The sequence below is a fragment of the Bacteroides sp. 43_46 genome (genome assembly GCF_001915455.1).
Taxonomy (GTDB): Bacteria; Bacteroidota; Bacteroidia; order Bacteroidales; family Bacteroidaceae; genus Bacteroides; species Bacteroides caccae.
The window spans coordinates 1-42,925 of record NZ_MNQN01000102.1 but is presented as its reverse complement, the minus strand read 5'-3'; the positions used below and the strand labels follow the sequence as shown (position 1 = coordinate 42,925).

Below are 42,925 nucleotides of genomic sequence, written 5' to 3'. Positions count from 1 at the left end.
TAACAGACTTACGCATTCACCTACCACCTCCCCCTACGGGGACTCCTCCTTCCCGAAGGAGGAGAATGGAGAATACTATCGATTATCAAATTATTATTTCCCTAATTAAGTTTACCACCAAATTTGAAGAAGAACCAGTTTTTATCGATTTAACTCTCATGCCCTCACTAATAGTCTACATTCCTTTATTCATCAGGGTTGCAGCTATGAGGGTAACTACAAGAAGTAGCCTGAGGGTAAACAGTTACCTTCAGACCGTATTCTCTGGAGAATTCCCTATACATTTGTTACTAAAAGCATACGGGATTAAAACATGAAGCTATAAGGAAGCAGAGAGGTTTACCTTCATTAGCTTGTTTGTCAACCTTCGTTAGCTTATCAGCTAATCCCGGTAAACGGAGAGGCTAACATTGGTTAGCTGTTGAAGGACAAAGAAGACAAACATAAGTAATCTATATCGTTATTATGATAGACCTTATAGCGTTTCATAAGATATATCAGTGTTTACCGGCTGTATTATGTTGCCGGATAAGCTGTATATAAAGAGATTTATGAGGGTAACTTTTTACTCTCAGGCTGTTCCTTGTAGCAACTCTCATAGCTGCAACCCTGATGAATAAAGGGATGTAGACTATTAATGAGAGTATGAAGGTAAAATTGATAAAAACTTTTTTCTGGAGTCATCTAAAAATTAGAAGTTGAGACTACCGATGGCCCTCAAGAACATAATCGTGTAACACTTCATCTACCCCATAAATACTATAAACATCGGAAGATTATCTCTAAGGAATTTCAACGCCATAGTTATCTGCCGCTCTATCGCTTTCTCGGAAACTGCACATCGTTCCGCTATTTCTTTATTAGTCAAATGTTGTTCCCGGCTCATTTTGAAGATCCGCCGCCGTTGAGGAGGAAGCTGTTCAATCAACTTATCAATATAGCTTTTTAAATCGGCCGCATCCAACTCATCTTCTATATCGTATGAATTTTCAAGACCTCGCAGGGCTGTCATTTTAAAATTCAACTCATAAAAATGCCGACGCGAATAATTAAAGATAATGTTACGGGTAATAATAAAGAGGAAACCGTCAAAGTTCTTGGTTTCATCAAACATTTCCCTTGATTCCCAAACTTTAACAAAAACATCTTGTACCACTTCAGAAACCTCGAAAGACGAAGTTATATAAAGCTGCGCAAAGTTATAGACTTTCAGCCAATAACAGTCATATAGACGCTCAAATGCAATTGTATTTCCAGCCTTTACCTCGGTTAATATCTCTGTTTCATCCATATTGTACAAAAACTATACAAATATAAAAGAAAAATAGATAAACTTCTATATTATTTGAAAAAATCATGCAAAAACAGGTCTTTTTATTCAAATATCTAAAGATTTTACTTCCGAAAGAAAGAATGCGGAATAACGGAAGAATCTGTTAACCAGAATATTCTTTCATCATCCCGCACCCTGCACTATTGAAAACTTTTTTAATTCATCGTCACTTCCGTACGATCTCCTGTTGCCGACACAGCATACAATTTAAACCCTTCTTTCCAGCTGAGAGGCAAAATAAACGTATGTGTAGAAGATGGAGTGGTTTCACCACTGCAAACAAAAATCAACTTTCCATCTGCATCCTTTACTTCATAAGCCACTACATTTTTCCATCCTTGGATAGTTATCGCTTCACCAATAGCCTCCGTCTTCCCTTCTGTGAAGCTTTTGGCAGTGTGTGTTGCGTGCGAACCTGCCACTACCGACGCCCTACTTTTATATAGTTCAAACGAATTGTCCGATATGTACTCCAAGGCTACATCGGGTTTGGAATATCCCAAGCCATTTACTTTATGCCTTAACGCATCTACCATATCCGGCGTTACGGTAAGAGTCCTGGTGTCATAGTCCTCAATTTTTTTATTGACAGGAGTAAGGAATCCCCACTTTTCAAAGAAATCAAGCAGATTCATCTTTGCCGACAGGCAGCAATTATAGACAAAATCCAATTGTATGTCTCCGTCCGTCATGCCTGTATAATCTTTATTACGGGCATACTCATAAACATCCGGATAGAATCCGCCTTTGTCCGACTGTTGCAAAGGAGTCCGTCCCAGCACTTTTCCGAAGTAAAGTTCCAGTTGCCAGAAAGGAACCAGTTTGCAGAAGACATCATTCGCATCGTCACCTATATTTGAAAAATCAGCATGAGAACTACCCGCAACGATTATTCCATTCCAGGCTTTTGAGTATCGATTACGGTAAACATCCCCCATGTCTTCAGTTTGTATACGCGAGCCCTGACCAAAAATTGTTGTCTGGATATACTCGGACATAATGTTATTTGTCACTTCCGTCATTCCGATCCACATCACTCCCAAACGAGTCTGGTTACAGTGACCTATTTCGTGTGCCGGTCCCCAGCAAGCGCTTGTCTTAAGTTTGGAAGGATTACAGATATCACTCATCGTCGTTTGATTATAAGCGGTATGATAGGAAGTGGCATACATATATGATTGATACATGACATTCAAGTACATACGGTTTCTGAACATCTTGTCATATTTCTCCAGTCCCAACAACTGCATTTCGTTCAACGCAATCTGGTCATACAAATCAATCAGTTCGTTTCCGTTATTAGCAGCATATTTACGATAGTCATTCGTTTCGAAAGTCATGTGTGCATACTTCCCTACTACGTCAAAATACTTATCCGTAGCTTTTCCCAACAGTTCATTCCAACGTCCCTCATGTTTCTGCGAGTCAAAATAACCGTTTACTGTTCCCGATGCAAAATGAATCTTCACCGGCAACGCAGCCGCATCATCCAACGTCCGGGTATGGTACATCACGTAAACCAATCCTTTCTCACTGATTGTCAACTTGTTCGTTCCCCGACTCAACGGATAGGTCACTCCTCCGAAGCCGTCACTTTCCGGAGCATCCAGATTCTGTACCTTCAAACTGATGTCATAACCGTGCGTATCGCCCACAAGTACAATCAGGTTTTCATTAGCCTTCACCGAAATACCGGTCGGATTGTCTAAAAGACTATACGGATTCGTTTTATGAGTCCCCGATTGAATATCAGGATTCGGGTATGCTTTAAATTCACCCACACGGAACTCCGGCTCATATTTACCTTTAATCATGTAATAAGCCAGATTCTTAAAGAACGGGAACTCGCACTTCTCAATGTCAGCCTCAGTAATTCCCGCTTTTAGCTCACTACACGTCTCGTCTGCAAAAAGAGTTGAATAATCAAAGGCTTCGGGATTCTTTGCATAAAATTCCATTTCAGCACAAGAAGCAAACCCTTGTCCATCTCCTGCACCAGTTTTTACGATAAAGCGGAAGGATTTAGCACGAACGGGAGCATCGAATAATACTTTAGTAGCAGAAGCGGAACCTAAGAAATCTTTATCAGCCAAAGGAGTGAAAGCACTCCCATCTTCGGAATATTGAATTTCCACTTCCTTAAACTTTCCGTTGGCACCGTCCGTGCGAGGATAATAAACCAGATAATCGACATCGGACACTTCTTCCAAATTATAAGTCAGTGTAATGGGGAAGTAATTGCTGCCGGAGTTATTCCAACTGGAATGATAAATGGTAGAGTAGTCTCCGTCAAATGATTTTTCAATTTCTCCACCATCTTGGAAAGAAGAAGCGGTCCCATCCTTTACTTTCAATTTAATATCGCCTTTGATATCTTCCCCCGTGTCGGCATTATATTCATTGAGTCCATGTTGGGTGACAGACACGGTGGCAGAAACCGGTACATCGTTTTCCGTTGCATCTTCCGGCAGTTTCTCTGTAAATACGATAGTACCTTGTCTTTTGTTGTCCAATATACTGGCACGTACCGAGTAGCAGTAGTCCGTTGTCACCATTTCGGCAGAACGAGTTTTAGGAGCTTCGACAATCCAGTCGGACAGAACCGGTTCTACCTCAACATTGGTAGTCACGGCAAATTTGATTTGCGCACCCACCGCCGGTACTTCAAACGCTTGCTGATCAATCAAGATAGCCGCTTCATAACCTAGCTGACGGACTCTGATCGTTTTCGATAACCCATCTGCCGTAACCGATACGGTAGCTTCACGTACCAATCTTTCGTCACTTTGATCTACGGATATTTTCAGCAGTTTTCCTACAATCGAAGGGCGGCACCAACTTTTATCCGATTGGGCAGTCCACGCAACAGCATTTGTAGTAATCGTCAGACTTTGTTCGCTTGCTTCACTTTTGAAGTCAACTGTTGTTTTACTGATTTCCAATGTAGCAATTGCTATTTCATCGTCGCTGGAACAAGCCGCCAGCAGACTCAAGGGAATCAAGAAAAGCAGTAATAAATATATTCTTCTCATAGTTTTCAATTTAATTTATAAAAGGGGAAAAAGAACGGAGATACAAATATATCCTAGCAATCATTTGTATCTCCGCTATCAATTCTCTGTCAGAGAACGTCACTTATTTCAAGAGACATTAATCCTCCACTACCACTGTCTCTCCGGTTTCGGGATCATAGATTGTCGTTGTCACTTGTTTCAATGCCAGTTCCGACAGAGCAATCCAGTTACTTCCGGAAGTTGCAGACAATACTTTAAACCAGACATATCGAAATGTTTCATCCGAAGAAATTCTGTCCGACATATATGAGGCTTTCCGAGTTCCCGGAAGTTCTGAAAGAGAAGCCAACTTAGTCGTTCCCGTTTCATTTACATAATCAGGCTTCGATCCCACCAGTTCCTTACTTACCAAAATATCCATTTCTTTCGGATTATCACAGTTTGCGTTATCTCTAGCAGTATAAGTGAAACTAAAAAAGTTTGTTTCTTCTTTTAAATCTACTACGATATAATGCGGAAAAGGAGTCGAAGCACTCCAAGACATATGGAAGTAATTATCAGAAGCAGTACTACCGTCAAACAGATTCTTCAACGGCCCTTCTGATGTTTCCTGAGCATCGGTCCATGCATCTCCTTCTCCCGTTATTTTAAAGTCTTTAGAAATAGTTACAGTCTGCTTATTTGCTGCCGCTGCCTGTGCAGTAATAGAGCAAATTTCTCCGCCATTACCATCAGCACTGCATGGCTGTAACGTAAACACAATATCTCCATATCTTTTCAATAAATTATCCACCAATATCGTATCACTATATACACTAGCCAGACGTAAACACTCCTTACCACTTTCCGGCAATGTATAAGTAACTTTGATATACTTATAATTAGCATTCTCCGGAATCTTCCATTTCAGTTTTACAGCTCCTGCTTTCGCCTCATAAGAGAGTGTACTCGGATCCAAAGCTGTCGGAGTCGGATAAGATTCATCATCAGAGCAAGCAGTAAAAACCGTCACTCCCAAGATTCCCATTATAATATAAGATAATATTTTTTTCATATTAATAGACATTTTATTGATTAATACCCCGGATTATTCACCAATTGTGGGTCTCTGTTTATATCAGTAGAAGGAATTGGCAACAAATACTGAGTAGGAGATTTAAACTTACGCTCAAAACTGATTTCTGTCAGTTTGGCAAAATCATCAATTGTTGACGCTTTAATATTCATACCTTTCGCTTTTACTCCGAAATATTCCTCAGCCAGAAGCCAACGACGCATATCCCAGAAATTTTGATTCTCCAGATACAATTCAATCATTCTTTCCTGACGGACAATTTCCCGAAGTTTAGATTGGTTCAGCGTAGCTATTCCATTCCATGAAGTTTCTAATGTCGGAATTCCTGCACGTTCTCTGATATAATTGATATATGTCTTAGCATTCGTCAAATCATCTGATGTTCCAATTTCAATGCAAGCTTCTGCATAAGCCAAATATAAATCTGCTAATCTAATAACCGGCCAAGGATATTGGTTCAAAGTCGTACTGCTCGTCCCCACGGTAGTATTGGGATCCACTCCTTTTTTATTCAAATATCCACCAGGACTATAGTTACCATCACGCTGCACGTTAGCTGTACCAATACTACAATTACCTCCCAAAAGGAAACTACATACCAAGCGTCCACCATCTACATAACCATCGCTATAAGCCGGATTTGTAGCATTGTTCAATACCTCAAAGTAACCACCCTGAAAAGCTATCCAAGCATAATAACGAGGCTCACGGTCTAAATTAAAGAGAATTGTTTTCTGACCCTGTGCAGCTTGAGTAGCATGAGCAGCATCTACACTAACCACTTCGGTTTTCACTTTCGATGCAAATTCCGGATCTTCATCCCAAGGCAAACCATTCTTTGTATAAAAGCGATTCAACATAGCCCAAGTAGGACAAACACCATTCCATGCCCAACCGTCTTTCACAAACGGCAATGATTTATTTTGTACGCCATAGCTACCTTCATTCCGAGTTTCGGCAAACAAAACTTCTACGTTACGTGATTCCCAATCCACCATACCTGTACGCAAACATCTGACAGCTCCTTCTTCGGGGTATGGATTAGCTTCTGACTCATCCAGCCGGTAATCTTTCTTTTTATATAAATCATGTCCGTTCAGTACGGCAAGTTCAATAGCCTCTTTACAGGCATCTCTTGCAAGTACCCACTTATTAGCGTCATAAGTAAGCGGCATCAACTGCACACCATCCTTATCTACAAAGTTGCTATAAAATTTTGAATTACCATTGAATAGCGGCGAAGCTGCATAAAGTCGCATCTTTGCCTTTAATGATTTAGCAGCGATACTAGTGGCAAGTCCGAACTCGGAAGCCGTAGAACGAACAGCCGGCAAATCATTGGCAGCTTCGTCAAACAAATTACATATCCATTCCACACATTCATCATAAGGTGTTCTTCCCAAATATTCTTCCACCGGAGTCGTGATAGAAGGTGTTTCTTTTATCAGCAAAGTAGGACCATAACAACGGGCCATCAAATAATGATAATAAGCTATCAGAAATTTAGTCTGTGCCTTATAATCCACTTTCAAATCGTTTCTCAAATCAGCTACCTTGTCAATCCTTTCAAGCAACATATAACATTGGCGGATACCCTGGAAGAAAGTGTCCCAATAAGAAATTACAGGAGTTGCCGCAGAATAGTTTCCTTTAGGGAAACCGGCAAACGTTTCATGCTCGAATGCAGTAATCACCTCATCACCTGTCATCTGGTCCAAGCTACCACTCGATATGTTACACTGCGGCAAATAGGCATAACAAGAATAAAGATAATCTCTCACTGCATCTTTATCAGCATAAGTATCCTCGTCAGTAGTTGTTTCATCCGGAACAATGTCCAGATAGTTACAAGAACTATATCCAATTAATGCAACTAGCAAGAATAAAATTCTATATATTTTTTTCATAATCACTGGTTATTATATGTTTATTTGAATGTAATTTGAACACCTAAGTTGAAAGTTCTCTGAGTAGGATAAGCCATACCTTTTCCTCCACCCATTTCAGGATCCCACAATTTAAACGGAGAGAATGTCAGCAGATTGGTTCCACTCATATAAACTCTTCCCCATTTAAAGTTATAACCAACTTCTGCATTCTTTAATTTCAGGAAAGCGGCATTTCTCAACCAATAAGTAGAAGATTGCATATTATTATTGTTGTTGTACTTAGTCAAACGGGGATATTTAGCATTCGGATTCTGATTTTCTTTGCTCCAATAATCCTCTGCAATCCACTCCAACACATTGTTTTTACTTTGAGTACCAAAAGGCTCAAAACCACTCATCATCAATGAGACGTTAGCCTGTCCCTGGAAGAATACGGAGAAGTCCCATTTCTTCCAAGTAATAGACGGACCGAAACCATAGATAATTTCAGGAATAGTAGGATGACCAATGGCGACTCTGTCATCGGAGTCTATCTGTCCGTCATAATTACCATTTACATCTGGTTGGTCTACATATTTCACATCACCTGCCGCTATTGTTATATTACCTAATGTAGAGGTAGGATTATTCGCTATATCAGCTTCGTCAATATATAGTCCGTCAGCTACATATCCCCATAGTGTATTCAAGGGTTTTCCTACTGCGGACAGAGCCGGACGTATATCAGCGGCCTCATCAGTTTCCATTACACGATTTCTGGCAAACGTAAACGTTCCTTTAAACTGAATTGATAGATCTCTATTGATCTGTTTACCATAATCAACCGCCAGATCAACTCCCCAGTTCTTTACCTTGGCAAAGTTTCCATAGATTACTGTCTTGGCTGCTCCCAGATAATTAGGAATAGAACCTTTTGTAGTAAGGATATTACTTCTGATCTCACGGAATGCGTCAACTGTCAAATTGAGAGAGTTAAATAATTGAATGTCTGCTCCCACATTCAGCTTATGACCTACCTCCCATGTCATATCTTCATTTTCAAATCTTGAGAATGTAGGGCCATTATGTGACTCTTTATGGCTGCCATAACCAGTCTGATAGCTGGGAGAATCATTCAATGTAGTGATTCCCATATACAAGAAACGAGTATAAGGTACTTGGTCGTTACCCACCAAACCATAAGAACCGCGAATTTTGAAATTAGATACTATATTTCTAATTGGTTCCCAGAATTTCTCCTGACTGATATTCCAACCCACTGACACAGAGGGGAAGAATCCGAAACGATGTCCTTTTGCGAAGTTCTCAGATCCATTATAACCAGCATTGAACTCAAATAAATAGCGATTGGCATAATCATAAGCAGCACGAACGGCAATACCCATTCTACGTTTGGGCAAAGAGTTCAATAAACTGGAATTAAAATTTGAGTTATATTCATCCTGGTTATACAACAACATACCACCTACATGATGATCGCCAAAAGCACGGTCATAATTAAAGTAACCTTGAATGTAAAAGCGTCTGTCACCGTCAGTACCAAAGAAAGAATCTAACGTATGATTGGTTGCATCCCCTATTGAATTTACTGTATAATTATATGTTCCATCTTCATTCTTGGTATAGTCAGTCAACTGGTAAGTATTATAACCCTGTAAACGATATTTGGAATTATAACTCCAGTTCTTAAATGAAATCAATGCTTTGAAGCTCAATCCTTTGGTAATAAAATCAAGTTTCTGATCAAAGTCCAGATTGGCAACAACCGTACTCTCGAACGTATCCTTATACCCCATACTGGACACAGCAACAGGGTTTACAGGATTATAGTTACCTGCCACAATACTACCCCAACGATACCATTTCTCATCTTCTTGCGGATACATTACAGGAAAATCGACCGGGTTAGTTCCCATGATAGCCCCAAAAATATTATCTACACCGGCTCCTTCTGAAGTTGTCAACGGACCATGCATATTGTTCAACTGTACATTCAAGTGTAAAGACAAAGTAGAAGTCTTCGACATATGGAAGTCCACATTATTCTGAAATGCATATTTCATATAGTCGATATTATTCTTATAAGAAAAGAAGTTGCTGGAACGGTCTTTCAGCATACCTGTTTCATGATTGACATTCACATTCATAAAGTAAGTAATCTTGGAAGTACCTCCGCGAACATTGAAGTTAGCTTTCTGATTGAAGGTCGCGTTCTTGAATACTTCGTCGTACCAATCCACATTCGGGTAAATGTATGGATTCAAGTTATTCGCCGTACCATAGATTTTATCATCTGAATACAGTGCATCTCCGGTACCTTGATTAGTAACGGCTTCATTATACATTCTCATAAACGTCACTCCGTCCACCGTTTTCGGGCGCTTAATGGGGGTATTGACGTAAGCCTCTACACGCACACCGATAATCGGTTTTTCAAGGTCGGAACCCGACTTGGTTTTAATGATAAGTACACCATTCGCACCGCGTGTACCGTACATGGCGGAAGCAGTTGCATCTTTCAGTACAGAAAAACTTTCAATGACTTCCGGATCAAGTGCATTCAAATCCGCTTTTGAGATTTCAACTCCGTCAAGTACAATAAGCGGAGTAGCACTGTTCATGGTAGCAACACCACGGATAAAGAAATCCGCACCGTTATTTCCAGGCTCACCACTACGTTGATAAGAGATCACACCGGAAAGGCGACCGGCAAAAGCCGTAGAAAGATTAGCAGTCGGTACTTTCAAATCTGCCGGACGTACAGACTGGATAGAACCTGTTACTGTTTCTTTCTTCTGTCCTGTTCCGAAGGCCGTTACGACTACTTCATCCAGCTGTTCTGCATCGTCAGATAAAGTAACACTCAGTACTTTCTGGTTTCCTACTTTGATCTCCTTAGAAGAATATCCGATAAAAGAGATAACCAGAACATCACTGGAAGTCGCCATAACCTCGAACTTACCATCTACATCGGTAGTCGTACCGGTTTTTGTTCCTTTAATCATAACAGATGCCCCAGGAATGGGATCTCCGGTGGCCGACTCGGTCACTACACCAATAATCTTGTGTTTGGCCGCTTGTTGAGTAGATTCGCCTTCAACTTTTAAAATAACTTCGTTACCTTTAATAGTATAACTGACTCCACTCCCTTTGAATACTTCGTTAAGCACTTCATTAATTGTACCCGAACAATTAATATTTCTAGTTTTTGTGTTTTTCAGGTCTGCTGCATTGTAGAAAAAAGTATAACTACTGTTTTTTTCAATAAGCTGAATAGCCTGTTTAATAGTGATTGACTGCCCTTTTACTGAAACTTGTCCCTGAGCTCCAAGGACAGATAACGGATAAAAAAGCAAAGTGAGGACGATATACTTCAAATATCGCCTGCAACTAGAGATTCTTTGTTTTCTCATGCTTCGACTGATTAGATTAGACATTCGATTAAGTTTATAATAAAATATTTATATTGATATTAATGAATAATAATTTGTTCATTGTGTGTTTCTATGGTCAAATTGAGACTAAAACAGATTTTATCAAGTACATCATCCAAAGTTTCGTCATAACGGATACTCCCACTAAACAATGCTTTTTTTCCTAAATTCCTCTTTAAGACTATATTTGTATTATACATCTGATTGACTGTTTCAATCAGTTGAGTCAACGGAACATCTTCAAAGTTATATCTTCCATTTTCCCAACTGATATTTGAGATATTCTCTATTTGTGTTTGTGCATTATCTACATTATAAGTCACTTTCTGAAGTGGTTGCATGACTATTTTCTTCCCGGTAGATTCAACATTAAATTCTATCTTACCATGAAACAGCGTAATTTCATTCTGCTTTATATCATCTTGCTTGACAAGAAAGCAAGTTCCCTTCACTTCTATAAAAGCTTTATTAATGTGTACTTGAAAAGTACTTCCCTCGTGCTTATAAACTTCAAATAATGAATTACCACTCAACCAGACTTTTCTGTCTTTATTAAAATCTTTTGCAAATTGGATAGAACTTCCGGGCTTCATCCAGACCTTGGTGCTATCCGGCAAAATATACATCATACTTTGTTGGGCTTCAATCCTTACCAACTCATTCATTTCCGCTTTATTATCACCTAAAATCATCCAAAGTCCACCTATCAACAATAGGATAGCTACTGAAGCGGCAGCCAAATATGGCCTTAGTTCTACAAGAACTTAGTAATACATCTCACATCTTTTTTATTTTTTTTCGCATTAATCAATTAACTATATTGCTAATTATCAGACAATTACAGTTTACGTTCAAAAAAACTTTCACTTTTTTACAAAGTCGATGTGGGGTTAGAAAGAGCTGGTGTGTATTTATAGTATATGAGCAACAATAGAGTTTAAAACCAACAAGGTAGAATAGAATGGATAAGGTCGAAAGGAAAAGATTAATCAAAAGTCTGCTGTCAGGTAGACTCTCCAAAAAGCAACGGAAAGCCTTTGCTGACTTGGAATCGGTAAATATAGAAATAAAAAAACAATGGAATGAATCTGGAAACAGAGCTGCTGATATGGCAATAAAAGAACAAATATGGAAAAAGGTAAAAACCAAATGTGAATACAGGAAAAATAACAGAGTTCTTGTAGAACCAAGGTGGTATTTTGCCGCTGCCTCAATTGCACTTTTATTGACAATAGGCGGATTCTGGTTAACGTTTAAAGGCGACAAGATAGCTAATGAGCTTATTAAAATTACAGCTCAGCAGAACCAGATGTACACTCTTCCGGATAGCAGCAAAGTATGGATGGAGCCCGGAAGTTCTATTCAATATACAAAATCTTTTAACAAAGAAAGAAAAGTCTGGTTGAGTGGTAATTCATTATTTGAAGTTTATAAGCATGAAGGAAGTACTTTCCAAGTATATATCGACAAGGCTTTTATTGAAGTAAAAGGAACTTGCTTCCATATCAAACAAACCGATGCCGAAAAGAACGAAATTACATTGTTTCGTGGAAAGATAGAATTTAATGTTGAATCCACCGGACAAAAAACAGTAATGAAGCCTTTACAAAGAGTGATATACAATCCGCGTAATGCTGAAATGAGAGTAGAACAGATTACTAATATAAAATGGGAAAACGGAAAATATAACTTCACGGATATTCCCTTGCAAGAGCTTATTAGTATCATCAATCAAATGTACAACTCCGACGTCACATTAGCAAAAGGTATCAATCATGAATCAGCATTTACCGGAAGCATTCGCTATGACGAACCATTGGAAGATGTAGTCAACAAAATTTGTTTCACATTAAACCTGAATAAAGAAGAACATGCAAATAAAATCATTATAAAAAAATAATAATTAAACTTATGTCTAATCTAAAATGCTAAAGCATGAGAAAAATTCAAATTTCTTACAAGCAACGATATCTGAAGTATATCGTATTGCTGTTGCTTTTTTACCCGCTCAACATCCTAGGAGCACAAGGAGTAATCTCAGTAAAAGGGCAAGCAATGACTATCAAACAAGCAATCCAGCTAATTGAAAAAAACAGTAATTACACATTTTTCTACAATGCTGCAGACTTGAAAAACACAACCAACAAAAATCTAAATTGTGAAGGGACTATTGAAGAAGTTTTAAAAGAAGTCTTCAAAGGTAGCGGAATCACCTACATGATCAAAGGTAACGAGATCATATTAAAGGTAAACAAAGAGGAAGCCGCACAGCAACAACCCAAAAAGAAACGTACCGTTACGGGTACGGTGGTAGACGCTGAAAATGGCGATCCGGTTATCGGTGCTACTGTTGTAGTGAAAGGACAGAAGGACGGAGTAATTACCGATTTGGATGGTAATTTCACGATTGCTATCAGCGGCTCGAAAGCACAGCTGGAATTCAGTTACATCGGTTACAGAAAGAAAACAGTCGATGTAGGCGATCTTGGTGTCATCAACGTAAAGATGGAATCAGACAACCAACTGCTGAGTGAAGTTGTAGTAGTAGGTGCCGGTACACAGAAGAAAGTCAGTGTAACAGGGTCAATCACCAGTGTGAAAGGTCTGGAACTGAAAGCTCCAAGTTCTTCGCTTACCACCTCCTTTGCGGGAAAACTGGCAGGTGTTATTTCTATGACTTCGACCGGCGAACCGGGTGCCGCTTCCGAATTCTACATTCGCGGTGTGAGTACCTTTGGCGGACGAGCCACTCCTTTAATACTTTTGGATGATGTAGAAATTTCTACGGCAGACCTGAATAATATTCCGGCTGAAACGATCGAAAGTTTCTCTATTTTGAAAGATGCTTCTGCGACCGCTATCTACGGTGCCCGTGGTGCCAACGGCGTTATGCTCATCACTACCAAGACCGGTAAAGAAAACGAGAAAACCAGAATTAACGTCACGGTTGAGAACTCTTTCAATAAACCGATGAACTTCCCCGACTTTGTAAATGGTGCCACTTGGATGGAAATGTACAACGAAGCCCAATTGACACGTAATCCGGGAGCGACCCCAAAATATTCGCAACTTGACATCGACAACACACGCAACCAAGTTAATCCTTACATTTATCCGGATGTACAATGGAAAGACATCATCTTCAAAAACATGAATATGAATCAGCGTGCCAATGTCAACATCTCAGGCGGTGGTTCAAAAGCATCTTATTATATGAGCTTGCAAGCCAATCACGATACAGGTTTGCTGGATACAAAGAAAGTATATTCGTATAATAATAATATAAACAATTGGGGATATAATTTCCAAAACAATATCTCTTACAAAATAACATCTACAACTAAAATCGATTTACACATGAACGCCCAGATTCGTAACAAGAAGGGACCGAACTACAGTACTTCCGATTTATTCGCTCAGATGTTGTATTGTAATCCTATTAACTTCCCCGTTACTTTCCCGGCACAACCCGGAGACACACATATCCGTTTTGGTAATGCTATATGGACAGGATCTTCGGTACGTACCAACCCGTATGCTTATATGTTGAGTTCATTCAAGGAATATAATGAGAACACACTCAATACTTCTTTAAAAATCAACCAAAAACTTGATTTCGTAACTAAGGGGTTAAGCGTACAAGCAATGGTCAATTGGAAGAATTGGGCTTCATCTTCCTACAATCGGACGATCGAACCTTATTATTATGGTATTAAAGGAGGAAGTTATAACCCTTCAAATCCTACTGATTATGAAATTGAACGCCTGGGAACATCAGGAACTGACTATCTGAAAACATCAGATATAAGCAAAGCTTCCGACCAGACTTTCTATCTGGACGCCCGCGTGAATTATGACCGCCAGTTCAATCTACATCATGTAACAGGAATGCTGATGTATATGCAACGTGAATATCGTAGTAGCGTACTACCCGAACGCAATCAAGGATTCTCAGGACGTTTTACTTACGACTACGGTCAGCGCTATCTGGTAGAACTGAATTTCGGTTATAACGGAACAGAACGTCTGGCCAAGAAAGAACGTTTCGAATTCTTCCCCGCCGTATCTCTAGGCTGGGTAATCAGTAACGAAAAGTTCTTTGAACCGATGACCAAGTATATAGATAACCTGAAAATCAGAGGATCTTATGGTCTGGTAGGTAGTGACGAAACCGGACTTTCTGCCGGTGCACAACACTTCCTGTACATCGACCAGGTATCGCTCAATAACATAGGCTTCACTACCGGTGTAGATATGAACTATACCTTATATGGTCCTTTAGTAACCAATTATGCAGTTGTTAATGGCGGTTGGGAACGCGTAAAGAAACTGGATATAGGTATCGACCTCGAATTATTCCGCCAGTTGACTATTACTGCCGATTATTTTAATGAGAAACGTTACAATATCCTGCTCCACCGCGAAGCATGGCCGGAATCTCTTGGATATTATACAGCTAAACCTTGGAGCAATAAAGGTAAAGTTGATAACTGGGGTATTGAACTAAGTGTAAACTGGAGAAAAGAATTCACAAAAGATTTATATGTAGATTTCCGTGGAAACTTCACATATACTGAAAACAAATATGTCAACCTGGATGAACCGGTTTATCCGTATGTATGGAAAACATCTACAGGCAAACCGTTAAGCCGCACAACCGGATATATCGCCCAAGGATTATTCAGCAGTCAGGAAGAAATCGATAATAGCCCGACACAGAATCTTGGTAGTACTGTTAAACCGGGAGACATAAAATACCGTGATGTAAACGGAGATGGTAAAATAGATGGCAGTGACCAAGTAATGATCTCTCCTTATGGAACTACCCCCCGCATCCAATATGGTTTGGGAATGAATGTAACCTATAAAAAATTCGATTTCGGTGTATTCTTCAATGGGTCGGCTAAACGCACTATCATGATTAGCGGTATTTCACCATTCGGCCAAAGTGACTATAATGTCATGCAATTCATTGCAGATGACTACTGGTCTGAGTCAAATCCCAATCCAAATGCTAAATATCCGCGCTTAGGATTGACTAGTTCACAAACAGCCAATAATACAGTAGCTAGTACTTACTGGATGCGTAACGGTAATTTCATCCGTTTCAAGACACTGGAACTGGGATATAAATTCAAATATGGACGCGTATACCTGAACGGTGACAATATAGCCGTATTCAGTCCGTTCAAGCTATGGGACCCGGAACTATCATGGAATGCTTATCCTTTGCAGCGTACATTCAACATCGGAGTACAACTTAATTTCTAATATATGAACCTAAATACGAGATAAATATGAGACTTATAGATAAAATAAAAAAGATGGGTAGTCTGTTAATACTCTCTACGTGCTGCCTGACATCTTGCAATTTCCTAGATGTAGTACCTCCCGAACAAGCAGGTCTGGGAGATGCCGTTAAAAAGCCGGAAAGTACACTTGGCTTCCTCTACTCATGCTATGCAGGAATCAAAGGTTCATCCAACCCAATTACTTATACCGGAATGGAAGCTGCATCTACTGATGAATTTGTATTCCCGGAATTATGGGGACACAGCGGACAGCGTGCCGGTTGGGGACTGCTGACTCCGGAATCTCCCGGAGACTGGAAATGGGGTAATATCTACCGCTATATCGGACAATGTTATCTGTTTCTGTCCCAATTACCAAATGCCCTCGATGTATCGGAAGTACAAAAAAGAGAATGGACTGCCGAAGCCAATTTCCTAATTGCTTACTATCATTTCCTGATATTAGAATACTATGGCCCGTGCCCTATCACTGATTCATACATTGATATGGATACACCGAACAATGAATATCACGGACGTTATCACTTTGATTACGTAACAAGCTGGATTTCCATGAAACTGGACGAAGCAGCTAAAGATCTTCCGGCCTCCCGTATCGGTTCGGAATGGGGACGTGCAACTTCCACTATTGCAAAAGCAGTAAAAGCACGCTTGTTGCTCTATGCAGCTTCTGACTTATGGAATGGGAAATTCCCTTATCCGGATTGGAAAAACAAGAATTTCGAAACACCGGGATATGGGAAAGAATTAGTCAGCCAGGTTTATGATCCCGATAAATGGGAACGCGCACTGACTGCTTGTAAAGACGCACTGGAATGGGCAGAAGGAGAAGGCGGATGCGGACTGATGACTACTAAAGAAAGTGCAATCCTTATGGGTAATCAAGGACTTAATCTAGGAGAGCTTGATGTTCCCGTAGACGGAGTTACCGAAGAATTCAAAAAACATGTTTATTTGATGCGTTATCTCGTAACTAGCCGTTACTCGGATGGTAACCGTGAAATGATATGGGGACTTGCAGATGACAGCGGTGTAGTAATGGCTTCTTTACCAGTACACGTGGTAAAAGTAGACGGAGGCCCTTGGAGAAGTGGATATAGCGGCTACTCTCCTTTATTAAACAGTGTAGAGCGATTCTATACCAAAGAAGGAGAATTACCTCGAATTGCTGCCAATAAAGGGACTTTCGCAGAAGAAGATTCATGGTATGAATCTGCAGGAAGAAGCAATGCGGATATTATCAAGTTAAATACCAACCGCGAACCACGATTCTATGCATGGCTTTCATTTGACGGAGACCAATACAGCCCACGAATTTCAGGCGGCAAACCTCTGGTACTCAATCTTAAGAAAGGCGAAGCACAAGGTTGGAACAGAACTGAATTCGCCCGTGATCACTGTGTCACAGGATACATGTCAAAGAAATTTATCCAGCCCGACCTGAACTGGGGTACAAACTGGAGTAACAACGAAAAAAGCTATCCACGTCCTCTCTTCCGCTTGGCAGAACTTTACCTAAGTGTAGCCGAATGTTTGGCTGCTTTAGACAGACCCAAAGAAGCACTTACGTATCTGAACGTAGTTCGTGAACGTGCCGGTATACCGGACGTAACAGAAGAAATGCTGAATGATATGCCGGCCATGGATTGGATACGCAACGAACGTTTTGTAGAACTATGGGGAGAAGGTCTACGCTATTACGACGCACGACGTTGGATGATTGCCCCTGAAGTTTTTGCAGCTGGCGTACGTAAAGGGTTGAATATGGAACAAGTAGAAGAACCTACTTTCGAAGAGTTAAATCAACCTGTTATTGTAAATCAAGATTACAAATGGGAAAACCGTATGTATCTGGCACCTATATTTGCTAACGAAACATACAAGAATCCACAAATGGTTCAAGCACCCGAATATTAATCTTTAAACTGTTTACAAATTATGAAACAAATATTATACTCACTTCTTTTCTTGGGTTCACTCGCCACATTTACCGGATGTGAAGAAGCTGACTACCAAGAACTGATACCCCAAGAGTACAACAAGATTCTTTATTTAAAGAATAGTGGACAGAACGATCTGGTACTCTTCAACGATGGACAACAAGTAAAATATTCTATTACTGTAGTCAAATCCGGAAGCGATCCTTCCGCTACGGCCCAAGTCAGACTAAGCACATTATCTCAGACCGAAATTGATAATGAATCACGTTACAAAGGCAACAACTATGTTGTATTGAACAGTGATTGTTATACTTTCCGGAATAAGGATATTAGTTTCGAATCCTCAGATACCTATAAAATAGAAGAGTTTACATTAAATCCGGAAAAAATAACAGAACAGGTGGAAGCGGAAGCTAATGCCAACAGCATCTTTATTTTGCCTATCCGCTTAACCAGTAAAACTGATTCTGTCAATTTTGAGCAAAGAGACTTAATTCTTAAACCTCAAGTGAAACAGCTAGGTATCAAATTTGAGAAATCATCCACAATGATAGACCTGGGAATTAATAAGGAAGAAGAAATTATTGCTGAAATCAAAGTCTCCATGACATCCGGAGTCATCAACCAGTGGAATTTTACGGCCGGTATAACAGCCAGCACTGACCAAACAGAAATAGATGCATACAATACGGCCCAAGGAACAGATTACAAAGCAGTTCCGGAAGGAGCGTTTTATCAACTGGAAGATTTGATATTCAGTTCCGGAATTAGTGAAAGCGTCGGGGTTTTAGTAGTAGACCGTTCTAAATTGACTAAAGGGGCGACTTATTTAATTCCACTACAACTTGAACAAAGTGAAGATCTTGAAACTATTACCTCGGACACTAAAAAACATTATGTAATCTTGAAGTATATGTTCGATATGGTGGATGATAAGATTGACTTGACAGATAAAATTACTGATCCGTTGAGCTGTGGAGCTAATTCACTAAGTTTTCTTTACGATGACGATACCAGTACAGCTTATGAAACCAAATATCAATCAGCAAGCGGAAATGCTCAGTATGGACAACCTATTGACATTAATTTAGGTAAAGAAATGAGAGCTATCATGTTTGAGTATATTACAAAAGGTTGGAATAACTCAGGACCTAAAGTAATTAAGTTATTTACTAGTAATGACGGAACAAACTGGAATGAGTTTGTCAAAATAAACGAAGGATTACCAACAGCAAGTGAAGGAGGAAAAACATATACCTCAAAAGTATTTACGTCGCCTAATCCTTTCAGCTATCTAAGATTGACAGTAATGGAGTCTTATTTAGGAAATTGCATAGGAGAATTCCAGCCAGGTAGTACTTCATGGTATGCATGTTGGGGAATGGCCGAACTCAAATTATGGGGAATGTAATCACTAAAGTTAATACATAGGAAATGCTCTTATTATTTATAGAGCGGTTTCCTATACAAATCCAATAACTTATGAAATATATACATTTATATTTAACATACTTCTTATGTCTAATAACATCCTTAATATATACCGGATGTAAGGACGATGAGAGTGAACTGATTCCAAATACATTTGAAATCAGCAGTAGTGACCTGAACAAAGAGATTGACTTTAGAAGCACTACAATGTCAATCCCGGTAAAAACAAATCTGCGAACCAGCCAATGGAGTGTCAATTCCGACGAAAAATGGGCTACAGCTTTCCAACAGGATGATAAAATAATGCTTTCTATCCTTGATAATCAAGGAAAAACAAAACGTTATGCCAAATTAGCTGTTAAATCTGAGTTGGGCAATTATACCATTAATTTAACCCAATATGGAGTTAATGATGTTGATTTCAGAAACGATACTCAAATAGCCATAGTAAGTGGAAATGCTATCTCACAAGGAGATAACTGGAGCATCGAAAAGACATTCGACGGAATCAAAGGCTCACAGACACAAGGTGATGGATATCATTATCATTCTCCTTGGGATAATACGACTCATCCACTGCCTATAGATCTAGAATATACACTTCAAGGAGATAAACAAGTCGATTATTTTATCTATTATCCTAGAAACGGAAACGGAAACTTCGGAGCAGTCGATGTTTACGTTCAAACAGCGGATAACCCGAATTATGTTCTTGCAGGTACTTATGATTTCGGACAGCAGGGCGGGTTTGACGGCAAGACCGGAATACTAACTAAAACGGTCAAAGCCACTAAAGTTAAAATCACCGTTAAGACGGGTTTAGGAGGCTTCGCCAGTTGTGGAGAAATGGAGTTTTTTGAAAAAGCAAACTACAGAGATTTGAATGATCCACTCCTGACTGTCTTTACAGATCTTACTTGTAGTTCCTTGAAAGAAGGAGTTACCGACGAAGAAATCGATGCATTGGAAAGTGAAACTTTCAGACGTGTGGCCCATGCCTTAAAAGATAACACTTATGACGAATGGGAGAAAGATTTCCGTATACGCGAATATAAAGCATATAGCAATATCGACTACTGGGCAACAAGACTACAAACAAAGAAATACAGTAATCTAGACAATCCGACCGGAATCTACGTCAACAAAGATGAAGAAATCATAGTATTAGTAGGTAATATCCCGGAAGGACAAAAAGTATCATTACAATGTATTTGGGAGGAGAATGTCTATACAAGCGGTAGCTCCACTGACTACTACAAGCAAACACAAGCAACCGGAACGACCTACTCTTTGGAAGAAGGGGTTAACTTATTAAAAATGCAAGGTCCCGGTCAATTGTTCGTTATGTACAATGTGGATGGAGAACAGTTACTTAACAACCCTGCTCCTATCAAAATACATATTCCTCTAGGACACGGTGTAGTTAATGGTTTCTTCGATTTGGAAGAACACAAGACAGATGCTAAATATGCAGAATTAATCAGTAAAGCCACCCACAAATATTTCTGTGTACGTGGAGAACGAATGATGTTCTATTTCCATCGTCTGAAAATGTTGGATGCTGCTCCGACTGAAATTTTATCCGCTATTCATCTTTGGGATGACATTGTCGGTTGGGAACAATCGTTAATGGGAATCTCTCAATACAGACAGGACGGAAAAATCAATAACCACATGTTTGCCATTTCTCCTGAAGGTTCGTATATGTGGGCATCTGATTATCGCATGGGATTCGTATATACGTATCTGAAAAATATTCTTTTACGTGAAAATGTAATGGCAGCAGAAGATAATGCTTGGGGACCTGCCCACGAAATGGGACACGTACATCAAGCAGCTATTAACTGGCCGTCGTCCACCGAATCATCCAACAATCTGTTCTCTAATTACGTAATTCGCAGATTAGGAAAATATAAGTCACGCGGACGAGGCTTGACATCTTTAGCCAATGCAATTTATAGAGATAAGCAGGTATGGTGGAATATGGGTACTTCTACTCACCAGAATGAAGATACTGAGATTCACATGCGTATGAATTGGCAGCTATGGATCTATTATGACTTATGTAAAGGTAACGAACAGGAAGCTAAATTCTGGCCTAAAGTATTCGATATCATGCGTACAACATATAAAGATGTGCCAGAAAGCGATCCGGGAGCAAGACAATTGGCTTTCGTCAAAGCTGTATGCGAAGCTGCCCAGGAAGACCTTACGGATTTCTTCGAAACATGGGGATTCTTCAAAACTGTAGATAATGTAAAAGTAGAACAATACGGTACATGGACTTATACAGTGACTGACAAGATGATAGCAGATACTAAAGCATGGATTAAAACTCAGAATTATCCGAAGGCCGCTCCAATACAATATATTGAAGATCGTAAAATTTCAGATTTTACATCCGGCGACTACCGATATAAAGAGGTTGGAGACTTAGGATATTATACCCAGTTCCAGAACAATGAAAAGATTACTAAAACTCCAACCTATACAATGGTGGCATCTGTGACAGGAAGTGAAATCACAATTAAGAATGGAGAACAAGCCGTAGCCTTCGAAGTAAGAAAGCAATCAACAGACGGTACTATGGGCGAAGTTGTTTATTTCTCTAACTTCTTAAAATTCAGTGTACCGAGAAATATTCCTTTAATCCGTACAGGCATTTATGCCGTGCAGGCTGATGGAGAACGTATTCTTGTGAATAAAGAATAAGTTGCATTTCACGATAATTATTTATAAAAATGGCAGGTAATATATGCCTGCCATTTTTATTACCTTTATAACGCACAATCTATATCAATAACACAATCAGACTTATATGAAAACATTCCACAAGTTTACCCTCCTGTTTCTATTTCTCTCTATTTTCAATGCAACACTTTCTTGCAGTTCCAACGACAAAACACTGCCTCAGCCTATACCTGACATCGAGGAAGAAGAGGAAGAGACAAAAGATGTAGTACTTCCCGAAGATATTCAGATTATACCGTACGGAGGAAAAGCCAGCGAATACCAACCCGGATCTGACATTGACAAATCATACGATGGCAAATTTACTCAAGGAATCAGCTTCGAGTCACATTATCACAGTTCATGGAGTAATACATCCTTCCCTGTCACTTTGGAATATTTCTTCAAAGGAGATACGGAAATCAATTACTTTATTTATTATACCCGATCAGGGAATGGTAATTTTGGTGAGGTTGAAGTTTACACCTCTACCGATTCCGATAGACAAAGATATACGCTTCAAGGAACTTATGACTTCAAAATGAAAGATACTCCGAGCAGAATCGTATTCAAGAAAGGGATGAAAGCCACAGGCGTTAAGTTTGTTGTCAAAAGCGGACTTGGTAACTTTGTCAGTTGTGACGAAATGCACTTCTTTAAAAAGAATGAGGATAACACTTTGGCAACTAAGTTATTGACCGTATTCAAAGATATTACTTGTAGCGAACTGAAAGCTGATGTCACCAATGAAGAAATCAACAAATTGCCAAGCAAATATTTCGTCCACATAGCCGAAGCGTTAAAAAACAACGCTTATGATGAATGGGAGAAAGAATTTCGTATCCGCAAATACAACGCTTATAGTGATATCAACGAGTGGGCGGAAAAGTTAATGACCAAACATTACAGTAGCTTGGACAACCTGACCGGTATTGCTGTGGAAAAAAACGACGAAATTATCGTCCTTGTTGGCGATACCTATGGACGCGAAGTTTCAATACAATGTGTAGGAGAAGAAAAAACGAACTTTTGGGAACCGCAGGAATATGTACAGACCGCTGCTTCGGGAGACGTTTACTATCTGGAACCGGGTATTAACAAAATCAAAATACGTAATAGGGGCCAGTTATTCGTCATGTACAACTGTGACCTGACCAGCCATCCGAAACCTATAAAAATCCATATTCCATTAGGAAGCGGAACGGTCAGCGGTTTCTTTGACTTGAAAGAACACAAAACAAATGCCAAATATGCCGAATTGTTATCAAAAGCCACCGACAAGTATTTCGGAGTACGTGGTGATAAGATTATCTTTTATTTCCACCGGGATAAACTGCGTGAGTTTGTGAAAGATGAAATATTGTCCGCTATTAACCTATGGGACAACATCATCAGTTGGGAGCAGGAACTAATGGGTATTGAAGATGTGCGCCCTACTCAGGTTAATAACCACTTGTTTGCAATTTCACCTGAAGGTGCATATATGTGGGCTTCCGACTACCGTATTGCATTCGTTTATACCTATCTGGAAAATATATTACTATACGACAAGGTGATGAGTGCCAAAGATAACGCCTGGGGACCCGCACATGAAATCGGACACATTCACCAACTGGCAATCGACTGGCCTAGTTCTACTGAGTCGTCCAATAATCTGTTCTCGAATTTCATACTGTATAAACTTGGAAAATATTGTTCACGCGGCACAGAGCTTAATCTTCCTAAAGCGGCCGATAACCGAACGACTAACTCCGAAGGAAATATTACAGGAATGACACTTTCGGAAGCCCATTGCGTACTCAACCGACCTTGGTGTAACTTTGGCAGCAATTATCAGGGAGAAAATACAGAACTGCATATGCGTATGAACTGGCAACTATGGAATTACTATCATCGTTGCGGACACAAAACGGATTTCTGGCAAAGACTGTTCAAACTCATGCGGGAGAACCGGACATCCTCCAATAATCCGGGAGTTAAACAACTTCTGTTTGCTCGAATGGCAAGTGAAGCCGCACAAGAAGATCTGACCGAGTTTTTTGAAATGTGGGGATTCTTTGTAACCGTAGATACACAGATCGATCAATATGGCAGCTATCAGTATACTGTAACGAAGGAAATGATTGAAAATACAAAGAAAGCTATGGCTAAATATCCGAAAAAAGCCAAACCTTTCTATTATCTGGAAGACCGGAAGAAAGGAGATATAGGATTGGATACTACTCCACCGGATGTTGGTCATTATACCCAGTTTCAAAGGATAAGACCTATAACAAAGGATATAAAAGGAAATATCAACGGACGGGAAGTGAGCATTACAAACGGAGATGAAGCTGTAACTTTCGAACTCAGGGAAAAAGACGCTAATGGAAAGTTACTCTATTTTTCTACCTTTATCAAATTCGAAGTTCCCTTGACGGTATCATTGACGTACGCCAAATTATACGCCGTACAAGCCGATGGAAAACGTATTCTACTGGAAGAATGACTTTGCTTCACATAGACAGCCGATAAGAAGGCAAAAAGTTAAGCAATACTAAAAAGTGGTTCCTATTCTAGGAGAATGTTCCCATAGTGTGTCTTATATTTGAGTTGGTTTGAAATAGTAATAGTAAACTTAAACATTAAGAAATGCTAAAAAAAACATTAGTTCATAGGGGAACACCCCTTACGAGGTGTATTTACTTCGTACACACGGAAATATGACCGTCACAACATAAACGCATTAAGACCATGACAAATCTGAAAGAAAAAGTAAGACCTGTTTTCTACCCAAATAAGGGTAAAAAAACAAAATTATCTGTTATAATTATATGGAATTGACTAATAAATTACTATTTTTGACCGCAAAATGAAAAACGACAAATAACCCCCTATTAAAAACATAAAAAATATGATGAAAAAGCTATTCACAGTCGCAGCTATTGGACTAACCTTGTTAACCTGCCATACAAGCTGCACACAACAACAGAAGGCTCAGGAAGCCTTCGCTCCTATCAAAGTAGAAACTCCTGCCCGCCCTGCCGGACAAGAAGACGTAATCCAACTTGTTGCTCCCAAAATTGATACCGTACGTGTCGGTTTTATCGGATTGGGAATGCGTGGTCCTGGTGCCGTATCACGGTGGACACATATTCCGGGAACCAAGATTGTAGCCTTGTGCGACCTTTCTCCCGAACGTGTAGAGAAATCACAGGAAATCCTGAAGAATGCCGGAATGCCGGAAGCTACTTCTTACAGTGGTTCGGAAGACGCATGGAAGAAACTATGCGAACAGGAAGATATCGACCTTGTATATATAGCAACTGATTGGAAGCACCATGCAGAAATGGGCGTGTATGCAATGGAACATGGCAAACATGTAGCTATCGAAGTACCTGCTGCCATGACATTGGACGAAATCTGGCAGTTAATCAACACTTCAGAAAAGACCCGCAAGCACTGTATGCAGTTGGAAAACTGTGTATATGACTTCTTCGAGTTGACTTCTCTGAATATGGCACAGCAAGGTGTCTTTGGAGACGTACTACACGTAGAGGGTTCATACATTCACAATTTGGAAGACTTCTGGCCTTCATACTGGAATAACTGGCGTATGGATTACAATCAGAAACATCGTGGTGATGTATATGCAACTCACGGTATGGGTCCTGCTTGCCAAGTACTTAACATCCACCGTGGTGACCGTATGAAAACTTTAGTATCAATGGATACGAAAGCTGTCAATGGTCCGGCTTATATTAAAAAGCAAACAGGAGAAGAAGTGAAGGATTTCCAGAACGGTGACCAGACTTCAACTTTGATTCGCACAGAAAATGGTAAGACTATGTTGATCCAACATAATGTAATGACTCCGCGTCCTTACAGTCGTATGTATCAGATTGTAGGAGCAGACGGTTACGCAAGCAAATATCCGATTGAAGAATATTGCCTGAGACCTTCACAAGTTGATTCAAACGATGTTCCTAATCATGAAAACCTGAACGCACACGGTTCTGTACCTGCTGACGTTAAAAAAGCCCTAATGGATAAATACAAACATCCTATCCACAAAGAACTGGAAGAAACAGCTAAGAAGGTAGGCGGCCACGGTGGTATGGACTTTATCATGGATTATCGTCTGGCATACTGCTTACAGAATGGGTTACCTTTAGACATGGACGTTTACGACTTGGCAGAATGGTGCTGCATGGCTGAACTGACCCGCCTCTCTATTGAAAACAATTCAGCTCCGGTTGAAATTCCCGACTTTACTCGTGGAGGATGGAATAAAGTACAAGGCTACCACCACGCTTTCGTAAAATAAAAATAGTATTTTTGCAGACACGAACATAAATTAATCCGGCTTCTCCCCCAAAGCCGGATTATTCATTGGTTCGTGTTTCAACATTTTATAGATTATCATAATCACGTTTATGAAAACAGCTATTCCAAAGCCTTCTAAGCAAAGCATTATCCGTGAGGCTAGAGACTATGTAATGATTGCCATTGGCATGATTCTGTACGGCATCGGGTGGACGGTATTTTTACTACCCAACGATATCACTACCGGGGGAGTACCGGGTATTGCTTCCATTGTATATTGGGCGACCGGCTTTCCGGTGCAATATACGTATTTCACTATCAACTTCTTCCTGCTGCTGTTAGCTCTTAAATTACTGGGATTGAAGTTTTGTATCAAAACCATCTTCGGAGTGTTCACCCTGACTTTCTTTTTATCCGTTATCCAGAAACTGGCGGCTGGGATCAGTCTCCTTCACGACCAGCCTTTCATGGCGTGTGTCATCGGAGCGTCATTCTGTGGAGGTGGAATCGGGGTTGCCTTCTCAGCTAACGGAAGTACCGGAGGCACAGATATCATTGCAGCTATCATAAACAAGTACCGGGATATTACACTGGGAAGAGTTGTACTTATCTGCGACATGATCATTATATCTTCCAGTTATTTTGTCTTAAAAGACTGGGAAAAAGTAGTATATGGATTTGTAACTCTATATATTTGTAGCTTCGTGCTCGATCAGGTGGTGAACAGCGCACGTCAGTCCGTACAATTCTTTATCATCTCAAATAAATATGAAGAAATAGGACGACGTATCAACGAATATCCGCACCGAGGCGTTACAATCATCAATGCAACGGGCTTTTATACCGGACGCGAAGTGAAGATGATGTTTGTATTGGCTAAAAAACGGGAATCCCCCATTATCTTCCGGTTTATAAAGGATATAGACCCTAACGCATTTGTTTCACAAAGTGCTGTTATCGGAGTTTATGGAGAAGGATTCGACCATATTAAAGTTAAATAAAAACGAAATGAAAAACCAATATTGAGAAACATGAAATTTCGACTACACCCCCTCTTATTAACTAACATTTTTCTGGGAATATTTTCCCTGATAGTAACCAGTGCCGTAGCTGATAATGCAAAAAAGCCTTATTGGCAAGATGTGCAAGTAGTAGCTGTTAACAAAGAATATCCCCGTTCTTCGTTTATGACTTACGACAATCGTGAAGATGCCTTGAGCGGGAAATTTGAGCGTAGTAAGTTCTATCGGTTATTAAACGGAACATGGAAGTTCTATTTTGTAGATTCCTACAAAGATCTTCCTGACAACATTACTGATCCGAGCGTCAGTACAGACTCATGGTATGATATCCAAGTTCCCGGCAACTGGGAAGTACAAGGACATGGAGTAGCCATCTACACAAATCATGGTTATGAATTCAAAGCACGCAACCCACAGCCTCCGATATTGCCGGAAGCGACTCCGGTGGGTGTATATCGCCGTGATATAGACATCCCTGCCGATTGGGACGGACGGGACATTTATCTGCACTTGGCAGGAGCCAAATCCGGTGTATATGTATATATCAACGGTAAGGAAGTAGGATATAGCGAAGATTCAAAGAATCCTGCCGAGTTCTTAATCAACCCGTACGTGAAACCGGGCAAGAATGTACTTACACTGAAAATCTTCCGTTGGAGCACTGGCTCTTATCTGGAATGTCAGGACTTCTGGCGCATCAGTGGTATCGAACGTGATGTGTATATCTACTCACAACCCAAAGTAGCAATCAGAGATTTCCGTGTAACATCCACGCTGGACGATACTTATAAAAACGGTATTTTCAAACTGGCAATGGATATCCGCAACAATACCTCACATCCCTCTAAAGATTATGTTATCGGATATAAGGTGTTAGATCCGAAAACCGATAAGGTAATCGCTGCTTTCGAAATGAATACCGCCATAGGTGCGAACCAAACCATTCCTCTCTTTGAAGAAGTGAAAATAGAAGTCCCCAATGTAAAAACATGGACATCCGAACATCCCAATCTCTACAAATTACTGATGTACATCAAAGACGGAGATAAGTTTACAGAAATAGTTCCCTTCAATGTCGGCTTCCGTCGTATTGAGATCAAACCAATTGAACAAAAGGCTGCTAACGGCAAACCGTATGTTTGCTTATTCATCAACGGACAACCGTTGAAACTCAAAGGTGTAAATATCCACGAGCACAATCCGGCAACAGGGCATTACGTTACAGAGGAATTGATGCGTCGTGATTTTGAGCTCATGAAGCAGCATAACTTAAACAGTGTGCGCCTCTGCCACTACCCGCAAGACCGCCGTTTCTACGAACTTTGCGACGAATACGGGCTCTATGTGTATGACGAAGCTAACATCGAAAGTCACGGTATGTATTACGACCTCCGCAAAGGCGGCTCATTGGGCAACAACCCCGAATGGTTGAAACCGCACATGGACCGTACTATAAATATGTTCGAACGTAACAAGAATTACCCGAGTGTCACTTTCTGGTCGTTAGGAAACGAAGCCGGAAACGGATACAACTTCTATCAAACATATTTGTGGGTGAAAGAAGCAGACAAAAATATCATGGCTCGTCCTGTTAACTATGAACGCGCACAATGGGAATGGAACTCCGATATGTATGTTCCGCAATATCCAGGTGCCAGTTGGTTGGAAAACACAGGCAAGAACGGCAGCGACCGTCCGGTAGCTCCTTCGGAATATGCACATGCAATGGGTAATTCCACCGGAAACCTTTGGGGACAATGGCAAGCTATTTACAAATATCCTAACCTTCAGGGAGGATATATTTGGGACTGGGTAGATCAAGGTCTGCTCCAGAAAGACAAAAATGGTAGAGAATACTGGGCTTATGGAGGTGACTTTGGTGTAAACGCCCCTAGTGACGGTAACTTCCTTTGCAATGGGCTTGTCAACCCGGACCGCGGACCACACCCGGCTATGGCTGAAGTAAAATATGTACATCAAAATGTCGGTTTTGAAGCAATTGACGCTGCTTCCGGCAAGTTCAGAATCACTAACCGTTTTTACTTTACCAATCTGAAAAAGTATCAGATCCATTATAGCGTACTCTCAAATAACAAAACAATAAAAAGCGGAAAAGTTTCTTTAGACATCGCTCCGCAAGCATCCAAAGAGTTTACTGTACCTGTAAACGGCTTAAAATCCCAACCGGGGACAGAATATTTTGTAAACTTCAGTGTGACAACAGTAGAACCGGAACCGCTAATACCAGCCGGCTACGAAATAGCATACGACCAATTCCAGCTTCCGATTCAGGCAGAGAAAAGAATTTATAAAGCTAATGGTCCTGCACTGACAACAGCAACGTCAGGTGATGAACTAACCGTATCTTCTTCAAAGGTAAACTTTGTATTTAATAAGAAAAGCGGATTAGTCACTTCATATAAAGTGGACGGAACTGAATATTTCAAAGACGGTTTTGGCATTCAGCCTAACTTCTGGCGTGCTCCTAATGATAATGACTATGGTAACGGTGCTCCTAAACGTTTGCAGGTATGGAAGCAATCAAGCAAAAACTTCCATGTGACAGATGTCAAGATGACTACTGAGAATAAAGTTGTCTCGCTAAAAGCCACTTATTTGTTAGCTGCCGGCAACTTGTATGTTGTCACTTACAGAATCTATCCGAGCGGTATCGTAAATGTTAGTGCCCAATTCACTTCTACGGATATGCAAGCAGCAGAAACAGAAGTTTCCGAAGCTACGCGTATGGCTACCTTTACTCCCGGAAGCGATGCTGCCCGCAAAGCAGCTTCCAAACTGGAAGTTCCCCGTATCGGTGTACGCTTCCGTTTGCCCGCCCAAATGAACAATGTACAATATTTCGGTCGCGGTCCGGAAGAAAACTATATTGACCGTAATCATGGTACCCTTGTTGGCGTATACAAGACAACGGCAGATAAGATGTACTTCAACTACGTTCGTCCGCAGGAAAACGGACACCATACCGATACCCGTTGGATTGCTCTATCTCCTGATAAAGGGAATGGCCTGGCTATTGTTGCCGACAGCCTTATCGGCTTCAACGCTTTACGCAACTCTATCGAAGATTTCGATTCGGAAGAAGCCCTTCCCCACCCCTATCAATGGAATAACTTCAGCCCCGAAGAGGTTGCCAACCATGACGAAAAGGCTGCGCGTAATGTATTGAGAAGAATGCATCACGTCAACGATATTACTCCGAGAGACTTTGTAGAAGTCTGTGTTGATATGAAACAACAAGGAGTAGGTGGATATGACAGCTGGGGAGCACGCCCGGAACCCTTCCATCAGATACCGGCTAACCGTGATTATAGTTGGGGCTTCACCCTAGTCCCTGTCCGTTCGGCCAGCCAGGCTAATGAAGTAGCCAAATATGATTATCAATAACCTTATTATAAATTTTAAAGAAAAGACCCATGAAAGATTTATCTAGCATTGTTGCTAAATTCAAAGTACAAGGCACAGTGGAAGAAATCAAGCCACTAGGTGCAGGACTTATTAACGACACTTACAAAGTAAACACCAAGGAAACAGATGCTCCCGACTACGTTCTACAACGCATCAACCATGCCATTTTTCAGAATGTGGAAATGCTTCAATCCAATATTGCCGCTGTCACAAGCCATATCCGTAAGAAACTGACCGAAGCCGGAGAATCGGATATTGACCGTAAAGTTTTATCCTTTCTTTCTACTGAAGAAGGTAAGACTTATTGGTTCGACGGCGACAGCTATTGGCGTGTAATGGTTTTCATTCCTCGCGCCAAGACATACGAAACCGTCAATCCGGAATATTCTAATTATGCCGGACAGGCATTCGGTAACTTCCAGGCTATGCTGGCTGATATTCCTGAGACTTTAGGTGAAACAATTCCCGACTTCCATAATATGGAGTTCCGCCTGAAACAATTACGTGACGCCGTTGCAACCAACGCAGCCGGACGCGTAGCAGAAGTGCAGTATTATTTGGATGAAATAGAAAAACGGGCGGATGAAATGTGCAAGGCAGAACGTCTGTACCGCGAAGGCAAACTTCCTAAACGTGTATGCCACTGTGATACAAAAGTAAATAACATGATGTTCGATGAAGACGGAAAAGTGCTTTGTGTCATTGATCTGGATACGGTAATGCCTAGTTTCATATTCTCTGATTACGGAGATTTCCTACGCACGGGAGCCAACACCGGTGATGAAGACGACAAAGACCTTGATCGTGTAAACTTCAATATGGAAATATTCAAAGCATTCACCAAAGGATATCTGGAAGGTGCAAAATCATTCCTGACTCCTATTGAAATAGAGAATCTTCCCTATGCTGCAGCTTTATTCCCCTATATGCAATGTGTACGTTTCCTTGCCGATTATATCAATGGAGATACTTACTACAAGATTAAATATCCCGAACATAATCTGGTACGTACAAAAGCACAATTCAAATTGCTTCAAAGCGTAGAAGAACATACACCGGAAATGGTAGCATTCATCAATGAATGCTTAAAAAAGTGAGAATAGAAAATTGAGAATGGAGATTTTACTTAGTGAAAACTCCATTCTTCCAATGATAAACAATTGGGCGGCGGAGGAACGGTTTTAGTTTTTCCGCCGTTTCTTTTGCCATATAGTCAGGAGTGGTCAATGTAAGAGTCAGTTCCGAATTATCTTTGCTAAAATCAGCCTTCATCAGCAACATATCAGCAGAACGGCGAGCCTCATCAAAATCATAAATAGTTGTCGAATCAGGAGTACTCAAAAAGTCACTCATCACCGGTAGAGAGATAAACTGAGAATCTGCAAGTGGTTTCCAATCGGTCGTATAGAAACGCAGACTGCTATCACATGCCGGAGCACAAGCAGTAGAGACCAGACATACCACTTTCGTCGTATCGCTCAGTGCCAACACCTTCATCTGCCAAGATGTTTGCGGAGACATTTGCATACGGACATAATCCGTACCAAGCTCTGTCATTTCCGACTTTTTACCAAAACGGTTTTCAACTTGCGCTTTCATCTTGCTTTCCAAAAAGTCAATACAATCTTCACGATTTACTTTAGTAAGCAAAGGAGTTAATGAATCCGGGATATTCACAAACAAAGTTTTAGCTTCCTGCGCCTGAAGAGAAGCCAGCGAAAACAATCCTACAACAAAAAAGAATATAGCGGAAACGAGTCTATTTATTTTCATATCAATCTTATTTAACCTATAATAGTCAGATTATGAATCTGCCGTTTTAACTTTTAGACCCCAAATATAAGAATATCATTCCGATTAACACCAGTATAAGGTCAATCGCTTTGCTTTTTAAATTCTTTTCACGGAAGAAGAGTGCTCCAAAAGTGAAAGAAACAATTACACTTCCCCGGCGAATCATCGAAACAATGGAAATCATAGAATCATCATAACTCAATGCATAAAAGTAAACGAAATCGGCGGCCGAAAGAAATACGGAAATCAGGATAATTGTCCAGTCCCAACGAAACGGTGTGGTAGACTTCCGTTTAGGCCACCAAAGCAGAAGCAGAATAGGACACATGATAAAAACCTGATAGACATTGTACCATGACTGCACCAGCATTGGATTCAGAGATTTCATCAGATATTTATCATACAATCCGCTGATAGCTCCTGTTATTGCGGCCAGTACAATAAAAAATATCCACTTATTATGCTTAAAATCAATTCCTTCCTTCTTTCCCGAACGGCTTAACATGAAAAAAGAAGCAATAGCCAGCATCACCCCAATCCATTGGTAGAGATTCAGCCTTTCGCCAAATACCAACATCGCTCCGATAAGCACCATTACCGGACGAGTAGCATTGATAGGTCCCACGATAGTGATAGGAAGGTGTTTCATCCCAAAATACCCGAATATCCATGAGGATAACACGATGAATGACTTGATAATGATATATTTATGTTGTTCCCAACCAGCAACAGGAACATTAAATATTGTTCCTCCCAACAAATCCGGCTCATACACGGACAGCAAGATGAAAGGCAGAAAGACAAGACTGGAAAAGAAAGTATTCAAAAACAAAACGGGAAGCACTGCATTATCTTTCAGCGACTGTTTCTTGAATACATCATAAAAGCCCAGCAAAGTGGCTGAGAGAAAAGCTAATAATAACCACATAAAAGATTGTTATAAGTTATTAGTTATATAAACAAGGTTTCCGGATATTCCACATTGACCAAGAACAAGGCTTGTCCCGGAGCAGATGTCCCGGCCTTGCAACGATCCTGCTGCTCGATTATTCTTCGGAAATCTTCAACAGAAAGTTTTCCACGTCCCACCTCAATCAGTGTACCTACTATGGCACGCACCATATTTCGCAAGAAGCGATCGGCACGAATGGTAAACACCCAAGTAGCTTCATCATCCGTCACTTTTGTCCATTCGGCATGAGTGATATGGCAGATGTTGGTTTTTACATCCGTATGCAGCTTGCTGAAACTTGTAAAGTCGCTATATTCAAAAAGGGTACGTGCAGCCTCGTTCATCCGTTCATAATCCAGCGAACTATAAATCCGCCAACGATATTGCCGGTTGAAAGGATACTTCACTGCTGTCACATAATATTTGTAAGTCCTTGCTGTTGCATCAAAACGGGCATGAGCTTCCGGTTTTACACGGCAAACCCGATAAACAGAAATATCCGGAGGTAACAAACGATTCAATTTTTCAGCAACAGAAACTGTATCTAATAGTCCGTCATAATCGAAATGAGCCACCATTAAAGAAGCATGTACTCCGGCGTCTGTTCTACCCGCCCCCACTACCTCTATCTCGCAACGTAGAAAAGTGGATAACGCTTTCATCAGACATTCCTGCACACTAATCCCATTCGGTTGAATCTGCCAACCGTGATAGTTGGTTCCGTCATAAGCCAAATAAATGAAATACCTTTGCACTCTAGTTCCTGTTTTTAGGGTTTTCGTGTGCAAAAGTACTCATTTTTTTATTCATAAGTAGAAGGAGTAGTACCAAAAGCGTCTACAAAATGTTTACGGAACGTCGGAATATCATTATATCCCACCATTTCAGCTACTTCCTGAACACCGTATTGTTTCGTTTTCAACAATACACCCGCACGACGCATACGTACTCCCCTGATAAGTTCTATAATCGTATAGTCCGTACTTTGCTTCACTTTTCGGTAAAGAGTCGGCTGACTCATATTTAATTCCGATGCAAGCTTCTTCACACTAAAGTCAGCTTCACAGATATTTTCCTCTACAATTTTAATTACGGAAGTGATAAATGGATCTTCTGCCTTTGCTTCTTCTTTTCCCGGCTGCTCTGTTTCATCTGCGTCAACGGCATCTGCTCCAGGTAACTTAAATAACTTTGCATACATTTGTTTCAACGTCTGACGGCCATTAATCAAATTACTGACTTTCGCTTTCAGAATACCGGGTGTGAAAGGTTTCAACACATAATCATCTGCTCCCAACTCCAAACCATGGATAATATCGTCATCCTCTACCTTCGCTGTCAGCATAATAAAAGGGATACTACAAGTTTCCGGGCATTCTTTTACTTCACGGCAACATTCAAATCCGTCTTTTATCGGCATCATGACATCACAAATTATCAAATCCGGCAACTCTTTCATAGCCATATCCACGCCTTCTTGACCGTTAGTAGCCATCAACAGATTATATTCATTCCCAAATAAAACTTTCAGATAAAGCCGAATATCTTTATGATCTTCCACAATTAATATTGTCTTTTTCTCTTCATTTGTCACAGATTGTGCCATTTCTTTAGGAGACAATACTCCCGGAAAAAGTATTGGACCCTGTCTCCCTATATTTTCGCTAATTTTCGAATCAGCTTTGAGTTGATCCAACACTTCCGGTTCTACTTCAGGCAGTTCTTCCGGATCAATAAACAATATATTCGGCTCACTTTCCAGGACGGCTCTATCTACCGGAAGATTCACCGTTACCTTTGTCCCCTTTCCTTCAACACTTTCCAATGAGATTGTTCCTTGATGCGCCTCTATCATCTGCCGCATAATAGAAAAGCCTAACTGTGCGGCAGATAAATCATTATCCAATGTCCCGTTCTCACTCATTAATTGCTCGGAAGTTCTCACCTTCTTCATTCCATTATCCTCTACTATCAGACTGACATAATGCACATTATTCTCTATTATTTCACAAACAGAAAAATAAACTGTTCCTGCATAATGCGTATGAGTGAAAGCATTTGTCAACAGATTATGAATAATAAATTCTATTTTCTTCTTATTTACATAGAATTCCAGTTCTTTCTTGACCCTTTTCTCGCAACGAAAATCAATCGGATATACTTTCAACAAATCACGGACTCCAAAGACACTACTATCAATCATCTTTTCTACCGAATAGGGAGCTACTTCCAACTTCGTTTCCGGACTCCCCTGTCGGTATATAGCCAGTAATTGATCACAAGCATCAACCATACGAAGCGAATTCCGGTATGCAACCTGCAAAGAAAGGTTCGATACTTGGGAATTGTCTTTCTGTAATTCTTTCAACGGAGCAATGATCAACGAAAGAGGAGTACGCAATTCCTGTACAAACAACATCAGCAAACGGTTCCGCAAAGCTTCTATCTCTTTCTTTTGATTCTGCTTCATCTTCTCCAGGCTCAAGTTCTCTTTCAATACCATCTCCCGGTCACGGTGCATCTGCTTACGCTGCTCTTTCTTCTTAAAATAAATGTAGAAAAAACAAGAAAATGCGACAAGTAACAAAACATAAGCTATATAAGCCCAAATAGTTTGAAACCATTTATCTTTTACAACCACAAGAATCTCATTCACATCCCCTTCCTTACCATCCGGAAATACAAGTTTCGCCTGCAAAGTATATTTTCCGGCAGACAGTCCATTGAACCATAAGCCTTCCGAAAGTGGCACCATTCTCCAATCCTTATCTAAGGGAAGTAATCGATAAGCTATCTTACGTTCAGCCATCCCATAACGTAAATCGGAAAAGAACAAATGGAAATCATTGTTATCAGAATTGAATACAAGCTTTTTCTGTTGTTCCGGAGAACCTGAAAGAATCAACTGTCCATTTCGTTTCTCCCCAGCCAAGATCGTTTCTCCACCCACTTCTATATCTGTCAACATCAGCTGCCTTCTTTCACAATCCGCTTTCGTAGCAGAGGGATCAAAGAAAATCAATCCCCAAGAATTTGCCCAAAGCAACCGTCCATCATTCAAACGGCATACCGCACTACAATTACCTACCGAAAGATAATTATAGAAAGCATCCTGCCCATTTCTAATCGTCATCACTCCGACATTATTTCCGGCCCAAGTATTCCCGATACGATCATCTACCATACAGCCTACATGTCCATTGGTCAGTCCGTTTTGCAAAGTGTATATAGCTTCCAACTTATCCTTCTCCCTTCCATCAATACGGATAACGACATTCAAATAAGCTACATAAATCTGATTATAGTTATTTACATAAATAGTTCGTACAGCCGCCTCTTCCAGTCCATTTTCTTTCTCAATATTTCCTTCTACTCTAATTTGTACTCCATCCGTTTCAAGTCTTTTCAAACCTCTATCCGTCCCAATCCACACATTGCCTTCTTTATCCTCTGCTATTGCAAATACATTCTTTATTTCTTCAGGCAATTTAATGCTCTTGCATTCGTGAGTTTCAAGTTCAACCTGCATCAACCCATTTGAAGTGCCTACCCACAAACGATTCCATGAGTCCAGGCAAAGACTATAAATAACAGTTTGTATCCTCTCACCTTTATTATTTTGCAGATGAAAGGATTCCACCTCATTTGTTAATGGATCAATGATAACAATCTCTCCCCAATTATTACCCAACCAGATATTCCCGTTCTTACCTTTATATATATGAAAGCGTCCGGAAAAGTCTGATGCTTTTTTCCAAGGTTCAAAATGTGTATCCAACGAAAACACAGGAGTAGTACTTTTCATAATCCCCCCATCGCTAACGGTCAACCATACATATCCTTTTGAATCTTCGACCATACCATCCACCCGAGAGCCAAAATCCTGCCGTACCCTACTGTACATACTATCACTAATATCAAATTTCACGACCCCACCGCCAAATGTACCTACCCAAAGAATTTGTTGTTTATCATCCCAAAACAGGCTGGTCATTTTATTCTCAATACTCGAATGGAATGCCTTCTCATTCTTCGTCAGCAAAGTCAACACAAACGGACTCTTACACAGATTGTCATTATCGAAGCGCAACTTATACAATCCATTCCAAGTTGTCAAATAAAAAGTCCGATTATCTTTCAAAACCAGATCCGTAACATAAGAATTAGAGAATTCAGACTGATCTTTTCCTTCCATGGAGATAACACGTTCCTCATTCGTTTTAAGGTCATAACATATAATGTCATCCCATAATCGGCAAATCCATAAATAACCATGCCTTAAAAACAATCTATTTACTACGCTGTATTCCTTAATCAAAGAAGTTTTTTTCGCCACTAAATCATAATGTACCACTTTCCTCTGATTAACAGAGAAATACAAATTTGTTTTTCTATCACTACAAAGATGAGCAACCTTTCCTCTTACCAAAGGCTCAGGATTCAAAAGACATAACACAAAATCATGTTTTCCTTCTGTCTTGCGAACAATGCGCGATTCAAATAAACCTTGTGAAGTAACCAAATACAAACTCCCGTCATTCCAGCAGAAATCCAGAATATCTTTCAGTTCCAGAGGCTTATCAAAACGTACCGGCAAAAACTTTTCAATATCCTTATCAAAACAAGTAATTCCACCTTGGAAAAGTAACGCATAATATAAACCGTCGGGACCTTCGCAAAGTTTTTTCACAGCTTGATGCAGAGGAGTGGAAAGAGAATCAATCCCCATAATGAGGGGATAGTCACGAAATCTAAATCCGTCATAACGTGAAATTCCTTTATCAGTAGAGAGCCATATAAAACCGTCACTTCCATAACAAACATTATAAATAGTATTGTCACTGACTCCGTTTTTGATTACTACCGGTTCCAGATTCCAATGAGTATCTATTGAATATGCAGGGAAAATACCTGACAATACCAGTAGTAAAAAGAAGAATTTCCTCATATCTTAATAGTATTTTGTTCATGTGTATTGGTCGATAAAGGTAGACAAAATAATTATCATCAAATCACATAACAAATATTTTTTAGAAATAATTCACAATAAAACAAAAGCCCTCCTATTCTTTTGAAATAGAAAGACTTTTGCCGTTTGTTTTGTTCATTACGCAATCAATCTCCAATTATTATATTGTTTGCTGCTTGGTTCCTCTTTTTTATTGAAAGGAGCGACTCATATCATACAGACACTCCTTAGCAATATATATTATACTAATACCTAAATGCAATAAATTCTTATGATATTATTTAGCAGCTTTCAGAGTAAAGCTATAAGTTCCTTGACCGGCAGCAAAGTTATAGCTACCTTTGAAGTTTACCGGTACCTTTACTACACAGTTCCCCTGGTCGCTTACACGGAAATAAAGATAAGTAGTAGAATTGAAGATGCTGTTACCGTCAGCAGTTGTTGATAAAGAAGCGCCATATCCCTGCCAACTGAATAAGTCAGTCGAAGAAGAGTAAGTAGTACCGATATAATATACCGCACCTTTATCTATATTAAAATTCAATGATACACATAATGCGAATTGCTCAACGAAAGCGCCACTTCTTGTACGAGCCTGATATTCGGCAAGCATTTTCACCGCTTTCTTATCAGTAGCATCACCATAAAATCCTTCTGTTGTTTCCGATTCACAGTTACGGACAGTATTACCATTCTGACGAAGCGCTTCCAGCACACTTGCCATTTCCTCTGCAGTAACAGAAGGAATTTCCTCAGCTTTCTGATCGTAAACTGCCGACTCAATACCATACAAAGATTTCATGGATTCGAAGTTTGAAGTATTATCTTCAAAACTGTCACTTTCAGCATTAGAACATGCTACAAAAGTTAATATTCATTTAATCTGCTTGCGAATCGTTATTTATCAGTTCGCGGTCTTTTTACACTTTTAATTGTTTATTTATTCATGTTCCTTAGGAGGGGAATCTTAAGTTGTCTTATTTATCTTTCCTTGTTCGTTTGTACATTGCAAACATAGGTATTTTATTCAATAAGGAAAACTTTCTGAAAAGAAAAACGAATGAATTACCACTCTTTAACGAACGAAATACAGCTTACTCAAGCGATTGGCTAAGTTCTACAAGTATCAAAACACCATCCACACGCAAATCATTCATCACAAAGGATAAAAACACCAATTAACAACAACGAATGATCAACCACCCATAAATGAATTATTCACCACCCTACTTATCAATTTCCATTGAAGACAAAGGCAAGAAAGATGAATCTGCCAATCAACAGCTATCTGCATTATGCCTACTTTTGTAACATCAACAAACAAAACCCATCATGCGATGAAAAAGAAAAGAATCTTATTTTTGTTCGTTACCCTGTTTGCTTCTACCTTATTATATAGTCAGGTAGTCGGAGTAAAAACCAACGTCGTAATGGACGCGCTTAAAATTATCAATCTTGGAGCCGAAGTCGGTTTAAGTAAGAAATTAACTCTGGACTTGTATGCCAACTACAACCCTTGGACATACAAAGATCAGAAGATGATGAAGATGCTTGCCTTCCAACCGGAGCTTCGATATTGGTTCTGTGATAAATTCAACGGTCATTTCGTAGGTGCACACCTTCATGGAGGCGTTTATCAGGCAGCAGCCATTGATATGCCATGGGGCATCTGGCCCGAATTGAAAGACCACCGTTTCAAAGGACACTTTTACGGATTGGGCGTTTCCTACGGTTATCAATGGATTCTGGGCAAGCACTGGAATCTTGAAGGAAATATCGGTATAGGTTACGCGCGTGTCAAGTATGAGCAGTTCGAATGCAAGACGTGCGGTGAAAAAGTCAAGGAAGGACATAAGAACTATGTAGGTCCTACAAAAGCCGCCGTCAGTTTAATCTATTTATTTTAAAACAAAACAAATATGAAAAAGATATTATGCATATTCTTCTGCCTGCTGCCTATATTAGGCGGGAAAGCACAGACTCTCTATAAAGATCAAGTGCGTATAGAGAAAGAATCTATCACACGCAGTGAAGATAACAATGTATTAACTATCAATCTGGACATTGTTCTAAAAGAAAACCTGAAACTGGAATCCAACAATGTAGCCACATTGACTCCATTTCTTGAGGCAAACGAAAAGACCAAGGTGTTATCTTCTATTGTGGTATACGGACGTAAGCGCGACATCGTCAACCAGCGTAACCATAAAGCCCCCAAAAACACTTATACCATTTTACGTCGTAAACAGCATCAGGAACAAAAAGTAAACTACTTGGTACAAATGCCGTTCGAAGCATGGATGCGCAATGCAAATATGAAATTGAATATTGACCTATGCGGTTGCTGTGACATCCTGGAGGAGAACAGCGGTGAATTAATCACCCAATTGAACATTTTACCACTGAAAGTAAAACCTTCCATAGCCTATATCACTCCTAAAGCTGAAGACATAAAATATCGTGCAGTAGAAGGAAGTGCATTTCTGGATTTCCCAGTCAACAAAATCATCATCTATCCGGAGTATCGTCGTAACACAAGTGAATTGGCAAAAATACGTGCAACAATCGATACCGTGCGCAACGACAAATATACAACTCTTACCGGTATAAAGATTCACGGTTACGCTTCACCCGAAGGCAGTTATGCCAATAATACTCGTTTAGCAAAGAATCGGACCCAGGCGCTTGTGGATTATGTAACCAGTTATTATAATTTCGATAAGAAACTTATCACTTCAGAATATACTCCGGAAGACTGGAAAGGTTTCCGCAAATTTATAGAAAACTCTTCAATAGAGAAAAAGGATGAAGTTCTTCGTCTGATAGATGACGAAAGTATAGACATTGATAAGAAGGAACGCGATATCGCCCATCTGGTTGGCCCGCAAACATACCAATATATATTGGCAGAATGCTATCCGGCTCTCCGTCATTCGGATTATACAGTCAACTATACAGTTCGTGGCCTCAGCCTTGAAGAATCAAAAGAAATTATCAATAAGCGCCCGCAGTTGTTGAGTTTGCAGGAAATCTACCGGATTGCAGAAAGTTGTGAACCGGGAAGCGAAGAATTCAACCATTCTTTCCAAGTAGCCGCTACAATGTTTCCGGATGATCCAATCGCCAACCTCAATGCCGGAGCAATGGAAATACAAAAAGGTGGTGATATGACAACTGCCAAGAGATATCTGGCTAAAGCTGATCCAAAAGCGGCAGAGACACAGAACAACCTGGGCATTATCGCTATGATAGAAGGAGACTTAGACACAGCCGAAAAATATTTCAATGCAGCTAAAGCTGCCGGTCTCATAAAGCAAGCAGACGCTAACTTGAAAGAATTAAAGAAGAAACAAAATTATCCCTTAGAATAACAAAAAACAATAACACAGACAAACAGTATTTGTTCCCCCCCTATGATTTATAATTAAAATTTTAACCCCAAATCAAGAAACGCACCACCTGAGAAGGCAGTGCATTTTTTCTTATCTATCAAGTAACGGCTCACATTATTTTCCTGGGGATTTAATATATTATTTCAGTTTGCCAATTTGAGGGGGTTATTTCAAAGCAGCCGCATCCGAAATATTAGTCTCCGCTACTACAGATCCGAACTTTTCCAGCACGGTCACAAACTCGCTATTTAGCTAATACACAGCGAAATACGTTTCATTAAATTCTCAAACAATTCTCACCGTTGTGAGAAAAAATACTCATCACTATGAGAAAATATTCTCACCTTGATAAGAATTAATCCTCACTAAGGTGAGAAAGTATTCTTGTAACGATGAGATCATCCACCTGTTCCACGTAATGCAGTCTGCTATGAACACGACAACAGCAGCAGTAAATCATTCAAAACAGAATGAAAAAGACACAAATCAGTCCATCCCGCCTAAATAGTTGCAAAATTTATTCTATTGCACAAAATAAGTTGAAGAAAATATATAATACAAACAGTGGAAAAAGAAAAGGAAAGGCGGTATAATATTCATCTCCTCAACAAATCATTCACAAAATGACTAATTCCCCCACCCTAAAAGTGACATTTGAAAGATTGAAAAATTCACCTTGAAAATTGAAAAAAACACCAATCAACAGTTTTACATTTCTCCCATAACTTTGCAATGTCGATAAGGAACAAAAAGATTCCTTAAAACAAACAAAACAAAAATTTAGTAATAAACAAATAAAAGAAACATTGCCTATAAGAAACAAACAAAATCCCTCCAACTGGAAGTTAGTTATTTCACCTTATAATATATAAGGGCTTCCGATCAGAAAAAGAAATGATGTTTTTTA

23 protein-coding genes are annotated in these 42,925 nt (G+C 39.9%); 12 read left to right on the top strand and 11 right to left on the bottom strand.

Annotation, left to right across the window (positions count from 1 at the left end; genetic code table 11):
• Positions 1-745 precede the first annotated feature (745 nt).
• From BHV72_RS09130 to BHV72_RS09105, 6 genes are all read right to left on the bottom strand, one after another.
• Positions 746-1,291 carry an RNA polymerase sigma-70 factor gene (locus tag BHV72_RS09130; protein ID WP_005677347.1) on the bottom strand — a complete coding sequence of 182 codons (546 nt, stop codon included), beginning with the start codon at positions 1,289-1,291 and terminating at the stop codon, positions 746-748.
• 197 nt (positions 1,292-1,488) lie between these two features.
• Positions 1,489-4,365, bottom strand: coding sequence for a M60 family metallopeptidase (locus BHV72_RS09125; RefSeq protein WP_286855621.1), 2,877 nt, complete (start codon positions 4,363-4,365; stop codon positions 1,489-1,491).
• 118 nt (positions 4,366-4,483) lie between these two features.
• Positions 4,484-5,401 (bottom strand): discoidin domain-containing protein, encoded by a 918-nt coding sequence (locus BHV72_RS09120; protein ID WP_286855620.1) that lies wholly within the window; start codon positions 5,399-5,401, stop codon positions 4,484-4,486.
• Positions 5,402-5,421: 20 nt separating this feature from the next.
• Positions 5,422-7,329, bottom strand: a complete 1,908-nt coding sequence (locus BHV72_RS09115) for a RagB/SusD family nutrient uptake outer membrane protein (RefSeq protein WP_005677344.1) — start codon at positions 7,327-7,329, stop codon at positions 5,422-5,424.
• 20 nt (positions 7,330-7,349) lie between these two features.
• Positions 7,350-10,724 (bottom strand): TonB-dependent receptor, encoded by a 3,375-nt coding sequence (locus BHV72_RS09110; RefSeq protein WP_022042666.1) that lies wholly within the window; start codon positions 10,722-10,724, stop codon positions 7,350-7,352.
• 59 nt (positions 10,725-10,783) lie between these two features.
• The gene (locus tag BHV72_RS09105; protein ID WP_005677341.1) at positions 10,784-11,437 is read right to left on the bottom strand and encodes a FecR family protein; all 654 of its coding nucleotides are present in this window, start codon (positions 11,435-11,437) and stop codon (positions 10,784-10,786) included.
• A 533-nt stretch (positions 11,438-11,970) separates the two neighbouring features.
• Here BHV72_RS09105 and BHV72_RS09100 point away from each other — a divergent pair.
• The 10 genes from BHV72_RS09100 (at position 11,971) to BHV72_RS09055 (ending at position 32,008) form a co-directional block, all read left to right on the top strand.
• Positions 11,971-12,645 (top strand): FecR family protein, encoded by a 675-nt coding sequence (locus BHV72_RS09100; RefSeq protein ID WP_050396680.1) that lies wholly within the window; start codon positions 11,971-11,973, stop codon positions 12,643-12,645.
• A gap of 35 nt (positions 12,646-12,680) precedes the next feature.
• On the top strand, positions 12,681-16,016 hold the full coding sequence (locus BHV72_RS09095; protein WP_286855619.1) for a TonB-dependent receptor: 3,336 nt from the start codon (positions 12,681-12,683) through the stop codon (positions 16,014-16,016).
• 26 nt (positions 16,017-16,042) lie between these two features.
• Positions 16,043-17,974, top strand: coding sequence for a RagB/SusD family nutrient uptake outer membrane protein (locus tag BHV72_RS09090; protein WP_286855618.1), 1,932 nt, complete (start codon positions 16,043-16,045; stop codon positions 17,972-17,974).
• A gap of 21 nt (positions 17,975-17,995) precedes the next feature.
• Entirely contained in the window at positions 17,996-19,408 is a 1,413-nt protein-coding gene (locus BHV72_RS09085) for a BT_3987 domain-containing protein (protein WP_286855617.1), read from the top strand.
• A gap of 71 nt (positions 19,409-19,479) precedes the next feature.
• Positions 19,480-22,140 carry a M60 family metallopeptidase gene (locus BHV72_RS09080; protein ID WP_122264463.1) on the top strand — a complete coding sequence of 887 codons (2,661 nt, stop codon included), beginning with the start codon at positions 19,480-19,482 and terminating at the stop codon, positions 22,138-22,140.
• Positions 22,141-22,246: 106 nt separating this feature from the next.
• Positions 22,247-24,646, top strand: coding sequence for a M60 family metallopeptidase (locus tag BHV72_RS09075; RefSeq protein WP_286855616.1), 2,400 nt, complete (start codon positions 22,247-22,249; stop codon positions 24,644-24,646).
• Positions 24,647-25,051: 405 nt separating this feature from the next.
• Complete coding sequence (locus tag BHV72_RS09070; protein ID WP_005677333.1) at positions 25,052-26,464, top strand: Gfo/Idh/MocA family protein; 1,413 nt, start codon at positions 25,052-25,054, stop codon at positions 26,462-26,464.
• 109 nt (positions 26,465-26,573) lie between these two features.
• A complete protein-coding gene (locus BHV72_RS09065) occupies positions 26,574-27,464 on the top strand; it encodes a YitT family protein (RefSeq protein ID WP_005677332.1) in 891 nt (296 codons plus the stop codon).
• 30 nt (positions 27,465-27,494) lie between these two features.
• Positions 27,495-30,890 carry a glycoside hydrolase family 2 TIM barrel-domain containing protein gene (locus BHV72_RS09060; protein ID WP_286855615.1) on the top strand — a complete coding sequence of 1,132 codons (3,396 nt, stop codon included), beginning with the start codon at positions 27,495-27,497 and terminating at the stop codon, positions 30,888-30,890.
• Between the two features lie 29 nt (positions 30,891-30,919).
• Positions 30,920-32,008, top strand: coding sequence for a phosphotransferase enzyme family protein (locus BHV72_RS09055; RefSeq protein WP_022041791.1), 1,089 nt, complete (start codon positions 30,920-30,922; stop codon positions 32,006-32,008).
• Positions 32,009-32,033: 25 nt separating this feature from the next.
• Here BHV72_RS09055 and BHV72_RS09050 read toward each other — a convergent pair whose 3' ends face one another.
• The 5 genes from BHV72_RS09050 to BHV72_RS09030 all read right to left on the bottom strand — a co-directional run bounded on the left by BHV72_RS09050 (position 32,034) and on the right by BHV72_RS09030 (position 39,500).
• Positions 32,034-32,684, bottom strand: coding sequence for a DUF3256 family protein (locus BHV72_RS09050; protein ID WP_005677327.1), 651 nt, complete (start codon positions 32,682-32,684; stop codon positions 32,034-32,036).
• A 46-nt stretch (positions 32,685-32,730) separates the two neighbouring features.
• Entirely contained in the window at positions 32,731-33,633 is a 903-nt protein-coding gene (locus BHV72_RS09045; protein WP_005677326.1) for a DMT family transporter, read from the bottom strand.
• A gap of 23 nt (positions 33,634-33,656) precedes the next feature.
• Positions 33,657-34,412, bottom strand: coding sequence for a tRNA pseudouridine(38-40) synthase TruA (gene truA, locus BHV72_RS09040; protein WP_032855117.1), 756 nt, complete (start codon positions 34,410-34,412; stop codon positions 33,657-33,659).
• A 47-nt stretch (positions 34,413-34,459) separates the two neighbouring features.
• Positions 34,460-38,605: a response regulator gene (locus tag BHV72_RS09035; protein WP_286855614.1), complete on the bottom strand. Its 4,146-nt coding sequence runs from the start codon at positions 38,603-38,605 to the stop codon at positions 34,460-34,462.
• A gap of 298 nt (positions 38,606-38,903) precedes the next feature.
• Positions 38,904-39,500 (bottom strand): DUF5033 domain-containing protein, encoded by a 597-nt coding sequence (locus BHV72_RS09030; protein ID WP_286855622.1) that lies wholly within the window; start codon positions 39,498-39,500, stop codon positions 38,904-38,906.
• A 463-nt stretch (positions 39,501-39,963) separates the two neighbouring features.
• On the opposite strand from BHV72_RS09030, the gene BHV72_RS09025 reads away from it, so the two are divergent.
• Positions 39,964-40,533, top strand: a complete 570-nt coding sequence (locus tag BHV72_RS09025; protein ID WP_022041787.1) for a DUF3575 domain-containing protein — start codon at positions 39,964-39,966, stop codon at positions 40,531-40,533.
• Positions 40,534-40,545: 12 nt separating this feature from the next.
• Complete coding sequence (locus BHV72_RS09020; RefSeq protein ID WP_258974344.1) at positions 40,546-41,997, top strand: DUF3868 domain-containing protein; 1,452 nt, start codon at positions 40,546-40,548, stop codon at positions 41,995-41,997.
• Positions 41,998-42,925: the final 928 nt, after the last annotated feature.

Coding starts and splice junctions, on each gene's coding strand:
- BHV72_RS09090 (WP_286855618.1), top strand. CDS start 16,043: ATGAGACTTATAGATAAAATAAAAAAGATGGGTAGTCTGTTAATACTC.
- BHV72_RS09055 (WP_022041791.1), top strand. CDS start 30,920: ATGAAAGATTTATCTAGCATTGTTGCTAAATTCAAAGTACAAGGCACA.
- BHV72_RS09070 (WP_005677333.1), top strand. CDS start 25,052: ATGATGAAAAAGCTATTCACAGTCGCAGCTATTGGACTAACCTTGTTA.
- BHV72_RS09075 (WP_286855616.1), top strand. CDS start 22,247: ATGAAAACATTCCACAAGTTTACCCTCCTGTTTCTATTTCTCTCTATT.
- BHV72_RS09020 (WP_258974344.1), top strand. CDS start 40,546: ATGAAAAAGATATTATGCATATTCTTCTGCCTGCTGCCTATATTAGGC.
- BHV72_RS09130 (WP_005677347.1), bottom strand. CDS start 1,291: ATGGATGAAACAGAGATATTAACCGAGGTAAAGGCTGGAAATACAATT.
- BHV72_RS09050 (WP_005677327.1), bottom strand. CDS start 32,684: ATGAAAATAAATAGACTCGTTTCCGCTATATTCTTTTTTGTTGTAGGA.
- BHV72_RS09105 (WP_005677341.1), bottom strand. CDS start 11,437: ATGATTTTAGGTGATAATAAAGCGGAAATGAATGAGTTGGTAAGGATT.
- BHV72_RS09060 (WP_286855615.1), top strand. CDS start 27,495: ATGAAATTTCGACTACACCCCCTCTTATTAACTAACATTTTTCTGGGA.
- BHV72_RS09110 (WP_022042666.1), bottom strand. CDS start 10,724: ATGAGAAAACAAAGAATCTCTAGTTGCAGGCGATATTTGAAGTATATC.
- BHV72_RS09125 (WP_286855621.1), bottom strand. CDS start 4,365: ATGAGAAGAATATATTTATTACTGCTTTTCTTGATTCCCTTGAGTCTG.
- BHV72_RS09045 (WP_005677326.1), bottom strand. CDS start 33,633: ATGTGGTTATTATTAGCTTTTCTCTCAGCCACTTTGCTGGGCTTTTAT.
- BHV72_RS09025 (WP_022041787.1), top strand. CDS start 39,964: ATGAAAAAGAAAAGAATCTTATTTTTGTTCGTTACCCTGTTTGCTTCT.
- BHV72_RS09120 (WP_286855620.1), bottom strand. CDS start 5,401: ATGAAAAAAATATTATCTTATATTATAATGGGAATCTTGGGAGTGACG.
- BHV72_RS09035 (WP_286855614.1), bottom strand. CDS start 38,605: ATGAGGAAATTCTTCTTTTTACTACTGGTATTGTCAGGTATTTTCCCT.
- BHV72_RS09095 (WP_286855619.1), top strand. CDS start 12,681: ATGAGAAAAATTCAAATTTCTTACAAGCAACGATATCTGAAGTATATC.
- BHV72_RS09065 (WP_005677332.1), top strand. CDS start 26,574: ATGAAAACAGCTATTCCAAAGCCTTCTAAGCAAAGCATTATCCGTGAG.
- BHV72_RS09085 (WP_286855617.1), top strand. CDS start 17,996: ATGAAACAAATATTATACTCACTTCTTTTCTTGGGTTCACTCGCCACA.
- BHV72_RS09115 (WP_005677344.1), bottom strand. CDS start 7,329: ATGAAAAAAATATATAGAATTTTATTCTTGCTAGTTGCATTAATTGGA.
- BHV72_RS09080 (WP_122264463.1), top strand. CDS start 19,480: ATGAAATATATACATTTATATTTAACATACTTCTTATGTCTAATAACA.